General features: G+C 72.7%; 43 protein-coding genes (2 of these 43 running past the window's edge). 19 read left to right on the forward strand and 24 right to left on the reverse strand.

The window, feature by feature from the left end:
• A protein-coding gene (locus tag BJ964_RS17420; RefSeq protein WP_188126999.1) for a hypothetical protein crosses the window boundary here: on the reverse strand, positions 1-1,196 show its 5' portion. Its footprint begins 592 nt before the window's first position; the window shows 1,196 of its 1,788 coding nt (coding positions 1-1,196); its start codon is at positions 1,194-1,196; its stop codon lies off the left edge, out of view.
• Positions 1,197-1,253: 57 nt separating this feature from the next.
• Here BJ964_RS17420 and mptB point away from each other — a divergent pair, with 57 nt between their 5' ends.
• The 5 genes from mptB (at position 1,254) to BJ964_RS17445 (ending at position 7,569) form a co-directional block, all read left to right on the forward strand.
• Complete coding sequence (mptB, locus tag BJ964_RS17425; protein ID WP_188121642.1) at positions 1,254-2,639, forward strand: polyprenol phosphomannose-dependent alpha 1,6 mannosyltransferase MptB; 1,386 nt, start codon at positions 1,254-1,256, stop codon at positions 2,637-2,639.
• A complete protein-coding gene (locus BJ964_RS17430; protein WP_188121643.1) occupies positions 2,566-3,702 on the forward strand; it encodes a glycosyltransferase 87 family protein in 1,137 nt (378 codons plus the stop codon). The genes mptB and BJ964_RS17430 overlap by 74 nt, the downstream gene beginning before the upstream one ends.
• A gap of 9 nt (positions 3,703-3,711) precedes the next feature.
• Positions 3,712-5,808, forward strand: coding sequence for an esterase-like activity of phytase family protein (locus tag BJ964_RS17435; RefSeq protein ID WP_188121644.1), 2,097 nt, complete (start codon positions 3,712-3,714; stop codon positions 5,806-5,808).
• A 67-nt stretch (positions 5,809-5,875) separates the two neighbouring features.
• Positions 5,876-6,811 (forward strand): ATP-binding cassette domain-containing protein, encoded by a 936-nt coding sequence (locus tag BJ964_RS17440; RefSeq protein ID WP_188121645.1) that lies wholly within the window; start codon positions 5,876-5,878, stop codon positions 6,809-6,811.
• Between the two features lie 5 nt (positions 6,812-6,816).
• Positions 6,817-7,569: an ABC transporter permease gene (locus BJ964_RS17445; RefSeq protein WP_188127000.1), complete on the forward strand. Its 753-nt coding sequence runs from the start codon at positions 6,817-6,819 to the stop codon at positions 7,567-7,569.
• On the opposite strand, the gene BJ964_RS17450 is transcribed toward BJ964_RS17445, so the two are convergent.
• From BJ964_RS17450 to BJ964_RS17460, 3 genes are read right to left on the reverse strand one after another with little or no spacing between them, the layout of a single operon-like run.
• On the reverse strand, positions 7,495-10,569 hold the full coding sequence (locus BJ964_RS17450; protein WP_188121646.1) for a BTAD domain-containing putative transcriptional regulator: 3,075 nt from the start codon (positions 10,567-10,569) through the stop codon (positions 7,495-7,497). The two genes, BJ964_RS17445 and BJ964_RS17450, sit on opposite strands and share 75 nt — an antisense overlap.
• A gap of 19 nt (positions 10,570-10,588) precedes the next feature.
• Positions 10,589-11,230: a LuxR C-terminal-related transcriptional regulator gene (locus tag BJ964_RS17455; RefSeq protein ID WP_188121647.1), complete on the reverse strand. Its 642-nt coding sequence runs from the start codon at positions 11,228-11,230 to the stop codon at positions 10,589-10,591.
• On the reverse strand, positions 11,218-13,152 hold the full coding sequence (locus BJ964_RS17460; protein WP_188121648.1) for a sensor histidine kinase: 1,935 nt from the start codon (positions 13,150-13,152) through the stop codon (positions 11,218-11,220). Before BJ964_RS17460 ends, BJ964_RS17455 begins: the two co-directional genes overlap by 13 nt.
• Before the next feature lie 116 nt (positions 13,153-13,268).
• Here BJ964_RS17460 and BJ964_RS17465 point away from each other — a divergent pair, with 116 nt between their 5' ends.
• Together BJ964_RS17465 and BJ964_RS17470 are read left to right on the forward strand one after the other, a co-directional pair.
• Positions 13,269-13,904, forward strand: a complete 636-nt coding sequence (locus BJ964_RS17465; RefSeq protein WP_188121649.1) for a hypothetical protein — start codon at positions 13,269-13,271, stop codon at positions 13,902-13,904.
• Entirely contained in the window at positions 13,822-14,472 is a 651-nt protein-coding gene (locus BJ964_RS17470; RefSeq protein ID WP_188121650.1) for a YdcF family protein, read from the forward strand. Before BJ964_RS17465 ends, BJ964_RS17470 begins: the two co-directional genes overlap by 83 nt.
• A gap of 410 nt (positions 14,473-14,882) precedes the next feature.
• Here the strand turns inward: BJ964_RS17470 and glnA are convergent, their stop codons facing one another.
• A complete protein-coding gene (glnA, locus tag BJ964_RS17475) occupies positions 14,883-16,307 on the reverse strand; it encodes a type I glutamate--ammonia ligase (protein WP_188121651.1) in 1,425 nt (474 codons plus the stop codon).
• A gap of 191 nt (positions 16,308-16,498) precedes the next feature.
• Here glnA and BJ964_RS17480 point away from each other — a divergent pair, with 191 nt between their 5' ends.
• A complete protein-coding gene (locus tag BJ964_RS17480; protein ID WP_188121652.1) occupies positions 16,499-16,864 on the forward strand; it encodes an RDD family protein in 366 nt (121 codons plus the stop codon).
• 6 nt (positions 16,865-16,870) lie between these two features.
• On the opposite strand, the gene BJ964_RS17485 is transcribed toward BJ964_RS17480, so the two are convergent.
• Both BJ964_RS17485 and BJ964_RS17490 read right to left on the reverse strand, forming a co-directional pair.
• Positions 16,871-18,967, reverse strand: coding sequence for a hypothetical protein (locus BJ964_RS17485; RefSeq protein ID WP_188121653.1), 2,097 nt, complete (start codon positions 18,965-18,967; stop codon positions 16,871-16,873).
• Positions 18,968-18,971: 4 nt separating this feature from the next.
• Positions 18,972-19,982 carry a hypothetical protein gene (locus tag BJ964_RS17490; RefSeq protein ID WP_188121654.1) on the reverse strand — a complete coding sequence of 337 codons (1,011 nt, stop codon included), beginning with the start codon at positions 19,980-19,982 and terminating at the stop codon, positions 18,972-18,974.
• Between the two features lie 176 nt (positions 19,983-20,158).
• Here BJ964_RS17490 and BJ964_RS17495 point away from each other — a divergent pair, with 176 nt between their 5' ends.
• The 3 genes from BJ964_RS17495 (at position 20,159) to BJ964_RS17505 (ending at position 22,611) form a co-directional block, all read left to right on the forward strand.
• Positions 20,159-20,518 (forward strand): WXG100 family type VII secretion target, encoded by a 360-nt coding sequence (locus tag BJ964_RS17495; protein ID WP_229807107.1) that lies wholly within the window; start codon positions 20,159-20,161, stop codon positions 20,516-20,518.
• 20 nt (positions 20,519-20,538) lie between these two features.
• A complete protein-coding gene (locus BJ964_RS17500) occupies positions 20,539-20,823 on the forward strand; it encodes a WXG100 family type VII secretion target (RefSeq protein WP_188121655.1) in 285 nt (94 codons plus the stop codon).
• A gap of 531 nt (positions 20,824-21,354) precedes the next feature.
• A complete protein-coding gene (locus BJ964_RS17505; protein ID WP_188121656.1) occupies positions 21,355-22,611 on the forward strand; it encodes a S8 family serine peptidase in 1,257 nt (418 codons plus the stop codon).
• 208 nt (positions 22,612-22,819) lie between these two features.
• On the opposite strand, the gene eccB is transcribed toward BJ964_RS17505, so the two are convergent.
• Both eccB and eccD read right to left on the reverse strand, forming a co-directional pair.
• Entirely contained in the window at positions 22,820-24,187 is a 1,368-nt protein-coding gene (gene eccB, locus BJ964_RS17510) for a type VII secretion protein EccB (protein ID WP_188121657.1), read from the reverse strand.
• A 6-nt stretch (positions 24,188-24,193) separates the two neighbouring features.
• Positions 24,194-25,603 carry a type VII secretion integral membrane protein EccD gene (eccD, locus tag BJ964_RS17515; protein ID WP_188121658.1) on the reverse strand — a complete coding sequence of 470 codons (1,410 nt, stop codon included), beginning with the start codon at positions 25,601-25,603 and terminating at the stop codon, positions 24,194-24,196.
• A gap of 91 nt (positions 25,604-25,694) precedes the next feature.
• Here eccD and eccCa point away from each other — a divergent pair, with 91 nt between their 5' ends.
• Positions 25,695-29,645, forward strand: a complete 3,951-nt coding sequence (gene eccCa, locus BJ964_RS17520) for a type VII secretion protein EccCa (protein ID WP_188121659.1) — start codon at positions 25,695-25,697, stop codon at positions 29,643-29,645.
• Between the two features lie 131 nt (positions 29,646-29,776).
• On the opposite strand, the gene BJ964_RS17525 is transcribed toward eccCa, so the two are convergent.
• From BJ964_RS17525 to BJ964_RS17540, 4 genes are all read right to left on the reverse strand, one after another.
• Complete coding sequence (locus BJ964_RS17525) at positions 29,777-30,766, reverse strand: hypothetical protein (RefSeq protein WP_229807106.1); 990 nt, start codon at positions 30,764-30,766, stop codon at positions 29,777-29,779.
• Positions 30,763-32,043 (reverse strand): type VII secretion protein EccE, encoded by a 1,281-nt coding sequence (locus tag BJ964_RS17530; RefSeq protein ID WP_188121660.1) that lies wholly within the window; start codon positions 32,041-32,043, stop codon positions 30,763-30,765. Before BJ964_RS17530 ends, BJ964_RS17525 begins: the two co-directional genes overlap by 4 nt.
• Before the next feature lie 49 nt (positions 32,044-32,092).
• On the reverse strand, positions 32,093-33,751 hold the full coding sequence (locus BJ964_RS17535; RefSeq protein ID WP_188121661.1) for a right-handed parallel beta-helix repeat-containing protein: 1,659 nt from the start codon (positions 33,749-33,751) through the stop codon (positions 32,093-32,095).
• A gap of 320 nt (positions 33,752-34,071) precedes the next feature.
• Positions 34,072-34,764: a DUF4191 domain-containing protein gene (locus tag BJ964_RS17540; RefSeq protein ID WP_188121662.1), complete on the reverse strand. Its 693-nt coding sequence runs from the start codon at positions 34,762-34,764 to the stop codon at positions 34,072-34,074.
• 372 nt (positions 34,765-35,136) lie between these two features.
• Between BJ964_RS17540 and BJ964_RS17545 the strand changes: the two genes are divergently transcribed.
• The gene (locus tag BJ964_RS17545) at positions 35,137-38,382 is read left to right on the forward strand and encodes a helix-turn-helix transcriptional regulator (protein ID WP_188121663.1); all 3,246 of its coding nucleotides are present in this window, start codon (positions 35,137-35,139) and stop codon (positions 38,380-38,382) included.
• A gap of 395 nt (positions 38,383-38,777) precedes the next feature.
• Positions 38,778-39,017, forward strand: coding sequence for a hypothetical protein (locus tag BJ964_RS17550; RefSeq protein WP_188121664.1), 240 nt, complete (start codon positions 38,778-38,780; stop codon positions 39,015-39,017).
• 247 nt (positions 39,018-39,264) lie between these two features.
• Here the strand turns inward: BJ964_RS17550 and lipA are convergent, their stop codons facing one another.
• The gene (gene lipA, locus BJ964_RS17555; protein ID WP_229807105.1) at positions 39,265-40,188 is read right to left on the reverse strand and encodes a lipoyl synthase; all 924 of its coding nucleotides are present in this window, start codon (positions 40,186-40,188) and stop codon (positions 39,265-39,267) included.
• A 351-nt stretch (positions 40,189-40,539) separates the two neighbouring features.
• Here lipA and aspS point away from each other — a divergent pair, with 351 nt between their 5' ends.
• The 3 genes from aspS to BJ964_RS17570 are packed head-to-tail and all read left to right on the forward strand — an operon-like array spanning position 40,540 to position 44,072.
• A complete protein-coding gene (gene aspS / locus BJ964_RS17560) occupies positions 40,540-41,787 on the forward strand; it encodes an aspartate--tRNA(Asn) ligase (protein ID WP_188121665.1) in 1,248 nt (415 codons plus the stop codon).
• Positions 41,788-41,802: 15 nt separating this feature from the next.
• A complete protein-coding gene (locus BJ964_RS17565) occupies positions 41,803-42,933 on the forward strand; it encodes an outer membrane protein assembly factor BamB family protein (protein ID WP_188121666.1) in 1,131 nt (376 codons plus the stop codon).
• The gene (locus tag BJ964_RS17570) at positions 42,930-44,072 is read left to right on the forward strand and encodes a PQQ-binding-like beta-propeller repeat protein (RefSeq protein ID WP_188121667.1); all 1,143 of its coding nucleotides are present in this window, start codon (positions 42,930-42,932) and stop codon (positions 44,070-44,072) included. The genes BJ964_RS17565 and BJ964_RS17570 overlap by 4 nt, the downstream gene beginning before the upstream one ends.
• A 194-nt stretch (positions 44,073-44,266) precedes the next feature.
• On the opposite strand, the gene BJ964_RS17575 is transcribed toward BJ964_RS17570, so the two are convergent.
• From BJ964_RS17575 to lpdA, 7 genes are all read right to left on the reverse strand, one after another.
• Entirely contained in the window at positions 44,267-44,431 is a 165-nt protein-coding gene (locus tag BJ964_RS17575; RefSeq protein WP_188121668.1) for a peptide ABC transporter substrate-binding protein, read from the reverse strand.
• Complete coding sequence (gene lipB / locus BJ964_RS17580) at positions 44,431-45,060, reverse strand: lipoyl(octanoyl) transferase LipB (protein WP_188121669.1); 630 nt, start codon at positions 45,058-45,060, stop codon at positions 44,431-44,433. The genes BJ964_RS17575 and lipB overlap by 1 nt, the downstream gene beginning before the upstream one ends.
• A gap of 9 nt (positions 45,061-45,069) precedes the next feature.
• The gene (locus BJ964_RS17585) at positions 45,070-46,986 is read right to left on the reverse strand and encodes a glycosyltransferase family protein (RefSeq protein ID WP_229807104.1); all 1,917 of its coding nucleotides are present in this window, start codon (positions 46,984-46,986) and stop codon (positions 45,070-45,072) included.
• Between the two features lie 26 nt (positions 46,987-47,012).
• Complete coding sequence (locus tag BJ964_RS17590; protein ID WP_188121670.1) at positions 47,013-48,884, reverse strand: DUF2079 domain-containing protein; 1,872 nt, start codon at positions 48,882-48,884, stop codon at positions 47,013-47,015.
• A gap of 31 nt (positions 48,885-48,915) precedes the next feature.
• A complete protein-coding gene (locus tag BJ964_RS17595; protein WP_188121671.1) occupies positions 48,916-49,833 on the reverse strand; it encodes a TIGR01777 family oxidoreductase in 918 nt (305 codons plus the stop codon).
• Between the two features lie 84 nt (positions 49,834-49,917).
• On the reverse strand, positions 49,918-51,663 hold the full coding sequence (gene sucB / locus BJ964_RS17600) for a 2-oxoglutarate dehydrogenase, E2 component, dihydrolipoamide succinyltransferase (RefSeq protein ID WP_188121672.1): 1,746 nt from the start codon (positions 51,661-51,663) through the stop codon (positions 49,918-49,920).
• Positions 51,664-51,705: 42 nt separating this feature from the next.
• Positions 51,706-53,097, reverse strand: a complete 1,392-nt coding sequence (gene lpdA / locus BJ964_RS17605; protein ID WP_188121673.1) for a dihydrolipoyl dehydrogenase — start codon at positions 53,095-53,097, stop codon at positions 51,706-51,708.
• A gap of 165 nt (positions 53,098-53,262) precedes the next feature.
• Here lpdA and BJ964_RS17610 point away from each other — a divergent pair, with 165 nt between their 5' ends.
• Positions 53,263-53,583: a hypothetical protein gene (locus BJ964_RS17610; protein ID WP_188121674.1), complete on the forward strand. Its 321-nt coding sequence runs from the start codon at positions 53,263-53,265 to the stop codon at positions 53,581-53,583.
• A 24-nt stretch (positions 53,584-53,607) separates the two neighbouring features.
• On the opposite strand, the gene BJ964_RS17615 is transcribed toward BJ964_RS17610, so the two are convergent.
• The gene (locus BJ964_RS17615) at positions 53,608-55,143 is read right to left on the reverse strand and encodes a leucyl aminopeptidase (protein WP_188121675.1); all 1,536 of its coding nucleotides are present in this window, start codon (positions 55,141-55,143) and stop codon (positions 53,608-53,610) included.
• 120 nt (positions 55,144-55,263) lie between these two features.
• On the opposite strand from BJ964_RS17615, the gene gcvT reads away from it, so the two are divergent.
• The gene (gcvT, locus tag BJ964_RS17620) at positions 55,264-56,355 is read left to right on the forward strand and encodes a glycine cleavage system aminomethyltransferase GcvT (RefSeq protein WP_188121676.1); all 1,092 of its coding nucleotides are present in this window, start codon (positions 55,264-55,266) and stop codon (positions 56,353-56,355) included.
• Between the two features lie 205 nt (positions 56,356-56,560).
• On the opposite strand, the gene BJ964_RS17625 is transcribed toward gcvT, so the two are convergent.
• Together BJ964_RS17625 and BJ964_RS17630 are read right to left on the reverse strand one after the other, a co-directional pair.
• Entirely contained in the window at positions 56,561-57,355 is a 795-nt protein-coding gene (locus BJ964_RS17625) for an adenosylcobinamide-GDP ribazoletransferase (protein WP_188121677.1), read from the reverse strand.
• On the reverse strand, positions 57,285-57,671 hold the 3' portion of the coding sequence (locus BJ964_RS17630; RefSeq protein ID WP_188121678.1) for a bifunctional adenosylcobinamide kinase/adenosylcobinamide-phosphate guanylyltransferase. It continues 1,542 nt past the right edge of the window; 387 of the gene's 1,929 nt are visible here — the last part of the coding sequence; its start codon lies off the right edge, out of view; the stop codon is at positions 57,285-57,287. The genes BJ964_RS17625 and BJ964_RS17630 overlap by 71 nt, the downstream gene beginning before the upstream one ends.

A 57,671-nucleotide genomic window follows, 5' to 3' on the forward strand; every position in this document is an offset into this window, starting at 1 on the left:
GCCTCGTCCGCCGACGGGTTGCCGATGTCGCGCACGTCACCCGGCACCACCATCGGCTGCCACCACGCCACCGCGACGATCAGCGCGAGCAACGCGACCGCCGGCCTCCAGCGGCGAGTCGCGGCCGAGGTTTCCGCAAACCCCTCAGCGGTACGGGGAACAGCGCCCAGCGGGGTACGGAGCATCGCGCGCCGGGGCCATGTCGCGTAGGCGGCCAGCACCGGGAGGGCGAACATCGTCGCGAGGCGGGTGGCGTTCAGGCCCACCGGGGTGTGGATCAGCGCGGCGGCCAGCACCCCGGCCGACGACAGCAGCGCCCCGATCCGAACCGGCCGCAGCGGCACGAGCAGCGCCACCAGCAGCCCGGTCACCACGGCGTGCAGGGTGTCGGTGCGGCTGATGTTCATCCACCCGCCGTCACCGAAGAGCAGCGCGGTCACCGCGAGCGGCACCGCCGCCGGAACAGCCAGCAGCAGCCCGTCCCGCACCCGCCGATCGGTCCGCGCGCCGGGTTCGGCCGGACCCGGCGAAGGGCCATGCAGGAGGGCGGTCAAGGCCTGCGAAGTGCGCGGCTGGCGGGCGGGTGTGGTCAGTGGGGAGTCGGTCGGGAGGGCGGTTGGGGCCCGCGAAGAGTTGGGCGAGATGGGCGCGGAGCCGGGGCGGAGGGCGGACAGGATCAGGGCTGCTCCGGCCAGGCCGGTGAACAGGCCGGCGACCGGGCTTGTCGCTCCGGCCAGGAACGCGGGGACCGCCGCGAGGCGGCGCCACCGGGGGACGGTGAGCAGGATCATGGCGGCGAGGCCGAAGCAGACCCCGAGGCCGTACGTCACCCGGCCGCTCACCAGGTTCCCGGCGAATCCGGCCACCCCGAGGAGGGCGCCGAGCAGGGGGCGGGCCGCACCGGTCCGGCGGAACAGCACCGCCATCAGCACCGGCCCGGCGACCAGGGTGAGAACGCCGGTCAGCCGCACCCCGAGCAGGGCCATCACCGGCTGTGACACCAGGCTGTAGCCGAACTGTTCGACCCCGGCGTACCAGCGCAGATCGACCGGGGTGACGCCGTGTTCGGTGAAGAAGGCGGCCCGGGCGACCTGGGCGGCCAGGTCCGATCCCATCGGGGGAAGCAGCAGGTAGCCGATGCCGAGGAGCACCGCGACCAGCGCGGTGATCCACTCCACCCGGTGCCGGACCCACATCCCGCCGACCCTACCGCCACCGTCCTGGTAGCAGCCTGTCACGGTAGGGTCCCTGTCATGCCCCGTCCCCGTCTCGTCCGTTACCTGGGCCTGGCAGGGAGTCTGTTCCTGGCGGGTGCGGCCTGGCTGGGCGGCGCGAGCAGCCCGTGGGAACCCACGGTGACGCCGCGCACCATCCTGGCCGGGCGCGACGGCGTGCTGCTGCCGCTCTGCTGGCTGCTCGGCACGGTGCTGCTGATCAGTGCGTGGTGGGCCGGGCGCCGAGCGGTTCCCGGTCTGCGGTGGGCCTATGTCACGGCCGGGCTGTGGGCGCTGCCACTGCTGCCGTTCCTGCCGCTGGGCAGCTACGACGTCTACTCGTACGCCTGTCAGGGCTGGCAGCAGGCGGCCGGGCTCGACCCGTACGCCGGCGGTGTCGATCTTCTGGGTTGTCCCTGGGCCGACGCCGTGGCGCCGACCTGGCGCACCTCCCCGGCCCCGTACGGCCCGGTGTTCCTGGTCCTGGCGGCGATCGCCGCGAAGCTGGGCGGCTCACTCACCGGGACCGTCGCCCTGCTCCGCCTGATCGCCGTGCTCGGTGTCGTGGCACTCGGCTGGTGTCTTCCGAGGATCGCGCGCCGGGCCGGGGTGCCGCCGGAGCGTGCCGTGTGGCTGGTGCTGGCCTGCCCGCTCGTGCCGATCCATCTGGTTTCCGGCGCCCACAACGAGGCGGTGATGGTGGCGCTGATGGCCGGTGGGCTGACCGCGGCCGTCGCCCGCCGTCCGCTGCTCGCCGGGGTCCTGCTGGGGCTGGCCGTCGGGGTGAAGGCGACCGCGGTCGTGGTGGTGCCGTTCGTGGTGCTGCTGTTCCCGGGGCTGCCCCGCAAGGCGATGGTCGCCGGGGGAGCGGCGGGTGCGCTGGCGGCCGTCTCGTTCGGTTCCGGGCTGGGCCTGGGCTGGGTGTCCGGTCTCGCGGGCAGCGGGGTGTCGGTGCAGTGGACCGCGCCGCCGACCGCGATCGGCATGACGCTGGAGCTGTTCGGCGTGCCCGGCGCGGTGGCCGTCACCCGGATCCTGGGGATGATCGCGCTGGCCGGGGTACTCGTGGTGCTGTGGTCGCGCGCCAGAGAAGAAGACCCGCTGCGGTACGCCGGCCTGGCGCTGGCCGCGACCGTGCTGCTCGCGCCGGTGTTCCACCCTTGGTACGCGCTGTGGCCGCTGGCCGTCCTGGCCGCCACCGTCCGGCGCGACACCCGTTGGTTGGTGGTGCCGCCCGCGGTGGCCGCCGCCCTGTGCCTGCCGGACGGCTACAACCTCGCCCTCGCCACCAAGGCGCAGGGCGCGATCGTGATGACCCTGCTCGCCGGTTACCTAGCGTGGAAAGTTCTGCATGAAGCGAAAAGCGATAGTCGCCGTCCTGGCGCTGATCACGGTGGCACTGATCGTCATCGCCGGGTTCCGTAACACGTACTTCGACTCCCGGGTCTACTACGGGGCGATCGTCTACTGGTTCCGTGACGGCGGCATGGTCTACGACTTCCTGCGGCCGGGCACCCCGTACGGGTTCACCTATCCGCCGTTCGCCGGGCTGGTCATGTACCCGATGGCGCTGCTGCCGCTGCTCGGCGTGATGACCGTCGCGACGATCATGACGGTGGCCACCACGGCGCTGCTCATGCACTGGCTGGTCGGCCCGGAGATCAAGCGCCGGGGCTGGACGCCGTGGTTCGCCCTGTCGGTGGCGGTCTGTCTGGCGCTGTCGTTCGAGCCGGTCCGCGAGACGATCACCTTCGGTCAGGTCAACATGCTGCTGCTGGCGCTGGTCGCCGGGGACATGCTGTTCGGGCTGGCCCGTGGCCGGAAGTGGGCCGGCGTCGGCATCGGCCTGGCCACCGCGATCAAGCTGACCCCCGGCGTCTTCATCCTCTACCTGCTGGTCACCCGGCGCTGGCGGGCCCTCGGTACGGCGATCGGCGCGGCGGCCGGGGCGACCCTGCTGGCCGGGGCGATCTTCCCGGACGAGTCCCGGGAGTTCTGGACGTCGGCGCTGTGGGACACCAACCGGGTCGGCCTGCTCTACTACCTGTCCAACCAGTCGGAGCGCGGCCTGCTGGCCCGGCTGCCGATCGAGGTCGTCGAGTCACGGGTGTGGCTGGTCTGCGTGCTCGCCACCATGGCGGTGTGGGCCTGGCGGGTGGCGAGGAGCCGCGACGACGTGGTCGGCGGCCTGGCGCTGACCGGCATCCTGGGCTGTCTGATCAGCCCGGTCACCTGGATCCACCACTGCGTGTGGCTGATTCCGGCGCTGGTCCGGTGCATTCTCCACGGTCGTCCCTATCTGGGCTGGTCGGCGTACCTTCTGATGACTTCGCACGTGACGTGGCTGTGGGAGAAACGGCCGCGGCCACCGCTGGAGCTGATCGGCGGCAACATTTATGTCTGGTTCAGCCTGGCTCTGCTGATCTGGACACCGGTCGGCACGCGTCGTTCGTCTGACGTCCACGAACCGGACAAGATCATCGCGTAGTCAGGGCGCATGTCCATTCGCCGTACCACCTCGGCGGTCGTGTCCGTCGCGGTCCTGGCAGTGCCGTCCGCGGCGGCGGCACACGGCCGCGCCCCGGAATTCCGCCGGCTCTCCACCTTCCCGGCCTACCTGAACTCGTCGATCGGCGACACGGCGGCCGCGGAGATCTCCACCGTCACCGATGACGGCCGTACGGTCGTCTACACCGACAGCCCGGGCAAACGCCTCGGCTTCGTCGACATCACCAACCCGGCGGCGCCCGAGCCGGCCGGCACCCTGGCGGTCGGTGGCGAACCCACCTCGGTCGCCCACCTGGGCCGTCTGCTGCTGGCCGGTGTCAACACCCGGACCAGCTTCACCGACCCGTCCGGCAAGCTGGTCGTGATCGACGCCGTGAGCCGGAAGACCGTTCGCGAGATCGACCTCGGCGGTCAGCCGGACTCGGTCGCCGTCGCCCCGAGCGGCCGCTACATCGCGGTCGCCATCGAGAACGAGCGGGACGAGGACGTCGACGACGGCGCCATCCCGCAGGCGCCGGCCGGGTGGCTCGCGGTCGTCGACACCCGGACGTGGGCGGTCAGAAAAATCGATCTGTCCGGTCTGTCGGCAGTGGCGCCGACCGACCCGGAGCCCGAGTACGTCAGCATCAACTCCCGCGACGAGGCGGTCGTCTCGCTCCAGGAGAACAACCACCTCGCCGTGGTGTCGCTGCGCTCCGGCAAGATCATCAACAGCATCGACGCGGGGACGGTCACGGTCAGCGGCGTCGACATCCTCGACGACGACCGGATCGAGCTCACCGGGACGATCACCGCGAAGCGGGAGCCGGACGGCGTCGCCTGGATCACCGACGACCTGTTCGCCACCGCCAACGAGGGCGACTACGAGGGCGGCTCGCGCGGCTGGTCGATCTTCAGCAAGAGGACCGGCAAGGTCGTCTGGGACGCCGGCAACAGCCTCGAGCACATCGCCGTCGCCTACGGGCAGTACCCGGACAAGCGCTCCGACGCCAAGGGCATCGAGCCGGAGAACGTGGCGTTCGCTCGGATGGGCGGCATCCCGTACGTCTTCGTGAACTCCGAGCGCGGCAACTTCACCGCCGTCTACGACGTGTCGAACCCGGCCAAGCCGAGGTTCCGGCAGCTCCTCCCGACCACCAACGGGCCGGAGGGCGTCGTCGCCGTACCGTCGCGCGGTCTGGTCGTCGTCTCCAGCGAGGAGGAGGACCCGTCGATCGGCATCCGCGGCACCGTCCAGGTCCTCGGCTTCGGCTCGCCGAAGAACCAGCAGGTCGTCTCGAAGAACGACATCCCGTGGGGCGCCCTCTCCGCGCTCTCGGCGGTGCCCGGTAGGCGGGACCGGCTGGCCGGCGTCACCGACGCCGTCTACTCGCCGACCCGCGTCCTCGGCCTCACCACCGACGGTGTCATCGACAGCGAGCTGACCGTCACCAGGGACGGAGCGCCCGTGGGCTACGACGCCGAAGGCCTGGTGGTGCGCAAGCAGGGCGGTTACTGGATGGCCGTCGAGGGTCAGAATCTTTTGGTACGCCTGAACGCGCGCGCCGAGGTGCAGGAGGAGATCCCCCTGTCCCCTGACGTCGCGGCCGCGATCACCGGCAACGGCCTGGAGGGCATCGCCGAGGTCGGCGCCTCGGTGTGGGTGGCCGTGCAGCGCACCATCAAGGGCGACCCGGCGAACACCGCCCGGATCGGCCGCTACGACACCGTCACCAGGACCTGGTCGTGGCTGCTCTACCCGCTGGACACCGCCCCCACCGGCTGGGTCGGCCTGTCCGAGCTGGTCGCGGTCGACGCGAACACGTTCGCCGTGATCGAGCGGGACAACCAGCGCGGCGCCCTCGCCGCGATCAAGCGGATCTACACCTTCGACGTCCCGGCCACCTGGACCGGTACGCCGACCGTGGAGAAGAAGCTGATCAAGGACCTGCTGCCGCTCTTGAAGGCGGACGGCGGCTGGGCGCAGGACAAGGTCGAGGGCCTCGCGGTCGCCGGTGACGGCCGCACCTACGCGGTCACCGACAACGACGGCATCGACGACGCCACCGGCGAGACCGTCTTCCTCGACCTGGGCCGGCTGCTCTGATACCCGCTGACACGGCGCCGACCCTCACATCAGCGCCGTGTCAGCGCCGCCGGGCACCGTCTCCACCATGGATGACACGAACGCGATCGTCGCCGAGGGCCTGGTGAAACGCTACGGCGACACCACCGCCCTGGACGGCGTGGACCTGGCCGTCCGGGCCGGGACGGTGCTCGGCCTGCTCGGCCCCAACGGCGCCGGCAAGACCACCGCGGTACGGGTGCTGGCCACCCTGATCCCGCCGGACGCCGGCCACGCGACGGTCGGCGGCCACGACGTGGTCCGGCGGCCGCACGAGGTCCGCCGGCTGATCGGCCTCACCGGCCAGTACGCCTCGGTCGACGAGTCCCTGACCGGCACCGAGAACCTGCTCATGATCGGCCGGCTGCTCGGCCTGTCCCGTCCGGCCGCCCGCGAGCGCGCCCGTACCCTGCTGGAGCGTTTCGACCTGTCGGACGCCGCCGGCCGGGCCGCCGGGAAGTACTCCGGGGGCATGCGCCGCCGCCTCGACCTGGCCGCCAGCCTGGTCGGCCACCCCCGCCTGCTCTACCTGGACGAACCCACCACCGGCCTGGACCCGCGCAGCCGCAACGAGGTGTGGGAGATCGTCCGCGGCCTGGTCCGCGACGGCGTGACCGTGCTGCTCACCACCCAGTACCTGGACGAGGCCGACCAGCTCGCCGACGAGATCGTGGTGATCGACCACGGCCGGGTCATCGCCACCGGCACACCCGCCTCGCTGAAGGCCCGGACCGGCGCGCAGACCGTCACCGTCCGGCCCGCCTTCGCCGACCAGCTCACCCGGGTCCGGGACGCGGTGGGCCGGGTCGCCGCCGGGCCGGCCGTGGTCACCGGTGAGATCGTCACCGCCCCGGTCAGCGACCCCGGCGCGCTCGCGAAACTCGTCCGCGACCTCGACGAGCACGGCCTCACCGTGGACGAGCTGGCGCTGCGCAGCCCCAGCCTGGACGAGGTCTTCCTGAGCCTGACGGGAGCGAACGCGTGAGTACCATGCCGCTGCGCAACACCGCGACCCTGGCCTGGCGCACCCTGGTCCAGATCAAGCACAACCCGTTCGAGCTGATCGACTTCAGTGTCCAGCCGATCATGTTCCTGCTGCTGTTCACGTACGTCTTCGGCGGCGCCATGGCGGGCAGCCCGGCCGAATATCTGACCTTCGCCCTGCCGGGCATCATCGTGCAGAACCTGATCTTCGCGACCATGAACACCGGCATCGGCCTGAACACCGACATCAGCAAGGGCGTCTTCGACCGGCTCCGGTCCCTGCCGATCAGCCGGTTCGCCCCGCTCGCCGGGCGGATCAGCGCCGACGTGATCAAGCAGGCCTGGGCGATCGCCCTGCTCCTCGGGCTCGGCATGGTCCTCGGCTTCCGGATCGAGACCGGTCCGGTGGCGGTGCTCGCCGCGTTCGGCCTGCTGCTCGTCTTCGCGATGTCGCTGTCCTGGGTGTCGGTGCTGGTCGCGATGCTGGCCAGCGCCCCGGAGAAGGTGCAGATCTTCGGGTTCGTGCTGTTCTTCCCGATCACCATGGCCAGCGGCGCCTTCGTCGACCCGTCCACCATGCCCGGCTGGCTGGAGGCGTTCGCCGAGATCAACCCGACCACGTTCCTCACCGACGCGGTCCGCGGGCTGCTCAGCGGCGGGCCGGTCGCCGGGCCGGCCACCTGGTCACTGGTCTGGGCGGCCGGGTTCCTGGTGGTCTTCGCGCCGCTCTCGGTGCGGGCCTTCCGCCGCCGCGTCTAGCGCGGTCCGCATGGTGACCCCGGCGCCGCGCCGGTAGGACTCCTCGAAGCCCGCGTCGCCCAGCGCGGCGCGGGCCGCCCGCTCCACCCGGTCCGAGTGCTGGTCGGACCGGTCCCGCGAGCCGCGGACCGCGTCGGCAGCCCCGAGCAGCGTCGCGGCCCGCGCCGGATCGCCGGCGCGGGCCGCGAGGTCCGCCGCACCGGCCAGCGCCGTCGCGACCACCGGCCCGTCCAGCACCGCCACGGCCGTCCGCAGCGCCTCCCGGTGCAGCCGGCCGGCCCGGTCCAGATCGCCCGCGGCGCCCTCGGCCAGGCCCGCGGTGGTGTACGCGAGAGCCCGGAACTGCGGCGCCACCGTCGACCGGTCGATCACGCGCAGCGTCGCCGCGGCCAGCTCCCGGGCCTCGTCCACCCGCCCCTCGGCCAGCGCGATCGCGGCCCGCCCGTGCCGCACCGCCGCGGTCACCGCCGCCCCACCGTCCTCCCGGGCGTGCTCCTCCGCCCGGTCGAGCATCTCCCGCGCCCCGTCCAGGTCCCCGGTCAGCCACAGCTGGTGCGCCAGCTTCACCCGGAACTGCGGCAGCTCCTCCCGCAGACCGACCTCCTCGATCAGCGCCAGGGCCTCCCGCTGGCAGGCGACCGCGCCCTCCCGGTCACCGCGGGCCGCCGCCAGATCGGCCAGCGCGGTCAGCGTGGACCCGAGACCCCAGCGCTCACCGACCGCACGGAACCCGGCGAGCGCCTGCCGCAGCTCGGCCTCGGCGGTCTCCAGATCCTCACCGAAGTTCAGCCGGATCTGGGCGATGAACATGACGGCCACCGCCCGCAGCCACGGATCCGGATCGTCCAGCAGCGCCCGCGCCCCACCGAACAGGTCGTCGCCCCGATCCGCCGAGGAGAGCGTCACCAGCGGCTGGAGCAGGCGCAGCAGCGGGTGCGCGCCGTCGACCCCGGCGGCCGCCCCCCACGCGTTGCGGAACGCCGCCTGCACCTCGGTGAACTCCATCAGGCCCTCGATGCCGTTGATGGCGGAGAACGCGTACACCAGAGCCAGCTCCGCCTGGTCCGCCGCACCCGGCAGCGCCATCGCCTCCCGGCACAGCGCCGTCCCCTCCGCCCGGTGCCCGCCCAGCCACCAGTAGAAGCCCAGCGCGGCGCAGAACGCGACCGCCGTGGCCCGGTCCGCCGCCACGATCGCCGCCCGCACCGCCGCGTGCAGGTTGTCGTGCTCGACGGCCAGCCGGCGCATCCAGGTGAGCTGCTCGGCCCGGCGCAGCCGCGGCTCCGCCTCCCGGGCCAGGTCCAGCAGGTGACCGGCGATCGCCCGGCGCGCGTCCTCGGTCTCCCCGGCCTCGTCCAGGCGCTCCAGGCCGTACCCGCGGATCGTCTCCAGCATCCGGTAGCGGCCGTCCGCGCCCAGCACCAGCAGCGACTTGTCCACCAGGGCGGCCAGCGGATCCAGATCGGGGCCGCACACCCGCTCCACGGCGGCCACGTCGGCGCCACCGGGCAGCAGCGCCAGCCGCCGCCACATCCGCCGCTCCGGTTCGGACAGCAGATCCCAGCTCCAGTCCACCACCGCGCGCAGGGTGCGATGCCGGGGCAGGGCGGTCCGGCTGCCGCCGGTCAGCAGGCGGAACCGGTCGGCCAGGCGGTCGGCGAGCACACCGACGGGCAGGGTCCGGGACCGGGCCGCGGCCAGCTCGATGGCCAGCGGAATCCCGTCCAGGGCGCGGCACACCCGTACCACCGCGGGGGTGTCGTCACGCGTCAGCGTGAGGCCGGGCGCCCGGTCGAGCAGCAACCGGACCGCCGGAGCCCGGCCCGCCACCTCCGGACCGGCGCCCGCCGGAGGCAGACCCAGCGGCTCCACCGGGAACAGCCGCTCACCCGCGATACCCAGCGGCTCCCGGCTGGTCGCCAGGATCCGCAGGCCGGGCGCGGCCCGCAGCAGCACGTCCGCCAACTCGGCGGCGGCGCCGATCACGTGCTCGCAGTTGTCCAGGATCAGCAGCATCTCCCGGGCCGCGACGGCCTCCCGCAGCCGGGCCAGCGCGGGCGTGGTCTCCCGGGCCAGCGTCACCGGGCTCCGCAGGTTCAGGGCGGTCAGCACCGCCTGCGGGAGTTCCGCCGGATCGCGGACCGGGGCCAGCTCGGCCAGCCACACCGGACCCGGCAGCCGGGCGCCCACCTCGACCGCCAGCCTCGTCTTCCCACTGCCGCCCGGCCCGGTCAGGGTGACCAGCCGGTGCGTGCCGGCCAGGGTACGAACCGCGCGGACGTCGCCGTCACGGCCGACGAAACTGCTCACCTCGGCCGGCAGATTGCCCCGCCGGCCGGTCTCCCGCAGCAGATCCAGATGCAGGGCGGCCAGCTCCGCCGACGGATCCACCCCGAACTCGTCGGCCAGCCGCCGCTGGATCCCGGCGAAGACCTCCAGCGCCCGGCCCCGGTTCCCGGCCCGCCGCAGCGCCCGGATCAGCAGCGTGGCCAGCGATTCGTCCAGCGGGAACTCGGCCGCCAGCGCCTCCAGTTCGGCGACCACGTCCCGGTCGGCCATCTCGGCGGCCAGCCGGGCCCGCCGGGCGGTCAGCCACAGACCCCGCAGCCGGACCGCCTCGGCCCGGGCCGACTCCGGGAACTCCGGGTCGCCACGCCACAGCTCCACAGCCTTCGCCGGATCCTCCGCCACCAGCCGGGCGAAGCGGTGCGCGTCCACCCGGTCCGGATCCAGGACCAGGCGATATCCGGTCGGCACGGCCTCGATCACCAGGTCCGGCACGGCGCGGCGCAGCCGGGACACCAGCGCCTGGAGCGCGTTTCCGGCGGCGGCCGGCGGCTCCGCACCCCACACGCCGTCGATCAACCGGTCCGCGGAGACGGCGCGGCCCGCGTCCAGGGCCAAGAGCACCACGAGGGTACGGAGACGAGCACCCGGAACCGGAAACGGCCGCCCGTCGCTGCTCTTTATCTGTAGCGGCCCCAGCACCCCGATCTCCACCCGACCGATTGTGCCGCCCTCACGCCGCACCCAGATAGGTCAGCACCGCCAGGACCCGCCGGTGGTCTTCCACGTCACCGGTCAGACCCAGCTTGGTCAGCACGTTCGCAACATGGGTCTCGACGGTCCGCTCGGTCAGCCACAGCCGCCGCGCGATGCCGACATTGGTGCGGCCCTCCGCCATCAGCGCCAGCACCTCCCGTTCCCGCGGCGTCAGCGAGGCCAGCGGTGAGTCCCGGCGGGCCGGAACCAGCAGCCGGGTCACCACCTCCGGGTCCACCGCGGTGCCGCCGGCCGCCACCCGGACGATCGCGTCCAGGAACTCGTCCACGTCGAACACCCGGTCCTTGAGCAGGTAGCCGCTGCGGCTGGTGGCCAGCAGCGACACCGAGTGCCGGGTCTCCACCTGCTGCGACAACAACAGAATCCCCAGATCCGGGTACGCCGTACGCAGCTCGGCGGCCGCCCGCGCCCCGTCGTCGGTGTGCTCCGGCGGCATCCGTACGTCCACGATCGCCAGCTCTGGGCGGTGCCGGTCCACCGCGGTACGCAGCGCGCCCGCGTCACCGACCCGGGCCACCACTTCGTGCCCGGCGTCCGCCAGCAGACGGGCCAGGCCTTCCCGGAACAGTGCCGAATCCTCGGCGATCACGATGCGCACGGCAGCTCCGCGGCGATCCGGGTGCCCCGTCCGGCCGGGCTGACCAGGCGCAACGTGCCACCGGCGGCGGCCACCCGGTCGGCCAGGCCGGACAGGCCCGACCCGGGCGCCTGCACCGCGCCGCCCCGCCCGTCGTCGGCCACCTCAACCCGCAGCCGGGCGCCGCCGTCGTGCACCCGGACGTCGATGTGCCCGGCCGCCGCGTGCTTGACCGCGTTCGCCACGGCCTCGCTCACCACGTAGTAGGCGGTGATCGCCACGTCCTCCGGCACCCCGGCCACCTCCACGGACACGGTGACCGGCACCGGGACGGTGTCGACCAGCCCGCGCAGGGCGGCGGCCAGCCCGTCGTCGAGGCTCGACGGCCGTAGCCCGTTCGCGATCCGGCGTAGCTCCGCCACCGCGGTTCCCAATTCGGCCACCGCGTGATCGAGCAGCCCGTCCAGTTCGCCGGGCGCCGGGCGGCGCTGGGCCAGCCGGAACGCCAGACCCAGCGACACCAGCCGCTGCTGGGCGCCGTCGTGCAGGTCCCGTTCCAGGCGGCGGCGTTCCGCGTACGCGGCCTGCAACAGCCGCGCCCGGCTCGACTCGACGTCCCGCAGCGCCCGGGCCAGGTCGATCCGCAACCGCACCACCTCCACCGGGAAGGCGATCGCGTCGGCCAGCTCCCGCATCAGCTCCCGCGACCCGGTCGTGCCCCGTACCAGCGCCCCGATCTCCTCGCCCCGCAACCGCACCGGCACCGTGTCCGCCGCCGGCACCGCGCCCAGCGGGCCGCCGTCCGCGCCGACCAGCTCGTCCGCCCCGGGCAGCCGGTAGCCGACCCGCAACGCCGGATCCCGCAGCGCCCCGCGCAACACCTCGGCCAGCTGCTCCGGCCGGGCCCGGCCGTCCCGGGCGTCCACGCGCAGCCGGTCCACCGCGGCCAGCGCCGCCCGCCGGACCGGATAGAGGCGCCGGTCGACGGGCGCCTGGATCCGCCGCCGCAGCGGAGCCAGCAGCACGGCGCAGACGGCGGTGGCGGCGGCCGCGGTGGTCGCCGAGTCACTGCCGAGCAGGCGGCCGCCCGCGAACGCGACGACCGTGTAGACGGCCAGCAGACCGGTGGTGATCAGGCCGTACGTGATGGTGGCGCTGAGCGCGCGGTCCACGTCGTACAGGTCGTGGCGCAGCATCGCGACGGTGGCCGCGGCCGGGATGCCGACGCCGGTCACGGTAAGCCCCACCATCACCAGGTCGGAGTCGCCCCGCAGCAGATAGCTGAACCAGCACAGCAGCAGCGTCCCGGGCAGCAGGCCGGCGCCCAGGGCCAGCCACTTGATCCGAGCACGGCCGACCGGATCGGTGGTGCGGCGGTACCGGACCACCATGGATACCGCGCTCGCCACCAGCAGGCCCAGCAGCAGCGGCAGCATCGCCAGCGCCACACCGAGCGCCACCGGCCCGATCGGCCACGGGACTTCCGGCGGGCCGGACGGCCAGGCCGCCGGATCGAAGACGGCGCCCACCACGAAGACGGCCGGCACGGCGATCAGGCCCCGGGACACCCACCGCCAGCGCGGGCCCGGCAGCAGGCCGTCCGGGAAGTACAGCAGCAGGAGGGCGGGCGGGACGTACCAGAGCATCCAGATGCCGGTCCGTATCGCCTCCACCAGCGGCGGCAGCGAGCCGACCGCCATGTCGGAGACGGCCATCAGCATCGGGCAGAAGCCCAGCAACGCCAGCAGCGGGCCGACCGGATTACCCGGTCGGCGGCGGGTGACGAACCACCCGAGCAGCGACGACACCAGGCCGATCGCCGCCTCCACGGCGAAGTAGCCGGCAGCCTGGCGGGACACCGCGAGGACGATCCCGGCGACCGCCAGCAGGGCCGTCGCCGACAGGAGGAGGTACGAGAGGACAGCGGACCCACGGGCCGTCATGTCCCCACGGTATGGCCTTTTCGCCGCGGTGAACTCGGTGCCAGCACGGATGTGCACGGCTGCCACCCGAACGTTCACTGGAGCTCATCGCATCGGCGTACCCCTGGAGGTTTTCGATGGACCGCAACCGTGTCGCGCTGACGTCGGGTCTCGCCGGACTGGCCGGCGCCGCCCTTTGGCTGCTGGAGGCCGTGATCTCGCCGCCCGACGGTCAGTCCACCCTGTCCTCACTGGTCAACATCGCCGCTTTCCTGTGCATGGCCGGCCTGATCTACGGCCTGTACCGGCTGCGGGCGGCCGGCTGGGGGCGGTTCGGGAGCGTGATGCTGCTGCTGTGGGCGGCCGGGCATGCCGCGATCGCGGTGGCCACCGTCATCTCCATGGCGGCCGGCATCACCGACGAGGAGAACCCGGCCTTCGCCGTCGGCGGGCTCCTCCAGGTGGTGGGCGGACTGCTCGCCGCCGTCGCGATCACCCGCGGCACCGTTCTCACCGGCTGGCGGCGCTGGATGCCTCTGGTCTGGGTCGCCTACTTCACCGGGCTGATGATGCCGGTCGGGTTCTCCGGCGACAGCGGGACCCTCGCCATGATCGTCCTGGCCGGCTGGGCCGTTCCGGTGATCGCCACCGCGTCCGCCGTGCTGACGCTGGCCCGGCAGACTGATGATCGTGGAGTTCGAGGTGCTGCCGGGGACGGCCGGGCTGACGCTGACCCGGGTCACGCACATCCTGGTACCCGGACACGGCCGTGACGCCGGCGGAACCGGCCTCACCCCGGGCGGGGCGGACCGCTGCCGGACGGCGGCCGCCCTGCACCGCCGGCTCGGGCGCGGGCTCATCGTCTGCTCCGGCTACAAGTCGCCCGTCGACGGCAAGGGCACCCCGTGGACCAGCCCCGGCGCGCCCGGCGAGACCTTCCGCGGCGTTCCGGAGGCCGACCTGATGCGGAACTGGCTGGTGGCGGCCGGAATCGGCGAATCGTCGATCCGCGTCGAACGGCACTCCGTCGACACCGTCACCAACCTGCTGCGCGCCGAACACGAGGGCCACTTCGGCGACGATCGCCCGGTCGCGATCGTCGCCCAGGCCGGCCATCTTGGGCGCATCCTCGCGGTGGTCGCCCCGCGCACGTTGCGCCGCCCCTACCTCGGCGTCGTCGTCCCCGGCGGCGCCCCGGAGAACCCCCTGGCCAGGCCGGTGAGCCGCCTCATCGTCGCCGGCCTGCCCCACGACCCGGCCCGCGCGATCACCACCGCCACCCGCCGCGCCGAACGCCTGTGGAGCCTCGCCCAGCGCCTGGGCAGACGCTCATACCACTGACAGCCGCGGCGCCGGCTCCACCCGGGTCACCTCGCGGTAGAACATCAGGGCCGCCACCGCCACCAGGATCCCGCCCAGCGCGGCCACCCAGGGCAGGTCAGCGGGCCCGGATTCAGATACACCACCAGCAGCGCCGACCAGGCCGCGAACTGTGCCACCCGATCGCCTCCTAATCCAGGAGCGAATCCATCACCCGGACCTGACGCCGCCACGTCTCACTCATCGTCTCGAGAACGCGCTTGCCCTCCGGGCTGAGCCAGTAGTAGCGCCGGGGTGAGGCGCCGTCGGTGTCCCACGAACTCTCCAACAGCCCCTGCGCCCGCCACCCGGCAACGGATTCGCTGTGACAACGCGAAACGGCGGCCACGTCGGCTGGGAGCCGAGCGTGACCGCCGTTTCGCGCGATCGGATCAGACGTTGTAGTACATCTCGAACTCGTGCGGGGTCGGGCGGAGCCGGACCGGGTCGACCTCGTTGGTGCGCTTGTAGTCGATCCAGGTGGAGATCAGGTCCTCGGTGAAGACGCCACCGGCGGTGAGGTAGTCGTGGTCGTCCTCGAGCGAGGTCAGCACGGCGTCGAGGGAGCCCGGCACCTGCTTGACGTTGCCCCACTCCTCCGGCGGCAGGTCGTACAGGTCCTTGTCGATCGGGGCCGGCGGCTCGATCTTGTTCTTGACGCCGTCCAGGCCGGCCATCATCATCGCCGAGAACGCCAGGTACGGGTTCGACGACGGGTCCGGGACGCGGAACTCGACGCGCTTGGCCTTCGGGTTGCTGCCGGTCACCGGGATACGGGTGCAGGCGGAGCGGTTGCGCTGCGAGTACACCAGGTTGACCGGGGCCTCGTAGCCGGGCACGAGACGCCGGTACGAGTTGACGGTCGGGTTGGTGAACGCGAGCAGCGACGGCGAGTGGTGCAGCAGGCCGCCGATGTACCACCGGGCCATGTCGGACAGACCCGCGTAGCCGGTCTCGTCGTAGAACAGCGGCTCGCCGTTCAGCCACAGGCTCTGGTGGGTGTGCATGCCGGAGCCGTTGTCGCCGAAGAGCGGCTTCGGCATGAACGTGACCGTCTTGCCCTCGGCCCGCGCGGTGTTCTTGATGATGTACTTGAACAGCTGCATCTGGTCGCCGGCGTGCAGCAGGGTCGAGAACTTGTAGTTGATCTCGGCCTGGCCCGCGGTGCCGACCTCGTGGTGCGAGCGCTCGACGGTGAAGCCGGAGTCGATGAGCTTGCGGACCATGATGTCGCGCAGGTCGGAGTAGTGGTCGACCGGGGAGACCGGGAAGTAGCCACCCTTGAAGGTGGTCTTGTAGCCGAGGTTGCCGCCCGGCTCCTCACGACCCGAGTTCCACGCGCCCTCGATCGAGTCGATGTAGTAGAACGACTGGTGGGCCGAGGTCTCGTGGCGGATCGAGTCGAAGATGTAGAACTCCGCCTCGGCGCCGAAGTAGGCGGTGTCGGCGATGCCGCTGGCGGCCAGGTAGGCCTCGGCCTTCTTGGCCACGTTCCGCGGGTCACGCGAGTAGGCCTCGCGGGTGAACGGGTCGTGGATGAAGAAGTTCAGCGCGAGCGTCTTCTGGATCCGGAACGGGTCCACGAAGGCGGTGGCGACGTCCGGCAGCAGCATCATGTCGGACTCGTGAATGGCCTGGAAGCCGCGGATCGAGGACCCGTCGAAGGCGAGGCCGTCGGTCACCACACTGTCGTCGAACGACTCGACCGGGATGTTGAAGTGCTGCATCACACCCGGGAGGTCACAGAAACGTACGTCGACGAACTTGACGTCCTCGTCTTTGAGGTATCGCAGGAGTTCCTCGGGATTGGCGAACACACGTCCTCCTGGCACAGTGTTTCCGATACCGGGCGGCACATGCCGCCACCTGGCAGGGCTGGTCGCGACGTTATGGGTACGGAGTTGCCCCGGCGTATCCCTATTGTTTCCGCCGTGTTACGTAACGCTTCGAGCAGGCACGGCGAGGACGCGAGCCGCTCTTCGGACACTATCGCGTACTCTCAGCCGCCGTGGCTGCATCAACAAACGGGGCCGGACTCGGCCCACGGCTCGGCGCGCTGATCGTCGACTGGGTCCTGTGCCTGCTGATCGCGAGCCTCTACGCCAGCCCCAGAGAACAGTCGTGGCCGGCCGTCGTGGTGCTGATCGCCGCCAACACCTTCTTCCTCGGCCTGTTCGGTGAGACGCCGGGCATGCGCCTGTTCCGGATCCGCTGTGAGGCGTACGAGCTCGGCGGTGTGATCGGCCTCGGCCGCGGCCTGCTCCGCGCCGTGCTGCTCGCCCTGTTCGTGCCCGCGATCCTGCTCAACAAGGAGGGCCGGGGACTGCACGACCGGGCCGCCGGCTCGATCGTGGTGTCAGTGCCCCGGCCCTGAGGCCGTTCAGGAGCGGAACGCCCGGCGGATCTCCTGCTCCGGCGGTTCCTCGCCCCGGCCGGTCACCACGTTGCCGCCCGGCGTCCGTACCCCGAAGGCCTGCTGGTCGGTGACCAGGTCGTGGTCCTCGCGGACCGGGACCGGCTCGCCGCCACCCCGCCGCCGGCCCAGCTCGGGCGCGACCGTGCCGGGCCGGTTCGGCTCGGCCGGCGTCTCCGGCCGCGTCGCCGCGCGGCTGCGCAGACCCCACGGGCCACCGTCCGGACGGGCCCGCTCCGGTGCGTCGATCACCCCGGAGCCGCCGCGCCTACGGGCCTCCTCGGCGCCGAACAGGTCGGACCAGGGCGGCAGACCGCGATCCCGGCGGGTCGGCCGGTAGGGCGGGGGAGCGGCCGGCGAGGTGGGCCGGTTCAGCACCGGCGGCGCGGTGCCGCCGGGACGCTGCGGCGCGGCCGGGCGGCGCATCTCGGCCTCGCTGCCGGGCCGGGCCCCGCGTCCCTCACCCGGATTCTTCAGTACGGGCGGAGCGGCCTGCCCGGGCGGACGGCCGAACGCGTCCACTCCGGAGCCGGTGGGCCGGGCCGGTGTCCCCGGACGCCCGCGCCCACGGTCCCCGGGCCGTCCCGTCTGTCCAGGCGGCGTGACCCCGGGAGCAGAGGTCCGTCCGGGCGGCGGCGTCACCCCCGGGGTGGTCCGGCCGGGACGTCCGGCCTGGCCAGGCGGCGGAGTCACCCCGGGGGTGGTCCGGCCGGGACGCCCGGTCCGGGCAGGCGGCGGCGTCACACCCGGAGTGGTACGCCCGGGGCGCGCGGCCGGGGAGGTCGGCGGAACAGTCGCCGGACCGGTACGGCGGATCTCCCGCCCGCCCGGGGGCACGACCGGTGCGCTCGGAGCACTCGGCCGCCGGATCGTCCGCCCCGGCGGCAGCCCGCCCGGTAGAACCGGCACGTTCCGCCCCGGCCGGCCCAGTTGCGGAGGCAGACCGGGCCGCACACTTCCGGGCGGGATCACCGACGGCCCACTGCCCGGAGGCAACGTTCCCGGCGGCAACGTTCCAGGAGGGAGGGTGCCGGGCGGCAACGTCCCGGGCGCCGGCGGCAGAACACCGGGCGGCAACTGGCCGATCGGCGCCGGAAGACCAGGCGACAGGCCCGGCGGCAGGGTTCCGGGAGGCGTCACACCGGGCGGCAGAGACCCCGGGGGTACGGTGCCCGGCGCCACCGGCAGCGGAAGTGCGACCCCGGGCGGGAGCAGACCCGGCGGCAGTTGCCCGGGCGGCAGCGTGCCCGGCGGAAGCTGCGCCGCGGGCGGGTTGCCGACCGGCAGCGGCTGGAACCCGGGACCGAGCTGTGCCGGACCCTGCCCACCCGGGAGGCCACCACCGCCGGGCAGCGCGGCCGGCTGGCTGAGCACCGCGTTCATCGGCTGCACCGGCGGGCCGACACCGCTGGTGAGCGTGCCGATGTAGTCGAAGAACTGGTCGCCGTAGTAGAAGGCCAGCTTCTGCGCCTCGTACCGGTACTTCTCCTGGACCCGCGACTGGTCCTCCTCGATCTCCTCCAGCCGCGCCGCGTCCCAGCCGACGCCCTCGGTGAAGAAGGCGCCGACGTGCTCCAGGAAGTCGACGTTCTGCGCCTCCCGCAGCTCGTCCTCGTAGTCCCGGACCAGCCGCTCCATCGCGTACCGGGCCTCGGTGGAGACGTTGACCATGTGACGCAGCGCGGTCACGTTCTGCTGGGCGGCGTCCATCCACACGTCCAGGTAGGCGAGCGTCTCCCCGGGCCCCCGCCGCAGGAACGCGTCCCGGGCGGCCGGCGACTGCCACGCCTCGTCCCGCAGCACGTTGCTCTGGTTCAGCAGGAACGTCTTCACGTCCGCCATGAACGACCAGGCGTTCTGCCACTGGTCGGCGAGCGCCGCCATCTGCTCCGGGTGCATGTTCCGGATCCGCTGACGGATCTCCTCGATGCCGGTGGTGTTGCCGCCGCCGGGCGAGCCGGTGAACGGCGTCTGCGAAGGCGGGTAGCTGCCGTAGTGCGTCTGCCCGCTGTACGGGCTGTACCCGTAGTTGGGGTTGGCGGTCGCGCCGTAGTAGTCAGCCATCGGATCAGCCGTTCACTCGGTACTTCTCGGCGATGGACGGGGTGGGAACCTCCTGCCCCTGGGTGGCGATGCCGGTGACCGCCCGGTTCGTCTCCACGATCGCGCCCTCGGCGTTGCGTTCCGAGGTGACGGTGACCTGCTCGCGGGTGCCCGGATCGGTGGTCTCGACGGTCCGGTGCACGGTCTGCCCGTCGCCGTCGCGGATCTCGGTGCTGCGGCCGGTCACGTGCTCACCGTCGTACCGTGTCCGGGTCTCCGTCGTCCCGGTCTGCCTGCCGTCGGGTCCGAAGGTCTCCTCGACGTTGATCTCGACGTCTCCGGTCTGCCGGACCGAGGTGCGGGTGGTGACCGACGACACCGTCTCGCCGTCGCTGCCGAACACCGTGGTGGTGACCGTGGTGATCCCGCTGCCCGGCGCGCTGAACGTCGTCACCTCGCGGCGCTCGCCGTTCGGCCCGGCCGCCGTCTCCAGCGACTGGTACGCCGACAGCGGGGTGACCGACGTCGTCGTCCACTCGCCACTGTCCGCCGCCGGGACCGCCGGCCGCGCGGCCGCCTGCTGCTCCTGGACGGTCACGCCGACCCCCTCCGGCAGGCCCGCCGGCCGGGGCACGCTCTTGTCGCCGTACGCGAAGAGCACGTCGTTGAGGGAGGCCGCGGAGAAGGCGTCGCCGCTGCCGTAGCTGTCCGCGACGGTCCGGGCCGCGTTGCCGATGTTGCCCACCGACTCGGCCAGCTTCTGCATGTAGACGGTCAACTCACCGGCGTTCGCCACCAGGCGCGCCCGGACCGCGTCCGCCTCACCCAGCACGTCACCGTCGAAGGCGGCGGCCGGCATCTGGCCGAGCGGCGCCAGGTACGCGGCGCGGGACATGATGTCCGTCTGCTGACTCGCCATGAGGGTCGCGTAGTCGCGGAGGCCGTCCAGGTCGACGTCCACCGACGGGCCGCCGCCGAGCCACGGCGTGCGTGTGTTCTTCGCGGTCTGGTCCGCATACGGATTGTCTGCGCCCATCACGCCTCCCCCAATTGATCAAAATGATTGTCGATCGCGGTGAGCGGTGACGCAGAAGAGTACGCCCGAGCCCCGAAACGGGTTCGACGAGATTTCCCCGAAAAAGCTTCGAACCGGATCCCGGCGGCCGGCGTACGGACTGGCATAACCCACTCACGAGAATCGGGGAGACGATCGTGGCAGGAACGCCGGGCATGGGTCAGGTCCATGCCACACAGGAACAGCTCAGCGCGATGGCCGGCCGGTGCTCGGACACCGGACAGAACATCTCCAGCGGGATGAACCAGCTCCTCGGCCAGATCCAGGGCCTCAGCGGCGGCGCCTTCGCCGGAACCGCGAACAACGCCCTCCAGGACGTCTCGGCGCAACTCAACGACGGCCTCACGAAGATCATGCAGGCGCTCGACGAACTCGGCGGCAAGATGTCGGCCGCCTCGCAGACATACGGCACCAACGACGAGGAAGCCGCCCAGGACCTGCGAGCCGCCGCTGCCGGTGGCGCCGACAGCTCCGTCATCAACGCCCTTCGCGGCTGACCCGAAACGGAGACCAGACCATGAACATCACCTACAACTTCGGCCAGATCGCCGACGTGTCGGCCGCCATCAACACCTTCCAGGGCCAGATGGACCGCGAGCTCAACGACCTCTACACCGCCTTCACCCAGCTGTTCGCCCAGGACTGGACCGGCGCCGCGGGTACCGCCTGCGACGAGGCCCGGCAGAAGTGGAACCAGGGCGCCACCGAGATCAAGTCCGCGCTGGCCGGCGTCGGTGTCCGGCTGGGCGCCTCGGCCGAGCGCATGCAGCAGGTGGACGCACAGATCGCCAGCAGCATGTGACCGCGCGCCGACACGCAAACGGGCCGCCGGCTCCCGCCGGCGGCCGCTCCACGCCCCGCCCGCGCGTGCCGTGCCGTGCCCGCTCGCGCGTGCCGTGCCGTGCCCGCTCGCGCGTGCCGTGCCGTGCCCGCTCGCGCGTGCCGTGCCCGCGGATGTTGGACGATTGCCCACCGCATGGGGTGGTCGGCCGTCCAAGGTCCGCAATCGGCTCGCTTGCCCGCTCGTTCGCCCGCTCGCCCGCGCCGCGCCCGCGCCCGCGCCGCGCCCGCGCCCGCGCCGCGCCCGCGCCCGCGCCGCGCTGCGCCCGCGGATCTTGGACGATTGCCCACCGGATCGGGTGGTCGGCCGTCCAAGGTCCGCAATCGGCTCGCTTGCCCGCTCGTTCGCTTGCGGATCTTGGGCGGTTGTCCACCGCATCCGGTGGGCAATCGTCCAAGATCGCAATGAGCCCGCGATCAGTCGGGCGGCTTTTCGGGCAGCCGGGTCATGATTTATTTGAATCGTTGTGGATGAGTGCGGAGGATATGCGTCATGAGGACCGCGGCGCTGTTCCTGTCGATCATTGTTCCGATTCTTGCCGCGCCCGTTCCCGCGTTCGCGGCGCCTGTTCCCGCGTTCGCGGCGCCCGGCCAGAATTGTGCCAAACCCGGCCGTGATCAAATAGACGGATCATGGCCGCGGGCGATGTTGCAGGCCGATGCCGTCACCCCGCTGGAGAACGGCGCCGGAATCACGGTGGCCGTCCTCTCCACCGGCGTCGACGCCGGCCAGCCGCAGTTCGGCAACCGGGTCCTGGCCGGCGCCGGCGTCATCGGGGCCGGCCGCGCGAACCAGGACTGCACCGGCACCGGGACCCAGGTCGCCGGCGTCATCAGCGGCCAGCGCGCCGGCGGCGACAACGACGTGGCCGGCCTGTCCCCGGCGTCCCGGATCCTGCCGGTCCGGGTGATGCTGGACGACCCGGCCGGCTCCGAGCCCACCGCGAACTCGCTGGCCCAGGGCATCACCGTCGCCGTACAGAACGGCGCCGACGTGGTGGTGGTCGCCGAGCCCGTCTACGACGACGACCGTGACCTCGAGGCCGCCGTCGCCACCGCGGCCGCACGGAACGTCGTCGTGGTCGCCGCGGTCGGTGATCTGGGCGGTCCCGACGAGCCCAACCCCAAGCCGTACCCCGCCTCCTACCCGAACGTCCTGGGCGTCGGCGCCATCGACCAGACCGGCCGGATCTGGCCGGATTCCCAGCGCGGCGGCTTCGTCGACCTGGTGGCCCCCGGCGTCGCGGTCCCCACTCTTCAGACCGGCCGCGGCCTGGTCGAGGTGGACGGCACCGCGGTGGCCGCCGGTTTCGTAGGTGCCGCGGCTGCCCTGACCCGGGCCCGCCGCCCCGGCCTGACCGCCGCCGAAACCGCCCGCCATCTGGTGGCGACCGCCAGTCCCGCCCCCACCGGCCCGGCCTTCGGCGCCGGCGTGATCAACCCGTACGCGGCGCTGACGGCCCAGGTGGTGGACACCGGCGCCCGTCGCCTGCCGGCGTTGCAGGCGCCCCCGCCCTCCGCCGACGCCACCGAACTCCAGCGCCGCACGATTGCCCTGACCGGCGCCGGGATAGCCGCCGTCCTGGTTCTGGCCCTCCTGCTGGCGGCCGCCGCCGTGCGCCGGAGCCGTCGCCGCCACTGGCGCCCCGGCCTGGCGCCCCACCTGCACAGCCCACCCGAGCCGCTGGAGCCCGGCCCTCCGGTCATGCTGCTGGACGCCGAACCCGTCGAGTCGGCACCCCGCCGCTAGGTGGCCCGGGGAAGGTGGCCCGTGCCGGGTGGAAGGGACTGGGGCGCCGGGCGGAGTCGGATCGCCCTTGAACTCGGCGACCCGCTCAGCCGGCCCGGCAGGTGGCCCGGCGGTCGCGCGGTGGCCTGGACCCGGCAGCCAGGTCGCGTGGTGCCGCGGGACTGCCAGGTTTCGGCGGGGGCGGCGGATGCCCGTACGGGAGATGGGGTCAATCGGGGTTGGCGGCCGGCTGGGTGGCGGCCTCCGGATCGAGGGTGACCCCCGCCGGGAGGGAATTGATCAGGGCGGTGGGCACCTCGATGGCGTTCGCGGCGGCGTAGCCGAGGCGGGCCACCGTGTCGGCGTCGGGGATCGCGTGGCGCAGGCCGATGTCGGTGATCAGCATGAAGCCGCCGGATCCCGGTACGCGGACCAGCTCGAACCGCCCCGCCGGGACCTGGACCGCGTCGGCGAGCGGGCGGCCGTTGCCGGTGGCGCCGCCGGTCGGGATGGTGGCGCCGAACGCGGTGGCGGGAGCGCCCACCGAGATCGCCGGGGGCTTGTTCGCGGCCGTGGTCACCGCGCAGGCCGATGCGCCCTGGTCGATGGTGGCCAGTTCGGGCACGACCTGCGGGCCGCGGACGGACGGGTCGTCATTTTGCAGGGCGCGGCTCTCCGGGATGGCGGTCAGGTCGTTGACGGAGATCTGTTTGGGGCGTTCCGGGAAGCCGGCGTTGAGGACCGCCTGCTGGAGCGGGGTGATGGCGGCGCGGCCGTCGTTCAGGATCAGGTAGAACTGCTGGCCGCTGCCGGTCTGGGTGACCAGGATGTCGCCGTTGTCGAAGCCGGCCGCGGCCGGGGACGGGTTGCCGCGGCCGTTGACGTTGATCGGGGCGATGTCGGCGCCGGACGGGAGGGCGTTGAGCCAGGCGGTGCCGATGCGGACCGGCTGGGCGGCGCCGAACAGGGCCTGCACCGTCGTACGCGAATCCTTGATCTCGTGTTTGCGGCCCTGCCAGATCAGGTGCACGTCGCCGGTGGTGACGTCCGTGGTGAGCAGGGCGCGGTCGCCGGCCGGGGCGGCCGCGGGGGAGCCCGCGCCGACCAGCAGGACCGTGCTGGGGCGGTTGCCGGGGACCGCGCACACGGTCCACGGAAGGCGGGCCTGGCGGGCCGGCTCGGGCAGTGAGGCGGGGGCGCCGGCGATGCCGATGGTGACGCCGCGCGGGGTGCCGGTCAGGGACTTGGCGGCGATCCGGAAGACCGGTGGGTCGGGGCGGCCGGCGGCCAGTTTCGCGGAGGTGAAGTTGAGCGTGGGGTTGAGCCGGCCGCGCAGGTAGACGAAGCTGGCGCCGGTCTCGCGTTCGACCACCACCGAGCCCTCCTGCTGCCACTGGTTCGCGCCGGTCCGGGTGAGCAGGCCGTAGATGCCGAACCCGGCGGTGACCAGGATCGCCACCATGACACCGCCGAAGAGGGCGCCGATGCCGCGGCGCAGCGGCGACTGGGCCGGGTCGGTCTCGCGCATCACCAGCGCCGAGATCACCCGCTGGTTCATGAACTGGTACGACTGCAACTGGTCGCGGCGTGAGATCACCGGCGGTCACCCCCCGAACGACGCGAACAGGCCGCGGATGTCGTCGAAGACGCCGATCACCGCGCAGGCGAGCGGGATCAGCGCCATGATCGCGACGATGTCCAGGATGTCGGCGGCGCGCCCCAGGTACGGCGACGGCGCCTTGCGGCTGTAGATCAGCGCCGACGGCAGGGCCACCGCGACCACCACGGCCGCGCCGGCGACCAGCACCACCCCGGAGACGGCGCCGGTGACGACCGGGCCGGCACCGAGCCCGGCCAGCCCGACCAGCCCGGCCGTCAGCAGCGGCACCCGCTGCTGCGGGGTGGGCAGCAGCCGGGCCCGCAGCAGCAGCGCGGCGATCGCGGCGACCATCAGCAGCACGGCCGCGATGTCCGGGCCGGACAGCGCCAGCCAGGCCATCGCCACCACACTGCACAGCGCCGCCGACAGGATGAACCCGGTCAGCATCTCGGCGGCCCGGACCACGGCGGCGAACACGTCCGCCCGGCGCGGCATCGGCTTGTCCGCCAGGATCTCCTCGGCCCGGTTCGGCAGGTCCGGGAACGGCAGCCGGCCCAGCCAGCCGGCCAGCACCGGATAGGCCGGGAGCAGCCCGATCGCGGCGGTCAGCGCCACCGCGGCGGCGCCCTCCGCGGACATCCCGGCGAGCGCCAGCGTCGCGGCCAGCAGGCCGGTGAGGGCGGCCGCCATGCCGGCCACGAAGAGCCGGGCCAGCCCGGCCACCCCGGCGTACCCGATCACGCCGACCACCAGCAGCGCGGACGAGCCGAGGACCAGGCCGGGGGCGCCCACGCCGAGGAATCCGCCGTCGGGCCGGGTGAGCAGCCAGGCGCCACCGAAGAACGCGTACGGCAGGCCGCTCGCGGCCACCACCCCACCGGCGTTCGCGTCCCCGAAGGCCCGGGACAGCAGGATCCCGAGGACCGCGCAGGCCAGCGACACCACCAGGGCGACCACGCCGGGCAGCACCCAGACGGGACCGGTGGCGGCCAGCCCGGCCAGGCCGAGCAGGAGGGCGGCGGCGGTGACCGCGAGCCCGCAGCGCCGGGTGGCGGCCGGGCTCCACGACCGGGCGGCCCGCCGGGAGCCGCTGGCGATCACCTCGACCACGTCGTCGTACGCCAGCTCCGGCCAGTCCTCCCGGGCCGGGTTGAGGTGCAGCAGCTCCCCGTCGCGGACGCCCTGCGCGGCCAGGTTGCGCCCGGGTTCGAGGGCGGTGCCGGTGGCGCGGCGCAGCACCCACCCGCCGTAGCGTTCGGCCGGCTCGCCCAGCGCGCCCTCGGCGTGCCGGAGCAGGTGCGGCAGCAGCTCGGCGACGAGCATGTTGTCGGGCAGCGCGAGGTCGAGGCGGCGGGTCGGCGCCGCGATGGTCACCCGGGCCAGCGAGGGCCCGCTCGGTGCGGGTGCGCTCACAGTGGACAACGTAGCAAGCCGCGAAGATCCATTCACGTGCACAAATGACGGATAGGATGGTCGTCGCTACGTCACCCACGGGGAGCCCAGTGTGACAGTAACGATCATCAAGCGTCCGCCACGCCGGCCCGCGCCCGTGATGCCGTCCGGCGAGGTGCCGCTCGACCCGCCGCCCGAGGTGCCCCCGCCGCAGGGCAAGGGCTGGCAGCGGATGCTGATGATCCTGCCGATGGGCGCCGGCGCGGCCGCCATGGGCCTGATGATGGGCACCCAGCGCAGCGGCCCGATCGCCTACGTGGCCGGCGCGATGTACGGCGTCTCCATCCTCGGCATGATCGCGATGATGGCGGGCAACCAGTCCGGCCCCGGCAAGCGCGAGATGATCGAGGCGCGCCGGCAGTACCTGCGGCATCTCTCCCAGCTCCGGGCCCAGCTGCGGGACACCATCCGCCGCCAGCGGGAGGCGCTCTACTACCGCAACCCGGACCCGGAGACCCTCTGGACGTTCACCGAGAGCGGCCGCCTCTGGGAGCGCCGCCGCGGCGACGCCGACTTCACCGTGGTCCGGATCGCGGTCGGCCCGCAGGAGGTGGCCACCCGTCTCGTCCCGCCGCAGACCCGGCCGGTCGACGAGCTGGAGCCGCTCTGCGCCATGGCCCTGCGCAGGTTCGTGAGCACCTACTCGGTGGTGCCGGACCTGCCGGTCTCGGTGGCGCTGCGCGACTTCTCGCACATCTACGTGCGCGGCGCCGACCAGCCGGTGCACGACTTCAGCCGGGCCCTGATCGCCCAGATGGCCACCTTCCACGCCCCCGACGACCTGCGGATCGGTGTCTGCGTTCCGGATCACGAACGCGCCCGCTGGGAGTGGGTGAAATGGCTGCCGCACGGCCAGCATCCGGGCAAGACCGACGCCATCGGCCCGGTCCGGCTGGTCGCCCCGAGCATCCCGGCGCTCGAGGCGATGCTCGACGACGTGCTGGTCAACCGGCCCCGGTTCGACCCGGCCGGCGCGCCCGGCGGCGGCCCGCACGTCATGGTGATCATCGACGGCGGCTCGACGGCCGGCTCCGACCACCTGATGACCGAGGGCGGCGTCGCCGGGGTCACCATCGTCGACCTGTCGGTGCCGCCGCCCCGGCTGCTCGACGACAGCTCGGTGGTCCTGGAGATCGCCGCCGACGGTACTGTCACCGGCACCACGATGGACGGTCCCACCGAGGTCGGGAAGGCCGACGTGCTGAGTCTCGCGGAGGCCGAGGTGCTGGCCCGGGAGCTGGCGCCGCTGCGGTTGTCGGCCGCCTCGTTCGCCGACCAGCCGGCCATCTCCCAGGACACCGGGCTGGCCGAGCTGCTGGAACAACCCGACCCGTACGGCATCGACCTGAACGAACTGTGGGCCAGCCGCCCCAACCGGGACCGTCTGCGCGTCCCGATCGGGGTCGGTCTCGACGGCCGCCCGGTCGAGCTGGACCTCAAGGAGTCCGCGCAGGACGGCATGGGCCCGCACGGCCTGCTCGTCGGCGCCACCGGCTCCGGCAAGTCCGAGCTGCTGCGCACCCTGGTGCTGGCGCTCGCCATGACGCACAGCCCGGAGATCCTCAACCTGCTGCTGGTCGACTTCAAGGGTGGCGCCACCTTCGCCTCCCTGGACCGGCTGCCGCACACCGCCGCGATGATCACCAACCTGGAGGACGAGCTGCCCCTGGTCGACCGGATGCTCGGCGCCATCCAGGGCGAGCTGACCCGGCGGCAGGAGCTGCTGCGCAAGGCCGGCAACTACGCGTCCCAGCGTGACTACGAGCGGGCCCGCTCGGCCGGGGTGCCGCTCGCCCCGCTGCCCAGCCTGCTGTTCATCGTCGACGAGTTCTCCGAGCTGCTCAGCGCCCGGCCCGACTTCATCGACATGTTCGTCCAGATCGGGCGGGTCGGCCGGTCACTCGGCATCCACCTGCTGCTGGCCTCGCAGAAACTCGAGGAGGGGCGGCTGCGCGGGCTCGAGTCGCACCTGTCGTACCGGATCGGGTTGCGCACCTTCTCGTCGATGGAGAGCCGGGCCGTGCTCGGCGTGCCGGACGCCTATGAACTGCCCCGATCGCCGGGGCACGGCTATCTGCGTACCGGAACCGAGGGTCTGATCCGGGTGAAGGCCGCCTATGTCTCCGGGGTCGTCCGGCAGAACGGCGACCTGCCCGGCGCCGGCGGGCGGGGCGGCAACCCGATCCGCGACTTCTCCACCTTCTACGTGGCGCCGCTGCTCTCCGACTCACCGGACGAGGACACCGCCCCGCCGGAGGAGACCGCGACCGGGGACACCCTCATCGAGGTGCTGGTCCGGCAGATGGAGGGCAAGGGCGCGCCGGCCCACGAGGTGTGGCTGCCGCCGCTGGACAAGGCGCCCACCCTGGGCCAGATGCTGCCGCCGGTCGTCACCATGCCGGAGCGCGGGCTCACCGTCGACGCCGAGGAGCGGTTCGGCGGCCTGCACGCGCTCGGCGGGATCATCGACAAGCCGTACGAGCAGCGCCGCGACCCGATGTGGCTGGACCTGGCCGGGGCGGCCGGCAACGTGATGGTGGTCGGGTCCGCCCAGTCCGGCAAGTCCAATCTGCTGCGCACCCTGGTGGTCAGCCTGGCGCTCACCCACACCCCGCGCGAGGCGCAGTTCTACGGGCTCGACTTCGGCGGCGGCCCGCTCAGCGCGCTCGCCGACCTGCCGCACGTCGGCGGGGTGGCGACCCGGCGCGACGTGGACAAGGTCCGCCGCACCATCGCCGAACTGCACGGTCTGATGCGGGCCCGGGAGGAGATGTTCGCGCGGGAGAACGTGGAGGGCGCCGCGGCGTACCGGCGGGCCAAGGCGCAGGGCCGGTTCGCTGAGGACGCGTTCGGCGACGTCTTCCTGGTGGTCGACGGCTGGTCCACACTGCGCACCGAGTTCGAGGACCTGGAAGGCGCCGTGCACGAGCTGGCCAACCGGGGGCTCGGCTTCGGCATCCACATCCTCGCCGCCACGAACCGGTGGATGGACGTCCGCCCGCAGATCCGCGACGTCTTCGGCACCCGCGTCGAGTTGCGTCTCGGCGAGGCCAGCGACTCGGTGATCAACCGGCGTGAGGCGGTCAACGTGCCGGAGGACGCGCCCGGTCGCGGCCTCACCCCCGACGGCTACCACTTCCTCGCGGCCCTGCCCCGCATCGACCGCGAACAGCGCGTCGACGATCTGGCCGACGCGGTCGCCGACCTGGTCCGGCACGTCGCCGACCACTGGACCACCACACCCGCCCCGCCGGTGCGCCTGCTGCCCGCCGAGTTGCCGTTCGAGGCGCTGCCCCCGGCCCGCGGCGGCGCCGTCCCCATCGGCATCGCCGAAGTCGACCTGCAACCCGTCCACCTCGACTTCGACGCCGAACCACACGCGCTGCTCTTCGGCGACGTGGAAAGCGGCAAAAGCTCCTTCCTGCGCAGCCTGGCCCGCTCCGTCGCCGCGTCACACACCCCCGCCGAGGCCCGGCTCCTCCTCGTCGACCTGCGGCGCAGCCTGCTCGGCTGCGTCGCGCCCGAACACACCATCGGCTACGGCACCTCACACCAGGTCACCGCCGACCTGATCAACCAGGTGGCGGTCGCCATGCGGGAACGCCTCCCCGGCCCCGACGTCACCCCCGAGATGCTCAGCAACCGCAGCTGGTGGAAAGGCCCCGAGCTCTACGTCCTCGTCGACGACTTCGACCTGATCGCGTCGGCCAGCCCGAACCCGCTCACCCCACTGCTCGAATTCCTGCCCCAGGCCCGCGACATCGGGCTCCACGTGGTGATCACCCGCCGGATCGGCGGCGCCGGGCGCGCCATGTTCGACCCGGTCATCGGCCGCATCCGCGAACTCGCCTCGCCCGGGATCATGATGTCCGGATCCCGCGAGGAGGGGCCGCTCTTCGGCAACATCAAACCCCAGCCGCTGCCGCCGGGCCGCGCGTGGATGGTCACCCGACGGCACGGCGCGCGGTTGGTCCAGCTCGCGTGGTCCCCGCCGGGCCGTTGATTTCCTTTCCGGTACGCGTGTCGCCGCTCCCACCGCAGATGCGGCAGTTCCCGTGAGCCGGCGCGACCGTCTGCCCGGTCCCGCCTGTGCCGCCGCGCCGGGCTGAGATCGGTGGCCCCGCAGGCCCCGCCCTAGCGGCGGGGGAGGCCCACGTACTGCTGCTCGATCGGGGTCTGGTTCAGGAACAGGTAGCGGTCGTCGCCGTCGCCGATCAGGGCCATCATGTCGTCGTTCATCGACTGGAGGAGCTGACCGCTCTGCGGGCGCAGTTTCAGGGCGGCCGCCACCAGGGTCGCCTCGTCGCCGCCGAGCCGCTGGAGGACCACCAGGCCGGCCTCCTGCACGGCCGCCACCCCGGGCCGGTCCAACTGCCGCAGGATGGTGAGCTGGGTGTGCCACGGGCCCAGCGGTGGGCTTGCTGCCGGGCCGGTCATCCCCAGGTCGAAGACGGTCATCAGCGGTGTCTGGGCGGTCCCGCCGTACGGCCCGCCCGGCTCCTGCCCGATCACGGTGAGCCGGTTCTGCTGCCCGGTGGCCCGCTCCCCGAACCCGGCCCACGCCCGTGGCTCGGTCGTCACCACGACCACCCGCACCCCGACCGAGAACGCCCGGAAGATCAGCAACTGGGCCGCCCACACGCCGCCGACCAGCGTGACCCGGACCGGCTCGGGGGCGAACAACCGCAACGGCACCGGCGCCTGCCGCTGGTCCCGCCCGAGCAGCAGCCCCGGCGGCGCGGCCGGGGTGACCGTCACCCGGCGCAACCCGGCCCGCGGGATCGCGTGCCAGCCGATCCGCAGCCGGCTGACCCGCCCCGACGGCCCGGTCCGCTCCGGTCCGCCGGCACCGTCCTCCGGACCCGTCGGCGGCCCGTCCGGCGGCCGCTCCGGCGGGTACGTCCCCGGCCGGGCCAGCGGCGCCGACGTCACCGCCGGCGCGGACAGGCCCCGGGCCACCGGCTCGGCCACCGCCTGCTGCTGGGCGAACGGATCGGCCGGCGCCGGCGCCGGCCGCTGCACCGGCACCGACGCCCGCCCCGACGTCACCTGCCCCGGCTGCCGGGGCGCGGGCACCGGCTGCTGATAGGCGGCCCCACCCTCCTGCGGCCACGGCTGACTCATCCCGCGCCACCTCCGGTCGGGGCGGTGGCGTAGGCGGCGGGGCCCTGTTCGCCGTCGAGGGGGAGCAGTTCGCCGCCGGCCCGCCGGACGCCCTCCTGAAGGACCCGGTCCAGGGCGGCCAGGTCCGCGTCCGGGCGGGCCGCCATCCGGATGAACGCGCGGACCGCCACCTCGTCCCCGGCGCCCGCCCTCAGCAGCAGCGCCACACTGGTCTGCGCGGCCGGGGCGGTCGCCGCCCAGGCGAACAGCGACCCGATCTCGGTGGCCGACGTGGGCCAGGTCTTCAGCCAGTACGTCCGGTGGATCAGCCGCGCCGACCGCCAATGCGTCCACGCCTCGTCCACGCCCGGGCCGTCGGCCAGCGCCCACGGTTCCACATCGCACGATCGGGCCAGCAGGGCCAGCAGCTGATCCGCGTCCAACGGCCGGCCGGTGATCCCGAGCCGCCGTAGGTTGGCCGCCACCTTCCGGCCCAGCCCGCCGACCAGCGTGGCGGCCGCCTCCGGGTCGGCGGTGTGGTCGAGCAGCGCCTCGGCCAGCGCCTGCGCGTCGATCCGGACGCTGATCGACGTCTCCCGGTAGGCCGGCACCGGCCCGGCGCTCACCGACTCCACCAACTGCCGGTACGACGCCCCGGACGGCGAGGCGGCCGGCACGTCCGGGCTCGGCGCCGGCACCGTGTGCGTGACCAGCTCCATCACGAGGCCCGGCTGCCCGGTGCCGGCGAGCGCTCCGGCCAGCGCGTCCATCGGCACCTCGGTGACGGCCGGGTCGACCGCGACGACGCTGTACCAGCCGGCCTCGTCCCGGGCCACGCCGACGGTGCCGTCCGACGCGGTCACGTCCCGCACGGTCAGGCCGGGCGCCACCGAACGGAGCGCGGCCAGCACCGGCCCGGACCGCGGATCCGGCCGGGCGGCCCGGCGGCGGCGGTGCTCGGCGGCGACCCGCCGGTGCTCCAGCCACCAGCGGTGCTGCCGGCGGGAGAAGAAGACCAGCACCACCGCGGCCGCGCCGGCCACGGTGACCGCGAGGGTGGCGATGTTCTGCGTGACGGCGAAGACGAGGGCCAGCGCCGCCGCCTCGGCCGCCACGATCTGCGCGAGGCTGAACGGGCCCAGATGGCCGCGCCGGGGTACGGCCCGGACCGAGGCCTCCGGCGGCCGGTACTGCGGCGTGGCCCGCGGAACCGGCCGTGGCGGGGGAGGCTGGGCGGCGCTGCCCGGCGGTCGCAGCGGCACCGCGGCGCCGTACGTCGGTCCCTCACCCCGGTGCACCCGTCGCCTCCCCCGTACCGTCGGTGTCGGTCTGCTGTCTCACCGTAGTTCAGCGGATCGCCACCCGCAGATCCGCGAGCATCAACGTCCGCAGATCGTCGCGGCTGGGCATCCGGCCCATCGCCCGCAGCCGTCCGGACTGCGCCTTCCGCATGCCTTCCAGCAGCTTGCGGGCTTCCCGGGCGTTGCCGAAGTTCCGGTCCCGTTCGAGCTGTCCGAAGTGCTCCCACAGGGCCTCCGGCAGGCCCTCGTCGAAGATGTAGTCGTCGTGCCGGGCGATCCGGTCGGCGATCCTCACGAGTTCGTCCGGCCCGTAGTTCTCGAACTCCATGGTCTTGGCGAACCGGGACGCCAGACCGGAGTTGGCGTCCAGGAAGTCGGACATCTCCTTGGTGTAGCCGGCGACGATCACCGCGACCTGGTCCCGGTGGTCCTCCATCAGTTTCACCAGGGTGTCGATCGCCTCCTGACCGAAGTCGGCGGCCGCCCCGCCGGCGCGGGCCAGCGTGTACGCCTCGTCGATGAACAGCACGCCGCCCATCGCCTCCTCGAACACCGAGGTGGCCTTCTCCGCGGTGTGCCCGATGTACTGTCCGACCAGGTCGCGCCGGGACACCTCACGGAACTGCCCGTTCGGCAGCACCCCCAGCGCCTTCAGCAGCTGGCCGTAGATCCGGGCGACGGTCGTCTTCCCCGTCCCGGGGGCGCCCGTGAAGATCAGGTGGTGGCTGACCGTGCCGACCGACAGGCCCGCGCTGCGCCGCCACTCGTTCACCTGGATCTCGTCGATCAGGGCCCGGACCTCGTTCTTCACCCCGGCCAGGCCGATCATCGAGTCGAGTTCGGTGAGCAGCCGGTCGACCTCGGCGGCGTCCTGTGCGGCGCCGGCCGCGACGACGCCGGCCTGCGGCAGCCCGCCGGTGTCGGTCAAGGTGACCGTGGCCTGCGCGCCCGGGTCGACGGCGACGGGTGGCTCCGCGGTCTGCTCGACCCGGCACTGCTCGATCACCGCCGTGCAGCCCGGCCCGATCACGATCCCGGAACCGTGCGTCTGATGCACCCAGGTCTCCACGATCCGGGTCGCGCTCGCATAGGCCACCACGATGCCCGCGTCACCGGTGCCGGAGACCTCGCAGCGCTCGATCACCGGGCGGGCCGACTGGTAGACATAGACGCCCCGGTAGCCGCAGTCGCTCACCTTGGTGCCGCGGATCTCCGGGTCGGCGCCCAGCCGCACGATCACCCCGTCGTCCGAGACGCCGCGGATCTCGCAGGAGTCGACCGTGCCGCCCGCGTCGGAGTAGACGAACCCGTGTTGGCCGCGCACCACCCGCACCTCGGTGGCGTCGACCATGGATCCGCCGTCGGCGTGCAGGGCCGAGCCGTAGCCGGCGGACAGCTCGCAGCGCCGCAACCGCACCCGGCCGCCGCCGATCGCCACGGCCGGATAGTCGTCCGAGGTGAGGGCGAGGCCCTCCACGTCGACCTCGCCCGACGACACGGCCAGTGCCGGACCGTCCAGACCGGACGCGTCCACGACGGCGGAACCGGGATCGCCGGAGGCACGCACGGTGAGGCGGCGCCCGGTCAGATCGATGCGCTCCCGGTAGGTGCCGGGAGCGAGGACGACGGTGGCCCCGTCCGGGGCGACCTCGAGAGCGTCGCGGAGAGTCGGGTACGTGCCGGGGACCGCCAGGGTGCTGACCACGAGCGGAGCTCCTTCGTGCGAGTCTGCGTCACCGTCCGGCGTGGACCGCCGGAAAGCGGCGTAGACCCGAGGCTAGCGCCCCGAACGAATCATGAAGGCCCCTGTCGATGAATCAACCCCATTTTCGGTACGGCAAGCGACCCACCCACCCACGAAACGGTCAACCCACCTGTACGGCGGTGCACTCACCCTCCCCGCAAAACGCCGCCGGTGTCGAGGCAGCTGATTTGCCGACGCCAGCGGGTTTTGCTGGCGGCGGGAAATCACCTGCCTCGACACCGGTTACAAGGCGTTTTGCCGCGGAGCGAAGCGGAGCAAAGCTAGCGCGGTCGCTGCTGGCGGAACGCGCCCTTGCTCGGCCGCATGTTCTTCGGGATCGCGCCCTTCGGCATCTGGGGGCGTGCCATGAGGGCGCCGAGGCGCTTGTCCAGGGCGTTCACGTCCTTGCCGGTGAGGTTGCGGGGCAGCTTCAGCATGGTCGAGCGCAGTTTGCGGACCGGGAGCTGGCCCTCCTCGCTGCCGATCACGTAGTCGTAGAGCGGAGCGTTGCCGATCACCTTGACCAGCCGCTTGCGCTCCTGGCCGATGAGGTTGCGGACGCGCGCCGGGTCGCCCTCGCCGAGCAGGATCACGCCGGGCCGGCCGATCACCACGTGCACCATGTCGAACTGCGTCGTGGAGCTGGCCGCGGGGCGGACCCGCCAGTCACCGCGCATGTTCTCCATCAGCGAGGCGGCGGCGCCGGGCTGGCCCTCCGCGACGTTCATCATCGCGGTGTTCGACCGCAGGTTGAGCACGATCAGCACGGCCAGCAGCGTGAACAGGATGCCGACCGGGATCCAGAGGAAGCCACCCGTCAGGAGCACGACGACAACGGTGATCGCCACCGGGATCGCCACCGCCGTGACGACAAGCGGGACGAACCATTTGTCCTGCTTCGCCGTGAACGCGAACACCTGGCCGATCTGCTTCAGGCGCTCGCGGAACGACACCTTCTCCTGGGGTTTTGCCATAGCCGCAAAGTGTAGTGGGGCTCAGGTACCTTACGGCGTCCCGGGGACCCGGACGGCCGTGCGTAAGGAGGGGGCGACGTCGCGGATGAGGCGGCCGCCCCATGCCCCGAGGCCGCCTTCGGGCGAAGAGTCGGTGTCACACCAACCGACAGGAGTCCCGCAAATGATTCCCTTCAGCGACCCCGACACTCAGTTCCGCCTGGTCCGCGATCACCTCGACGAGCGCATCCGGGCCGCCGAGGACCACCGGCTCGTCCGGAAGGCCGCGACCGTACGGGCACGCCGTACCGGCCGATGGCCCAGGTGGCGGCGGGACGATCGGCGGCCTCTCGCATCGTGATCGGGGCAGAGGTTCTGTCGTACGGGCGTGGCATGCTCGACCTCATGGTGGCGAGCGCGCACAGCACGGTCCTGGTCGGACGGGATGCCGACCTCGCCACCCTGCACGACGCGTTCCGGCGGGCCGGCGGCGGTGAGGCGCCGGCCCTGCTGATCGGGGGCGAGGCCGGCGTCGGCAAGACCCGGCTGGTCGAGGAGTTCGTCCGCGGGCTGGACGCGCGGGTCCTCGTCGGCCAGTGCCTCGAGCTGGGGGAGGAGGGCCTGCCCTTCGCCCCGTTCGCGGCCGCCCTGCGCGAGCTGGCCCGGCACGAGGGCGGCGCGGTGTTCGCCGGGCGGGAGGCCGAGTTCGCCCGGCTGCTGCCCGAGCTCGGGTCGCCGCCGGAGCTCGGCGGCAGCCACCGGGGTCATCTGTTCGAGCTGGTCGGGGCACTGTTCGCCCGGCTCGGCGAGCAGCGCCCGGTGGTCCTCGTGGTGGAGGACCTGCACTGGGCCGACCGGTCCACCCGTGACCTGATCGGGTTCCTGGTCCGCTCGGCCCGGGTGCCGCGCCTGCTGCTCGTCGCGACGTACAGGACGGACGAGCTGCACCGCGGCCACCCGCTGCGACCGTTCCTGGGCGAGCTGGAGCGGGTCCGCGGCGTCCACCGCCACGACCTCGACCGGCTCGACCGCGACGGCACCGCCGAGCTGCTCGGCCACCTGCTCGGCGCCGAGCCCGACCGGCCCACCGTCGACGCCGTCTGCGAGCGTGCCCAGGGCATCCCGTTCTTCATCGAACAGTTCGCCGCCTCCGCCGACCCGCGCTGCGGCGACATCCCGGAGACGCTGCGCGACCTGCTGCTCGCCCGGGTCGACCAGCTGCCCGAGGCGGCCCAGCGGGTGCTGCGGGTGGCCGCGGTCGGCGGCACCCGGTTCGGCCACGAACTGCTCGCCCGGGTCGCCGACGTCGACGACGCCGCCCTGGAGTCGGCGCTGCGGTCCGCCGTCGCCGCCCAGATGATCGTCTTCGACCCCGACGGGGGCTACGAGTTCCGGCACGCGCTGGTTCGCGAGGCGGTCCACGACGACCTGCTGCCCGGCGAGCGGGCCCGGCTGCACGCCCACTATGCCCAGGCCATCGAGGCCGAGCCACGGCTGGTGGCGGCCGACCGGGCGCCCGCCGAGATCGCCCACCACTGGTTCTGTGCCCGCGACCACGCCCGGGCGCTCGTCGCCGCGGGCCGGGCCGCCGACGCGGCCGGTCGCCGCTACGCGTTCGCCGAGCAGGCCCGGCTGCTGGAGCGCGCCCTCGAGCTGTGGGAGCAGGTGCCCGACGCCGCCGAGCTGCTCGGCAAGTGCCACCTCGACCTGCTGGAGGAGGCGGCGCTCGCGGCCATCGACGCCGGAGACCACGGGCGGGCCGGCCGGCTCACCCGGGCCGCGCTCGCCGACCTGGACGGCGAGGCCGAGCCGACCAGGGCCGCCCGGCTGCTCATCCGGCGGGCCAAACTGCTGCGCAACGCCGGGAAGAGCGACGGGGCGGCGGAGGCCCGCGAGGCGTACCGGTTGCTCCAACTCGCCCCGCCCGACCTGCCCTGGCTGAAACTGCTCGGCGACGTGGCCTATGTGTTCTCCGGCATCGACGGCGACGAGGCCGGCCGGATCGCGGCGCAGGTGATGGCGTGCGCCGGCGAGTTCGGTGACGAGGCCGCCCGGATCGCCGCCGAGATCACCTTCGGCCAGGTGTGCAGCGGCCACCTGCCGCCCGAGCAGAGCCTGCCCGCCGTGCGCCGGGCGATCGAACGCGCCCGTGCCTCCGGCGACATCCCGAACCTCGCGCACGGCCTGGTCAACATCTCCGACACGCTGTACGAGGTGGGGGCGTATGCGGAGTCCGCCGCCGCGGCCGCCGAGGGCGTCCCGCACGCCGACCGGGTCGGAGTCAGCCGCACCACCGGCGTCTACCTGCTGGCCAACCACGCCGAGGCGCTGATGGCCCTGGGCCGGTGGGACGAGGCCGACGCCCGCCTCGCCGAGGCCGCCCGCCACGACCCGCCCGGCACCCTGGTCGTGCCGTGGCTGCGGTTGCGCGCCCGCCTCCGCCTGGCCCGCGGCCACGACGGCGCGGAGGCCCTGGTCGCCCAGGCGGCCGCCTACCTGGCCAAGCCGTTCCTCAACCCCGACCTGCGGTTGGGGCTGCTGGAGCTGCGCATCCACGCGGCGCTCGCGGCGGGCGACCCGGCCACGGCGCGGGCCGCCGCCCGGGTCGCCCTGCGGGACCGCTATTTCCACCACCTGCCCCGCTACTCGTGGCCGTTGCTGGCCGCCGCGGCCCGTGCCCTTCCGGCGTCCTCGTTCCCCGCACCTCCCGGCGGGGCCCGCGCTCTGTCCGCGTCCCCGCTTCTTGAGCCTCCCGGCGGGGTCCGTGCCGTGTCGGCGTCCTCGCTTTCGGCGTCTCCCGGCGGGGCTCGTGCCGTGTCGGCGCCCCCGCTTTCCGCATCTCCCGGCGGGGCTCGTGCCGTGTCGGCGCCCCCGCTTTCCGCATCTCCCGGCGGGGCCCGTGCCCTGCCGGCGTCCCCGCTTTCCGCGCCTCCCGGTTCCGGTTCCTTCGCCGCGCCCGGGGTGATGTCCACGGCGAGCTGGGTCGTGGTGAACCAGGCCGTCCCCGACGGCCTGGCCCCGGGACGGGGGTGGTCCGGTGCGGAACATGATCATGTGCCGACCGCCACGACACAGGAGACCGCCCCTGATGAGGAACCCGGGCTGGCCGATCTGATCCGCGCGGCGGCCGAGCGCCTGCCACAGCGTCATCCGGCCGAATCGGCGTACGCCGCTCAGGTTTCCGCGCTGCTCGACGGTGGCGCCAACCGGTGGCGGGCGGCGGTCGCGGCCTGGCGGGCGGACGGTCAGCCGTTCCCGCTGGCCACGGCGCTGCTCGACTACGCGGAGGCGGTCGCCGCCGACCGCGCGGCGGCGACCGAGGCGATCACCGAGGCCGGCGCGATCACCACCGCGCTGGGCGCCCGGTCGCTGGCCGGGGCCGCGGAGACCCTGGCCCGCCGGCTCGGGGTGGGCGGTGGCTCCGTCCCCGCCGCCGGGACCGAGGTGCTGACCGCCCGGGAGCGTGAGGTCCTGCGCCTGGTCGCGGAGGGCCAGAGCAACAGCCGGATCGCCCAGCGCCTGTTCATCTCCCCGAAGACGGCGAGCGTCCACGTCTCCCGCATCATCGCCAAGCTGGAGGTCACCAATCGGGTCGAGGCCGCCGCCGTGGCCCATCGCCTGGGCCTGCTCGACGGCTGACCGCCATCCGGGCCTCGCCTCGCTTCCGTGCGGGGCGGGCGACGGGGCCGGGCCTGGTGGAAACGGCCGGGCTGGCGGACGCGGCCGGGCTGGCGGGAGCGGCCGGGCTGGCGGGAGCGGCCGGGCTGGCGGGAGCGGCCGGGCTGACGGAAGCGGCCGGGCTGACGGGAGCGGCTGGGCTGGCGGTAACGGCCAGCTGACAGGAGCGGTTGGGCTGGCGGAAGCGGCCAGCTGACGGGAGCGGTTGGGCTGGCGGAAGCAGTCGGACGCGGCGTCGGCGTTTCTGTCAATCGGTTGGGAAACGCTAAAGGCGGGTGGCCGGGGTCCGATGTTGGGGGCCGGCTCTCCCGTAGGGGAACCTCAGCCGACCCGAGTCCTTCCCCCGGAGGCAAGTAATGGATACCGCTGTCGAGGTGGGTTACGGCGTGGCCGAGTTGTTGTTCGGGCCGAACTCGCTGGTGCCGTGGTGGGCCTGGCTGGCTCCGGTCGCCATGATCTTTCTGAGGCTGCTCGCGCCGGTCCTCTTTCCGGAGGTCGCGGAGGCGCGATGGGGTTCGGACAGCGACATCGAGAGGGCCAGGCAGTCCAGAAACTCGAAGAAGTCCAATAAAGCCACTAAGTCCAAGAAGAAGTAGCCGGTCAGAAGCCCCGCGCCGAATGGTGCGGGGCTTCTTCCGTGTGTGGCCGGGGTGAAGGCGCGGCGCCGGAAGCCACGGTGTCACTCCGAGGGCCACTGCCCGGCGTGGGGAACGACGACGCCCCACGCCGGTGGGCGCGGGGCGTTGGAGGGTTCAGCCCTGGGCCCGCGGGCGTTGGAGGGTTCAGCCCTGGGCCCGCGGGCGTCGGAGAACTCAGGCCTGGGCCCGCGGGGCGTCGGAGGGCTCAGCCCCGGGCGTCGAGGGCCTGACGGTACAGGCGGCCGGCCCGGTACGACGAGCGGACCAGCGGCCCGCTCATCACGCCCGCGAAGCCGATCTCCTCGGCCTCCTCGCGAAGCTCGACGAACTCCTCCGGCTTGACCCAGCGCTCGACCGGGTGGTGGCGCGGGGTGGGCCGAAGGTACTGCGTGATGGTGATCAGCTCGCACCCGGCCGCGTGCAGGTCGCGGAGGGCGGCGGAGATCTCGGCGCGCTCCTCGCCCATGCCGAGGATCAGGTTGCTCTTGGTGACGAGGCCGGCCGCACGGGCCTGGGTGATCACGTCGAGGGAGCGCTCGTAGCGGAAGCCGGGGCGGATGCGCTTGAAGATCCGCGGGACGGTCTCGACGTTGTGCGCCAGCACCTCGGGCGCGGCGCCGAAGACCTCGGCGAGCTGGGCCGGGTCGGCGTTGAAGTCGGGGATCAGCAGCTCGACGCCGCAGCCGGGCTGGAGCTTGTGGATCTGGCGGACGGTTTCCGCGTAGAGCCAGGCGCCGCCGTCGGGCAGGTCGTCACGCGCGACGCCGGTGACCGTGGCGTAGCGCAGGCCCATGGTGGCGACGGACTCGCCGACCCGGCGTGGCTCGTCGGCGTCGAACTCGGCCGGCTTGCCGGTGTCGATCTGGCAGAAGTCGCAGCGACGGGTGCACTGGTCGCCGCCGATGAGGAAGGTGGCCTCGCGGTCTTCCCAGCACTCGTAGATGTTGGGGCAGCCGGCCTCCTGGCAGACCGTGTGCAGACCCTCTTTCTGCACCAGGCCGCGCATCTCCGTGTACTCAGGGCCCATCTTCGCCTTGACCTTGATCCACGGCGGTTTCCGCTCGATGGGAGTCTCGGCGTTGCGCGCCTCGATGCGCAGCATGCGGCGGCCCTCGGGAGCAATAGTCACAGTCCGAAGATACGCCCGCCGCCGCCGGGCGCGATGCGGGGGCGACGAGGCTCACGTGACCGAAGTTGTGGCAGCCGTCACTCGATATTCAGGTGATCGGCACATCGCGGACTGTTAACGTGCCGGGCACGGCGTTGATGGGACCGAGTAGCGCTTCGATCCGCCGGCCGAGAGAGCCACCCGGCAGCTGTGAAGGGTGGCCCGTGCGCCGGAGCGTGAAGACACCCCGGAGCCGCAGCACGACAAAGAGGCGCCCTGACAAGGGGCGCGAAGGTGCGGTGGTACCGCGAGGATCCCGCTCGCCCGCACCTCCCTGGGGCCGCGTTGCAGCACCAGAGGAGGTAACCCGCCATGCAACGCATCCTCTCCACCCAGCTGGCGACCACGGAACCCGGCACCAAGGTCACGATCGCCGGCTGGATCCACCGCAGGCGGCTGCTCAAGTCGGTGGCCTTCCTGATCGTCCGGGACGCCGCCGGGCTCAGCCAGGTGGTCGTCACCGACCCGGCCGCCCGTGAACAGCTGGAACAGCTCTCCGAGGAGACCGTCGTCGAGGTGACCGCCGTGGTCACCGCCAACGAGCAGGCGCCGCAGGGTGTCGAGCTGACCTCACCGGAGATCCAGGAAACGAGCCGGGTCGCCGTACCCCTGCCGTTCGAACTGCATCGGCCCGCGCTGAGCGCGAGCCTGCCCACCCAGCTGGACCACGCGGCGCTGGCGCTGCGGCATCCGTCGCGGGCCGCGAACCTGCGCATCTCCGCCGCCGTGACCAGGGGTTTCCGGCGGGCGCTGGAGGAGCAGCGGTTCGTCGAGATCCACACGCCGAAGATCGTCGAGTCGGCGACCGAGTCGGGTGCGAACGTCTTCGAGCTCGACTACTTCGGGCGGCCCGCCTATCTGGCGCAGTCGCCGCAGTTCTTCAAGCAGATGATGGTCGGCGTCTTCGAGCGGGTCTTCGAGGTGGGGCCGGTGTTCCGGGCCGAGCCGAGCGACACCGCCCGGCATCTCGCCCAGTACACGTCGATGGACGCCGAGCTGGGCTTCATCCGCGACCACCGGGACGTGATGGCGGCGCTGACCAGGACGATCGCCGGGATGATCGGCGAGGTCGCCGGGATGGTCGAGACTCCGGGGGTGCCGGACGAGATTCCCGCCGTGCACTTCGCCGAGGCCCTGCGGATCGCCGGGGCGCCGGAGGACGAGCCCGACCTCGCCCCCGCGCACGAGCGGGCGGTGGGCGAGTGGGCGCTGCGCGAGCACGGGTCGGAGTTCGTCTTCGTGACCGGCTACCCGATGCGCAAGCGGCCCTTCTACACCCACCCGGACCCGGCCGACCCGACCTGGTCGAACAGTTTCGACCTGCTGTTCCGCGGCCTGGAGATCGTCACCGGCGGTCAGCGGCTGCACCGGTACGAGGACTACGTCGCCGTACTGGGAGAGGAAGGCGAGCAGGGCTACCTGGACGCGTTCCGTTACGGCATGCCCCCGCACGGCGGCTGGGCGATCGGCCTGGAGCGCTTCGTGGCCCGGCTGACCGGCGCCGCCAACGTCCGGGAGGTGACGGCGTTCCCGCGTGACCTGCACCGGGTCGCGCCGTAGTAGTTCAATGCCATCGTGATTATCGACCTCGATGTGCCGGGGCCGCCGCCCGATCCGGTGCGGCGGCCCCGGCACCGGTCGCGTGGCCTGCCCGTGCTGCTGTCCGCGGTGCTGCTGTTCCTGCTGGGCGCGTCGACGGTTCCGTCCTCGGATCTCGCGCCGCGGCTGGTCGCCGACCTCGGCGCCGGAAACCTGACGTGGCTGCTGACCGACCGGATGATCTACAGCGTGACCGGCCGGCCGGGGGAGGACGTCTTCGACGTGACGGCCCGGCCGGTCGACGGCGAGGTGCTCTGGACCCGGCCGCTCGGGGGCGTGGGCATGATTCCGGTACTGCACGAGTTCGGCCCGCACCTGGCGGTGGAGTTCCCCGAGGAACGGATGCTGCTGCTGGACGCCCGCACCGGGGAGATCCGCCGGGCCGACTTCGGCGCCCGCGTCGCCGGGGACCGGATCCTGCTCCGGCAGAACGGCCGGATCGGCCTGCTCGACCCGGTGACCGCCCGGCCCGTCTGGTGGCGGTGGGTGGACGGCTGGCCGCTCGCGGTCACCGGCGGCGACGGTCAGGTGCGGGTTGTCAACCTGGGCGGCACCGGCGCCGTCTACGACCGGGACACCGGCGCGACCGTCCGTACCGCCGCGAACCTCAGCGTCCAGGGCGCCGTCTACACGACGGCGGTCTCCGGGGACTGGATGTTCCTGTTCACCGGAGACTCTATGACCGTGGTGCGGATGCACGATCTGAAGCGGCTGTGGACGGCCCGGTTGACCGGGCCCGCCGCCGCGGAGCCGTGCGGTGACGCGTTCTGCGTGACCGGCGCCACCGGGGTGACCGCCGTGAACCAGCGCACCGGGTCGATCATCTGGACCAACTTGCGGTGGCGGGCCTGGTCCGGCGGGTTCGCCACCGGGGAGGACGGGCGGCTCGTACGGCTCGACCCGGGCACCGGCGCCGTCCAGGCCGACCTGGGGCAGGCCCGGCCGGCCGGCACGATGCTGGTCCGGGAGGGCGGCGTGGTCACCGACGCGGCGACCGGACGGCTCCGCGGTGTCCTGGACATCTCCGTGCCGTCGCGCTGCGCGAGCACGGCCACCCACCTGGCGTGCCAGGACGACGAGACGACGAGAATCTGGCGGCTCCCATGATCATTGATCTCGACCGGGCTCCCGCGCCCGCCCCGCCGCGCCGGGCCCGGCACTGGCGTCCCGCATCGGTCCTGGTGCTGGCGCTGGCGCTGCTGCTCGGCCCGGATCACCTCGAACGTCCGGTCCCGCCGCTGGAACGGGTGGCCACCACCGAGACCGCCACCGGCTCCTGGCTGCTCACCGAGGACACCATCTACAGCACCCGCACCCTGGCGAACGGCCGGGTCGACGTCCTGGCGCACGACCTGACCACGAACCGGCTCCGCTGGCACCGGCAGACCGAGTGGTTCGGCGCGATGCCGGCGCTGGCGGTGTCCGGTTCGGCGGTGATGGTCGGCGGCAACATGGGCGGCGCGCCGGTGGTGGCCGACACACGTACCGGCGCCGACGCGGCCACCGCACTCCAGGCGGCGCTGCCCGCCGGCGATGCGCTCGTCCTCTGGGACGAGGAGTCACGTCTCGGCCTCCGTGATCCGGTGACGAACGAGGTCGCCTGGTGGCGGCCGTTCCACCAGCCCCCGGAGTCGGCCGCCGCCGACGGCCGCTATGTGGTCGTCCTGGAGGAGACCGGCGGGGCGGTCACCCTGCGTCGCTCCGACGGCCGGGTGGCCGGCCGCACCGATCAGGCGTCCCCTTCCGGCGAGCCGTCCGAGATCCGGATCGTCGGCGACCACGCCTACCTTCTCGGCGAGTACGCCCTGACCGCCCTGCACCTGCCCGACCTGACCCAGATGTGGACCGTCCGCTCGGTCATCCCGAAGTTCGTCGAGCCCTGCGGCACCCACATCTGCGTCTCCGGCGGCGGCGGCCTGCAGGCCCTGAACCCCGAGGACGGCTCGGTGGCCTGGACCGACGTCCACTGGAAGAGCTGGATCGACGGCTTCGCCCTGACCATCGGCGGCGAGGTCACCCTCCTGGACCCGGAGACCGGCGCCGCGCGTACCGGCCTCGGCCCCGGACTTCCCCTCGGCGACCTGCTGCTGCGCCCCGCCGGCGACGGCCTCCGCCTGATCGACTGGCACACCGGCCAGACCCGCGGCGCGATCTCCGGGACGCTCTCCACCGCCTGCCGCCGCACCGGCATCCACCTGGCCTGCCAGCAATCCGACGGCCTGATCCAGGTGTGGCGCCTCCCTTGAAGACCTTTCATCGGTACGCCTACGTGCACCGCCCGGGGCGGAAAGCGACCTGTCCGCCGGGTCCCGCCCATGCCGCCCGCGCTGGGCTGAGAGCCAGCCGGACCCGGTGGCCCGTGCGGCGCCAGCCGCCCGGGCCGGACCGTGCGGCGCCAGCCGCCCGGGCCGGACCGTGCGGCGCCAGCCGCCCGGTCAGGCTAGAGAAGGACGGCCAGGGTGACCACCGCGACGATCACGAAGGGGATGATCGTCGTGCTGACGAGGATGGCCCAGGCGACCGGGTGTCCGAAATTGAGCACCAGGCCACCGCCCGGTTTGGGGATGAAGACCCGTTTGTCCTGCGGGTTGCGGTAGAGGGCCATCAGATCAGCGTGGCCAGGTGGCGTTCGACGATCGGCATGACCTCGGTGACCGGGACCGGGCGGCCGACCTCGGCGCTGAGCGAGGTGACGGCGGCGTCGCGGATGCCACACGGGATGAAGCGGTCGAAATTCGACAGGTCGCAGTCGCAGTTGAGGGCGAAACCGTGCAGCGTGACGCCGCGCGACACCCGGATGCCGATCTGGGCGATCTTGCGGTCCAGGCCGCCGTCGGTGGCCCGGACCCACGCGCCGCTGCGGCCCTCGATGCGATCGGCCACCACGCCGAACTCGGCGCAGACGTCGATCAGCAGCTGCTCGGTGCGGCGGACGTAGGCGACCACGTCGACCGGGTCGGGCAGGCGCAGGATCGGGTAGCCCACGAGCTGCCCCGGACCGTGCCACGTGATCTTGCCGCCGCGGTCGACGTCGACGACCGGGGTGCCGTCGAACGGGCGGTCGGCCGGCTCCGTGCGCTTACCGGCGGTGAAGACGCTCGGGTGCTCCAGCAACAGGACCGTGTCCGGCTGGGAACCGGCGACCACCGCCTCGTGCAGGCGTTTCTGCTCCTCCCAGGCCTCCAGGTAGTCGACCAGGCCGGGGCGCAGAACGGTCAAGACGGATGACGTCACGCCGCCAGCCTAGTCCTCTTCCGTCCGGTCGACCGGGTCCACTCCCGGCGTGATCCGCCACACCAGCACGTCCTGCACCTGCTCCGGCTCGCCCAGCAGATCGGTGGTGAGCCGCAGCAGCGCGTCCCGGTTGAGCGGGCCCTTCGGGCCGGTGACCTCGGCGGGCAGGAAGATCGCCTGGATCTTCCAGTAGCGGAAGTCGATCCGTGCCTGAGCCCGGTCCAGGTTCGTGATCCGCGGCACCTGGCCCCAGCGGGCGGCCTTGTAGAACAGCTTGTCGGTCGGCCGGTCCGGTGCGCCGACCCGGCCCACCAGGTGCCGGCCGGTCTCCAGGTAGTCCTGCGGGCCGAGGAAGTACCCGGCCGGGATCCGGAACTGGGCGTCGCCGCCGCGCGCCATCGTGTACGCCTGCCAGCGCATGCTGTCCACGGCCACGTCGATGGAGAGCGGCAGCGAGGTCATCACACCGTCATTGGTGACGTAGTCCTGCCACTTCCCGCTCGCGATGAACTCCGGCTCCGGCGCCCGCTCCAGGGTGCGCAGCGGCAGCGGGGCGATCGGGGCGAGCGCCGCCACGATCAGCACACCGACGGTGAGCTTGGCCAGCACCCCGCGCTTGAAGAACTCGTCGGCCAGCAGCGCCAGCACGATCGCGAAGATCGCGACCACGACCAGCGTGTACCGGACCGGCAGCGCCGAGTCGAACAGCGGGACGTCGACGAACAGCGCGTACAGCAGCGGGGTGTCGCTGTGCTCCTCGCCCATGAACCGCAGCCGCGGGCCGAGCGAGAGCAGGAAGAAGAAGAGCCCCACGACGGCCAGCGCGCGCAGCGTGACCCGGCGCTCCGGCGACGACCGCTTCCACAGCAGGCCCAGCGCCACGACGAAGAGCAGCACGAGCGGGGCGCCCAGGAACGAGGTGGCCTCGGTCGCGTTGGGCGCCAGGTCGGCGCCCCAGCCGAACAGACCGGCCACCGACCGCAGCGGGAACGCCACGTACGACACCAGGTCCTCGGAGTAGAACCGCATCTTGAAGCCGGTGCCGGTGAACTTGAGCGGCCCGTTGAAGTGCATGTACAGCGGCCAGGACAGCAGCGCCCCGGCGATCACCGCGGTCACGCCCAGCGACACCAGGACCCGGCCCGCCGACTCCTTCACGGCGCGCAGGCCCGGCCTGGAGAACACCCACACGCCGAGGAACAGCGCACAGGCCAGGGCGCAGAAGAACAGCGCCTCGGCGGCCACCGAGAAGCCCATGGTGCAGAGCAGGCCGAGAACCACGCCGTTGCGGACCCGGTGGCCCTTCTCCGGCAGCTTCAGCACCCACCACGCGACGATGCCGACCATCCAGCCGGACGTCCAGTTGAGGTGGCCGTTGGCGTGCGAGACGAGACCGGGGGAGAACCCGAAGAGCAGACCACCGACCGCGGCGGCCGGCCCGCTACGGACCAGCCAGCGGCGCAGGAACAGGTACCACACGAAGGCGGAGCCGGCCAGGTTCAGCGTCAGGACGGTGGCGAAGGTGACCTGCGGGCCGGCGAAATGGGTCAGCGGTGCGAACAGCACGGCGTAGAACGTGCTGGACGTGTTCATCGCCAGGTTCACGCCACGCGGCGCGTTCAGCAGGGTGGTGAAGAACGGGTTGCTCATGTGCTGGAGCAGGTAGACGCCGTACGACATCATCCACTCGAACTGCCCCTGGTCGCTCACGTTGTCGGCGACCACGTGACGGTACGGCGCCCGCCACAGCCCCTGGCAGACGTAGACGGCCGCGGCCAACGACACGAGGGCCATCGCGAGGTGCGACTTCCAGGACCGCCACATGGAGGCGGGCCTGGCTTCGGGCTCACTCGTCGTCGGGTCGGCCGGGTCGTCGGAATCCGGGGTAGTCGGGTCCGTGATCGGGGCGGGCGCGGCGATCGTCACGTCGCGGAGATTATCCAGCCCCGAATTCATCGTTCGATCGGGTCCACGCCGGGACGAATGCGCCACACCAGAACGTCGTCCACTTTCTCCGGTGGACCGAGCAGATCGGTGGCGGTCGTCTCCACCGCGTCACGGAACAGCGTCATATGGTCGGAACCGGTGATCTGTTCGGGTAGGAAGAGCACTTCCACATTCCAGTAAGCGAAGTCACGCCGGGCCTGTTCGCGGTCGGCGTTGCTCAGTTGGGCGACGTAGCCGTACAGGGCGGCGCGGGTGAACAGCCAGTCGGTCGGCCCCGGCGGCGCGCCGATCCGGCCGAGCTCCTTGCGGCCCTCCTCGCCGTTGATCATCGGGCCGAGGAAGTAGCCGTCCGGGATCCGGAACTGCGGTCCACCGCGAGCCATCGTGTACGCCTGCCAGCGCTGCCCGTCGGCCGTCACGTTGAGCGCGAACGGCAGGGCGGAGATCACCCCGTTCTCCGACACGTACCGCTGCCAGGTGCCCTTCGCGATGAAGTCCGGCTCCGGGGCCCGCTCCTGGTGGCGCAGCGGCAGCGGGAAGATCGGCAGGAGCGCGGCCACGATCGCCGCGGTCAGCCCGGTCTGGAGGTTGGGCGACAGCCGCCGGTCCACCAGCTCCTGGGTGATCAGGGCCAGCAGAATGCCGAAGACGCCGACCACCACCAGCGCCAGCCGCAGGGGCAGCGCCGAGTCGAACAGCGGCAGGTGGGCGAGCGCCGCGTAGGGCAGCGGGATGGGCAGCTCGCCGTCCATCCAGTTCACCCGGGGGCCCCAGGACAGCACCAGGAAGACGCCGCCGACCACCAGGATCGCCCGCAGCGTGGCCCGGCGGACCGGCGCGGCCCGCCGCCACAGCAGGACCGCGGAGACCACCATCAGGAAGATCACGGGTACGCCGAAGAACGACGACTCCTCGGTGCGGTTGGGCGCCAGGGTGGAGCCCAGCCCGAACAGCGCGGCCAGCGACCGGCTCGGGAACGACAGGTACGCCGCCACGTCCTCGGCGAAGTAGCGCTGGTTGAACCCGGTCCCGGAGAACGTCTGCGGGCCGGCGAAGTGCATGTACAGCGGGTAGGCCAGCAGCGCCCCGGCCACCACGGCGGTCACCCCGAGCGCCCGCAGCACGGTGCCCGCCACGGCCTTCGCCTCGGCGCGGACCGGCCCGGCCAGCGACCAGGTCACGATGAAGATGCCGCTGGCCAGGGCGGTGTAGAAGAGGCCCTCGGCGGCGATCGTGAAACAGCCGGCCAGCATGACGCCGAGGATCAGCCCGTTGCGCAGCCAGCGGCCCGGCTGGCGCAGCCGCAGCACCTGCCAGATGACGACCGGGGCCACCCACCCGGCCGTCCAGTTCAGGTGACCGTTGGCGTGCGAGATGAAGCCGGGGGCGAACCCGCAGAACATGCCGCCCAGCCCGGCCGCGAGCGGACTGCGGACCAGCCAGCGGCGCATGAACAGATACCACGCGAAGGCGGACCCGGCGAGATTCAGGGTGAGGATCGTCACATAGCTGATCTGCGGGCCGGCGAAATGGGTCAGCGGCGCGAACAGCACCGTGTACACCGAGATCGACGTGTTCGCCGCCAGGTTGACGCCCCACGGCACGTTCAGCAGATCGGTGAAGAACGGGTCCGAGCCGTGGCCCAGCGTGTACACCCCGTACCCCAGCAGCCATTCGAAGAACGCCTGGTCCCCGATGTTGTCGGAGAGCCCGTGACGGTACGGGTCACGCCAGAGACCGTTGGTCACGTAGACGGCCAGCGCGAGCGCTGTCAGAGCGACGGCCAGATGCGCACGCCAAGGTCGGCCACGAGGCGGTGGCGTGGACTCGGCGGGCGGATCTGCGGACGCGGCGGGGGTGGGGGTGACGACGGACATCAGCCGCAGGTTAGCAAGAAAGCCTGTTCTCCTAGGGGGCCATGACCGGTTGCGAATCGAGTGCCGCCGCCAGCGCGGCGCCGATTCCGGGGTACGCCCACGCGAACCCGGCCTGTGACAGCACCCCGGGCAGCACCCGCTGACTGCGTTGCGCCTCCCCGGCCAGCCCGCCGATCACCAGGTCGAGCACCGGGCCCGGCACCGAGAACAGGGCGGGCCGGCGCAGCACCCGGGCCAGCTCCCGGGTGAACTCGGCGTTGGTCACCGGCTGGGGTGAGACGAGGTTCACCGGGCCGGCCAGGTCGTCGCGTTCCAGCAGGAACTCGGTGGCGGCCAGCCAGTCGGCCAGGGCGATCCAGGACATCCACTGCCGCCCGCCACCGATCCGGGCGCCCGCGCCCAGCTTGAACGGCAGAAGAAGCGGCTTGATCAGTGAGCCGCCGGCGTCGATCGCCGGAGCGGTGCGCAGCAGCACCACCCGGGCGCCGGCGTCCTCGGCCGGCCGGGCCGCGGCCTCCCACACCCGGCACAGGTCGGCCAGGAACGTGTTGCCGGCCGGGGCCTCCTCGGTGACCGCCTGATCGCCGGTGTCGCCGTACCACCCGACGGCGGAGCTCTGGAGCAGCACCCGGGGACGCTCGTCCGCCGGCAGCCGGCCGATCGTCTTGGCGATGGTGTCGGTGGTGTCGATCCGGCTGGACCGCAGCACCCGCTTGTACGCCTCGGTCCACCGGTGGTCGCCGACATTGGCGCCGGACAGGTTGATCACCGCGTCCGCGCCGGCCAGCACGGCCTGGTCGAGCCGGCCCTGCGCCGGATCCCAGGACGACTCGTCCGGCCGTTCGGAGGGGCGCCGGACCAGCCGGACGATGTCGTGGCCGCTCTGGCGCAGCCGTTCGGCGAGCCGGGTGCCGAGGAATCCGGACGCTCCGGCCATGACGATCCGCATACCTGACCCTTTCCCGAAGATCGGTTGGTTCAAAACAGAACGGGGGGTACGCCGCAACGGCGCACCCCCCGGTCCATGTCGTCCTTAGAGGCCGAGGTCGGCCTCGAAGTGGCCGCCCTCCAGCCGCTCCTTCAGCGTGCCCAGGAAGCGGGCCGCGTCGGCGCCGTCCACGATCCGGTGGTCGTAGCTCAGCGCCAGGTAGACCATCGACCGCGGCGCGATGATCTCGCCCAGGTCCGGGTCGTTCACGATCACCGGGCGCTTGACGACCGCGCCGAGACCGAGGATGCCGACCTGCGGCTGGTTGATGATCGGGGTGTCGAAGAGCGCGCCCCGGCTGCCGGTGTTGGTCAGCGTGAACGTGCCGCCACCCAGCTCGTCCGGCCCGATCTTGTTGTTGCGGGTGCGCTCGGCGACGTCGGAGATCCGCTTGGCCAGACCGCCCAGGTTCAGGTCGCCGGCGTCCTTGATGACCGGGACGACCAGGCCCTTCGGCGCGTCCACCGCGATGCCCAGGTGCTCGGCGCCGTGGTAGGTCACGGTGCCCGCCTCGACGTCGATCGAGGAGTTGACCACCGGGTGCTGCTGGAGCGCCTCGACCGTGGCCAGCGCGAAGAACGGCAGGAAGGTGAGCTTCACGCCGTGCTTGGCCTGGAAGTCGGCCTTCGCCTTGTTCCGCAGGTTGGCGATCTTGGTGACGTCCACCTCGACGACCGTGGTGAGCTGCGCGGAGACCTGGAGCGACTCCACCATGCGGCGGGCGATCGTGGCGCGGATCCGGGTCAGCTTCTCGGTGCGGCCACGCAGCGGGCTCGGCTCCGCCTTCGCGGCGGCCTTCTCGACCGGTGCGGCAGCCCTCTCGGCCTGGGCTGCCGGGGCCGGGGCGGCCTTCGCGGCGGCGGCCTTCGCGGCCGCGTCGATCACGTCCTGCTTACGGATGCGGCCACCCACGCCGGTGCCGGTCAGGGTGGACAGGTCCACGCCCTTCTCGGCGGCCAGCTTGCGGACCAGCGGGGTGACGTAGCCGGCGTCGCCGGCGCCGTTCGACTCGACCGCGGCGGGCGCCGGGGCCTTCACGGGCTCCGGGGCCACCTGCGGGGCCGGCGCCGACTCGATCTTCGGAGCCGGAGCGCTCTCCACCTTCGGCGCGGGCGCCTGGGCGGGCGCGGGCGCCGGAGCCGGGGCCGGAGCGGCGGCCGGGGCGCTGCCCGGGGTGCCGATGACGGCCAGCACCGCGCCGACGTTCGCGGTCTCGTCCTCGCCGACCCGGATCTCCAGCAGGGTGCCGGCGACCGGCGACGGGATCTCCGTGTCGACCTTGTCGGTGGAGACCTCGACCAGCGGCTCGTCCGCCTCCACCTCCTCGCCGACCTGCTTCAGCCAGCGGGTGACGGTGCCCTCGGTGACGCTCTCACCGAGCGCCGGAAGCTTGATCTCCGTGCCCTGGGCGTTGCCCGCCGGGGCGGCGGCCTGCGGCGCGGGTGCCTCCGCCTCGACCGGCTTCTCCGTCGACGGGGTGACCGGAGCGGCGGGCTCCGGCTCCGCGGCCGCCTGCTGGGCCGGTGCGGGCGCGGCCGAACCGGTGTCCTCACCCTCCCCGGCGATGACGGCCAGCTCGCTGCCGACCTCCGCGGTCTCGTCCTCGCCGACCACGATCCGGGTGAGAACACCCGCGGCGGGCGACGGGATCTCCGTGTCGACCTTGTCGGTGGAGACCTCGAGCAGCGGCTCGTCGGCCTCGACGCGCTCGCCCTCCTGCTTGAGCCAGCGCGTCACCGTTCCCTCGGTGACGCTCTCACCCAGCCGCGGCATGGTTACCGATACCGGCATCTTGTCCCAAACTCCTTAACGCGGTGAACGATCGTTTCAGCTTCAGCTGTGCGCGTGCAGCGGCTTGCCCGCGAGCGCGAGGAAGGCCTCGCCCAGCGCCTCGTTCTGCGTCGGGTGGGCGTGTACGAGCTGAGCGACCTCCTCGGGGAAGGCCTCCCAGTTGGTGATCAGCTGGGCCTCGCCGACGAGCTCGCCGACCCGCGCACCCACCATGTGGACGCCGACGACCGGCCCGTCGTTGACCCGGACCAGCTTGATGAAGCCCGCGGTCTTGAGGATCTGGCTCTTGCCGTTGCCGGCGAGGTTGTAGTTGTACGTCGAGACCTTGTCGTCGCCGTACTGTTCCTTGGCCTTGGCCTCGGTGATGCCGACCGACGCGACCTCGGGGTCGGAGTAGGTGACCCGCGGGATGCCGGCCTCGTCGATGACGGCCGGCTTCTTCCCGGCGATCTCCTCGGCGACGAAGATGCCCTGCTGGAAGCCGCGGTGCGCGAGCTGGAGGCCGGGGACGATGTCACCGACGGCGTAGATGTTGCCGACCCCGGTGCGCAGCCGCTCGTCGACGATCACGAAGCCGCGGTCCAGGGTGATGCCCTGCTGCTCGTAGCCCAGGTTGGCGGTCGTCGGGCCGCGGCCGACCGCGACCAGCAGCACCTCGGCCTCGATGGTCTCGCCGCCGGCGATGGTGACCCGCACGCCGTTGTCGGTGTGCTCCACCTTCTCGAACGGCTTGCCCACCTTGAAGTTGATCTTCCGCTTGCGGAAGGCGCGCTCGACCTGCTTCGAGATGTCGGCGTCCTCGGCGGCGACCAGGCGGGGCAGGGCCTCGACGATGGTCACGTCGGCGCCGAACGACTTCCACACACTGGCGAACTCGACGCCGATGACGCCGCCGCCCAGCACGATCGCGGAGGCCGGGACCCGGTCCATCTTGAGGGCGTGCTCACTGGTCAGCACCCGCTTGCCGTCGACCTCCAGGCCCGGCAGCGAGCGCGAGTAGGAGCCGGTGGCCAGGATGATGTTGCGGCCGGTGTAACGCTTGCCGTCGACCTCCACGGTGTCCTTGCTGACGAGCTTGCCCGCCCCCTGGACCACCGTGATGTTCTTGTTGTGCGTGAGCATGCCGGTCAGCCCCTTGAAGAGCCGGCTGACCACGCCGTCCTTGTAGGCGTTCACCCCCGCCATGTCGATGCCGACGAGGTCGGCCTTCACCCCGAACTGCTCGCTCTCGCGAGTCTGGTCGGCGATCTCCGCGGCGTGCAGCAGGGCCTTCGTGGGGATGCACCCGCGGTGCAGGCAGGTACCGCCGAGCTCGGCCTTGTCGATCAGGGCGACCGAAAGATCGAACTGGGCGGCCCGGAGCGCGGCCGCATAGCCACCGCTTCCTGCGCCGAGAATGACGATGTCGAAGGTTCCGCCGTTGGGCTGGCTCACGTTGACTCCAGTGGTCGCATCGTCTCCGGTGTGGGTCACACAATGGAAACGGTCACAGTCCCGTCACCGACATCTTGTCACTTCTCGGCCCGGTCAATGCAGCCAGGTGCCCTACGACACGTTGCCCCGACGTACCCTTGCGGGATCGAACGCGAGGAGGGAACGGTGGCATGGTTTCGGCGGCGTCCCCGGTCGGGAGGACCCGGCGGACGGCCGGTCGACCGCGCCGATCTCGAGCATCTTACGCAATTCGTCCGCTCCCGGCGGGGAGTCGAGGCATTCATCGAGCCACAGACGACGGTGACCGAGACCACGCTGTTGCTCGTCGCACACGACGGCGAGTGGACCAGGCGACGGATCGAGTCACCTGAGGTTGCGCGCCGCTTCGCCCACCAGTTGGCGATGCCGGTCTACGACGTCCGGCTGCTGGGCTATCCACAGCGGATGCGGGACTACAACGAGCGGCAGCGGCGCCGCCCGGCCTGATCACCGGGCGGCCCGCGGCCGTCGTCAGGCCAGGTCGTCGATCACCTGGAGCAGCGTGCGGACCGGCACGCCCGTCCCGCCCTTGGTCCAGTAGCCGTTCGCCTCACCGGTGTGGTAGCTGGGGCCGGCGATGTCGATGTGCGCCCACTCGACACCCTCGGTGACGAACTCCCGCAGGAAGACGCCGCCCTGGAGCATGTGCCCGGCCCGGTCCAGGTTGGCGTTGGTCTGGCAGATGTCGGCGATCTCCGACTCCATGCCCTTGCGCACGTCGTCCGGCAGCGGCATCCGCCAGGCCGGCTCGCCGACCGTCGTGCCGGCCGCCTCGACCAGCCCGGTCGCCTCGTCCGAGCCCATCAGCCCGGAGATCCGCTTGCCCAGCGCGATCACCTGGCCGCCGGTCAGCGTCGACGTCTCGAACAGGTAGTCGGTGCCGTCCGCGCAGGCCCGGGCCATCGCGTCGCCCAGCACCATCCGGCCCTCGGCGTCGGTGTTGAACACCTCGACCCGCTTGCCGTTGAACATGGTGACCACGTCGCCCGGCCGGTACGCCGACCCGGACGGCATGTTCTCCGCGATCGCCAGGTACCCGGAGACCGCCACACCCGGTTCGAGCTCGGCCACCGCGATCAGCGTGGCGGCCACCGCGGCGGCGCCCGCCATGTCCGACTTCATCTCCCACATGCCGGCGGCCGGCTTGATGCTGACGCCACCGGTGTCGAAGGTGATGCCCTTGCCGACGAGCGCGACCCGCTTCGGGTCGGTCACCCCGGACGGCGTGTAGGTCAGCTTCACCAGCCGCGGCGGCGCCTCGGAACCCTGGCCGACCGCCACGATGCCGCCGTACCCGCCGGCCTTGAGCTGCTCGAAGTCGAGCACCTCGACCTCCAGCCCGGCCTCGGTCGCGGCCGCCGCCACCTGGTCGGCGAGGTCCGCCGGGCGCAGCGCGTTGGGCGGGGTGTTCACCCAGTCCCGGGTCTGGCGCACGGCCCGGGCGACGATCCCGGCCCGGCGCAGCTCGGCCGCCGCCGCCTCGTCGGCCGCGTCCGGCACGTGCAGGCGCAGCTCGGCCACCGGGTCGCGGCGGCCCTTCGCCGGCTTCGACTTGTACCCCGCGAAGCGGTAGCCGCCGAGCAGCGCGCCCTCCAGCGTGGCGCGCAGCACCGGCGCGGCGCCCGCGTCGTCCGGCACCGGCAGGGCCAGCACCACGGTGTTGCTGCCGGCCAGCGCGCGGACCGCCGCACCGGCGCCGCGGCGCAGCGTCTCCAGGTCGGGCGCCGGACCGTCCGGCTCGGTGCCGAGGCCCACCGCCACCAGGATCGGCGCGGCGATCGTGCCGAGGGTGGCCAGTTTGGTCACCTCGCCGGGCGCTCCGGTCGCGCCGAGCAGAGCCAGCGTCGAGATCAGCTTGCCGTCGAAGGCCGCGGCGATGCTCTCGGCGCCGGCGGCTGGCAACAGGCTGCCGTCCTCGTCGGGCTGGCTGTGCAGGCCGATGACGATGGCATCGACCGCCGATTCGGCCGGGTCGGTGTCGACCAGGCTGAGGGTGGGCTGGGTCACTCGGACACTCCGGGACGTCTGGGCCGGAACGGCGCCGGTAGGCGCGCTCCCGGCTATTGGGAAAACGGTGTTGTCCCAGCGACTCTAAACCGGCCCAAGGTCACCGGTAAGTTGAGTCTCATGTCTGCCGAGCTTCTTCAGTCTCCCCTGCATGCGCGCCATGTCGCCCTCGGCGCGAAGTTCGCCGCCTTCGGCGGTTGGGACATGCCGCTGGAGTACGCCGGAGGAGGCGTCCTGAAGGAGCACGCGGCGGTCCGCGAGTCGGCCGGCGTGTTCGACGTCTCCCACCTCGGCAAAGCCACCGTCCGCGGGCCCGGCGCGGCCGCCTTCGTGAACGCGTGCCTCACCAACGACCTCGGCCGCATCGCCCCCGGCAAGGCGCAGTACACGCTCTGCTGCGACGAGACCGGCGGCGTGGTCGACGACCTGATCGCCTATCTGTACGACGACGACCACGTCTTCCTCATCCCGAACGCGGCCAACACCGCCGAGGTGGTCCGCCGTCTCGCCACGACCGCTCCGAACGGGATCACGGTGACCGGCGAGCACCGCTCCTACGCCGTCCTGGCCGTCCAGGGTCCCCGGTCCGAGGCCGTCCTCGGTGAACTGGGCCTGCCCGCCGACCACGGCTACATGTCCTTCGCCACGGCCGCCTTCGCCGGGAGCGAGCTGGTCGTCTGCCGTACCGGGTACACCGGCGAGCACGGCTACGAGCTGGTCGTCGGGTGGGACGACGCGCCCGCCGTCTGGGACGCGGTGATCGCCGCGGGGGTCCGCCCGTGCGGCCTCGGCGCCCGCGACACGCTGCGCACCGAGATGGGCTACCCGCTGCACGGCCAGGACCTGAGCCTCGACATCAGCCCGGTGCAGGCCGGCGCGGGCTGGGCGGTCGGCTGGTCCAAGCCGGCGTTCTGGGGCCGCGACGCACTCACCGCCGAGAAGGCCGCCGGTCCCCGGCGCCGGCTGCGCGGGCTCGAGCTCACCGGCCGCGGCATTCCGCGTGGTCACATGCAGGTGTACGCCGGGGACAAGCTCGTCGGCGAGACCACCAGCGGCACCTTCTCCCCGACGAAGAAGGCCGGCATAGCCCTGGCCCTGATCGACACCGCCCCGGCCCTGGCCGACGGCGCCCTGGTGGAGATCGACATCCGCGGCCGCCGAACCGAGGCCCGCCTGACAAAGCCCCCCTTCGTCACCACGCAGGTGCGCTGACCACACCCTCCCACTTCCCCCTCCCGCGGCCCCCATCCTCCCGCGGCCCCGCCCTCCCACGATCTTGGACGTTTCCCCACCGGACGGGGTGGCCCAACGTCCAAGATCGCCAACCTCCGCGCCTCGCGGGTGCGCTGACCCCGCCCTCCCACGATCTTGGACGTTTGTCGCCGGAGGGGGTGGTCGAGCGTCCAAGGTCGCGGCGTTAGAGGGTGATGGCCACCAGGGTCACCGTTACCGCGCACTCCACGGCCGCGCCGAGGACGTCGCCGGTGATGCCGCCGAATCGCCGTACCGTGTGACGTAGGAGAAGGACCACCGCGAACATCGCGGCGGCGACGGCGGCCGGCCCCTGCCATGGACGGCCCGGCACGGCGGCAAGCGCGAGACCCGCGACGCAGACCGCGGCGCCCAGCACCGCCGGCAGCGGAACGCTGGAGGCGACCAGCGCGCCCAGCCCTTCCGGCCGGGCGGCGGGCACACCGCGGCGGCACGCCACGGTCACCGCGAGCCGCCCGGTCGCCCAGGCGGTCACCACGGCCCACGGACCGGCCTCGGTCAGCGCCCCGGCCTGGATCAGCAGCGTGGCGGCGATCGCCGCCACCCCGAACGGGCCGATGTCCGGCTTTTTCATGATCTCCAGGGCGGCGGAGCCGGACCGGTACGACCCGAGCGCGTCGATCGTGTCCGCCAGCCCGTCCAGATGCAGCCCCCGGGTGAGCAGCGCACCCGCCGCCACCGTGACCCCGGCCGCCACCAGCGCCGGCGACCCCAGCGCCCGCAGGCCCTCGTGCACGCCGGCCAGGATCAGCCCCAGCAGCGCGCCCACGGCCGGCGCCACCGCCATCGCCACCGCCGCCGCGGACCGGTCCACCCGGCCGGCCCGCACCGGCAGCACGCTCAGCGTGGTGACCGCCAGCCGGACGCCGTCAAGCACTCGCGACGGTGGCCGGCCCCGGCCCGTGCGGCTCCGGCTCGGCGAACTCGGAGAGGTCGTCATCGTCGTCGGCGAGGTCGTCCAGGCCGTCGTCGCCGACCTCGTCCAGCAGGGCCGGATGCACCGGGGACGCCGAGGCGAGGCCCACCGCCGTACGGATCAGCGGCAGCACCGCCAGCGCATTGGCCCCCTCACCCAGGTCGAGGCCCACCTGGAGCACCGGGGTCAGCCCCAGCACGTCGGCGCCCTGCTTCACCAGCGCGAGCGTGCCCGCCTCCGGCAGCAGGCACCAGTGCCGGGTCTGGCTGGCCAGATCCCGTGCCACCAGCCCGGCCGCGATGCCCAGCGGACCGTCCAGCAGCACCGGGATCCGCCGGGC

Origin of the sequence: Actinoplanes lobatus (genome assembly GCF_014205215.1) — a bacterium.
Classification (GTDB): Bacteria; Actinomycetota; Actinomycetes; order Mycobacteriales; family Micromonosporaceae; genus Actinoplanes; species Actinoplanes lobatus.

What these genes read in the sequence shown, in the direction of transcription:
- mptB (WP_188121642.1), top strand. Translation starts at nt 1,254, where the DNA reads ATGCCCCGTCCCCGTCTCGTCCGTTACCTGGGCCTGGCAGGGAGTCTG.
- BJ964_RS17430 (WP_188121643.1), top strand. Translation starts at nt 2,566, where the DNA reads ATGAAGCGAAAAGCGATAGTCGCCGTCCTGGCGCTGATCACGGTGGCA.
- BJ964_RS17435 (WP_188121644.1), top strand. Translation starts at nt 3,712, where the DNA reads ATGTCCATTCGCCGTACCACCTCGGCGGTCGTGTCCGTCGCGGTCCTG.
- BJ964_RS17440 (WP_188121645.1), top strand. Translation starts at nt 5,876, where the DNA reads ATGGATGACACGAACGCGATCGTCGCCGAGGGCCTGGTGAAACGCTAC.
- BJ964_RS17445 (WP_188127000.1), top strand. Translation starts at nt 6,817, where the DNA reads ATGCCGCTGCGCAACACCGCGACCCTGGCCTGGCGCACCCTGGTCCAG.
- BJ964_RS17460 (WP_188121648.1), bottom strand. Translation starts at nt 13,152, where the DNA reads ATGACGGCCCGTGGGTCCGCTGTCCTCTCGTACCTCCTCCTGTCGGCG.
- BJ964_RS17465 (WP_188121649.1), top strand. Translation starts at nt 13,269, where the DNA reads ATGGACCGCAACCGTGTCGCGCTGACGTCGGGTCTCGCCGGACTGGCC.
- BJ964_RS17485 (WP_188121653.1), bottom strand. Translation starts at nt 18,967, where the DNA reads ATGGCTGACTACTACGGCGCGACCGCCAACCCCAACTACGGGTACAGC.
- BJ964_RS17490 (WP_188121654.1), bottom strand. Translation starts at nt 19,982, where the DNA reads ATGGGCGCAGACAATCCGTATGCGGACCAGACCGCGAAGAACACACGC.
- BJ964_RS17500 (WP_188121655.1), top strand. Translation starts at nt 20,539, where the DNA reads ATGAACATCACCTACAACTTCGGCCAGATCGCCGACGTGTCGGCCGCC.
- BJ964_RS17505 (WP_188121656.1), top strand. Translation starts at nt 21,355, where the DNA reads ATGAGGACCGCGGCGCTGTTCCTGTCGATCATTGTTCCGATTCTTGCC.
- BJ964_RS17525 (WP_229807106.1), bottom strand. Translation starts at nt 30,766, where the DNA reads ATGAGTCAGCCGTGGCCGCAGGAGGGTGGGGCCGCCTATCAGCAGCCG.
- BJ964_RS17540 (WP_188121662.1), bottom strand. Translation starts at nt 34,764, where the DNA reads ATGGCAAAACCCCAGGAGAAGGTGTCGTTCCGCGAGCGCCTGAAGCAG.
- BJ964_RS17545 (WP_188121663.1), top strand. Translation starts at nt 35,137, where the DNA reads ATGCTCGACCTCATGGTGGCGAGCGCGCACAGCACGGTCCTGGTCGGA.
- BJ964_RS17550 (WP_188121664.1), top strand. Translation starts at nt 38,778, where the DNA reads ATGGATACCGCTGTCGAGGTGGGTTACGGCGTGGCCGAGTTGTTGTTC.
- aspS (WP_188121665.1), top strand. Translation starts at nt 40,540, where the DNA reads ATGCAACGCATCCTCTCCACCCAGCTGGCGACCACGGAACCCGGCACC.
- BJ964_RS17570 (WP_188121667.1), top strand. Translation starts at nt 42,930, where the DNA reads ATGATCATTGATCTCGACCGGGCTCCCGCGCCCGCCCCGCCGCGCCGG.
- BJ964_RS17575 (WP_188121668.1), bottom strand. Translation starts at nt 44,431, where the DNA reads ATGGCCCTCTACCGCAACCCGCAGGACAAACGGGTCTTCATCCCCAAA.
- BJ964_RS17590 (WP_188121670.1), bottom strand. Translation starts at nt 48,884, where the DNA reads ATGTCCGTCGTCACCCCCACCCCCGCCGCGTCCGCAGATCCGCCCGCC.
- BJ964_RS17595 (WP_188121671.1), bottom strand. Translation starts at nt 49,833, where the DNA reads ATGCGGATCGTCATGGCCGGAGCGTCCGGATTCCTCGGCACCCGGCTC.
- sucB (WP_188121672.1), bottom strand. Translation starts at nt 51,663, where the DNA reads ATGCCGGTATCGGTAACCATGCCGCGGCTGGGTGAGAGCGTCACCGAG.
- gcvT (WP_188121676.1), top strand. Translation starts at nt 55,264, where the DNA reads ATGTCTGCCGAGCTTCTTCAGTCTCCCCTGCATGCGCGCCATGTCGCC.
- BJ964_RS17625 (WP_188121677.1), bottom strand. Translation starts at nt 57,355, where the DNA reads ATGACGACCTCTCCGAGTTCGCCGAGCCGGAGCCGCACGGGCCGGGGC.